The organism is Thermoplasmata archaeon (assembly GCA_038851035.1).
Lineage (GTDB): Archaea > Thermoplasmatota > DTKX01 > VGTL01 > VGTL01 > JAWCLH01.
In genome coordinates, this window is sequence record JAWCLH010000011.1 from 433 (window position 1) to 58,103 (window position 57,671).

Annotated in this window: 43 protein-coding genes and 3 tRNA genes (1 of these 46 running past the window's edge); 22 read left to right on the plus strand and 24 right to left on the minus strand. The window is 59.8% G+C overall.

The window, feature by feature from the left end:
* The 3 genes from QW379_04925 to QW379_04935 form a co-directional block, all read left to right on the plus strand.
* Positions 1-2,868 (plus strand): hypothetical protein (locus QW379_04925; protein MEM2869749.1); only part of this gene is annotated, 2,868 nt, incomplete at its 5' end.
* 231 nt (positions 2,869-3,099) lie between these two features.
* A complete protein-coding gene (locus QW379_04930) occupies positions 3,100-3,471 on the plus strand; it encodes a hypothetical protein (protein ID MEM2869750.1) in 372 nt (123 codons plus the stop codon).
* 6 nt (positions 3,472-3,477) lie between these two features.
* Positions 3,478-4,548 (plus strand): hypothetical protein, encoded by a 1,071-nt coding sequence (locus tag QW379_04935; GenBank protein ID MEM2869751.1) that lies wholly within the window; start codon positions 3,478-3,480, stop codon positions 4,546-4,548.
* A gap of 49 nt (positions 4,549-4,597) precedes the next feature.
* Here QW379_04935 and QW379_04940 read toward each other — a convergent pair whose 3' ends face one another.
* Complete coding sequence (locus QW379_04940) at positions 4,598-6,043, minus strand: lactate racemase domain-containing protein (protein MEM2869752.1); 1,446 nt, start codon at positions 6,041-6,043, stop codon at positions 4,598-4,600.
* Between the two features lie 44 nt (positions 6,044-6,087).
* On the opposite strand from QW379_04940, the gene QW379_04945 reads away from it, so the two are divergent.
* Complete coding sequence (locus QW379_04945; protein ID MEM2869753.1) at positions 6,088-6,732, plus strand: AAA family ATPase; 645 nt, start codon at positions 6,088-6,090, stop codon at positions 6,730-6,732.
* A 39-nt stretch (positions 6,733-6,771) separates the two neighbouring features.
* Here the strand turns inward: QW379_04945 and QW379_04950 are convergent, their stop codons facing one another.
* The 4 genes from QW379_04950 to QW379_04965 all read right to left on the minus strand — a co-directional run bounded on the left by QW379_04950 (position 6,772) and on the right by QW379_04965 (position 20,573).
* On the minus strand, positions 6,772-10,125 hold the full coding sequence (locus tag QW379_04950) for a carboxypeptidase regulatory-like domain-containing protein (protein ID MEM2869754.1): 3,354 nt from the start codon (positions 10,123-10,125) through the stop codon (positions 6,772-6,774).
* 140 nt (positions 10,126-10,265) lie between these two features.
* The gene (locus QW379_04955) at positions 10,266-14,990 is read right to left on the minus strand and encodes a right-handed parallel beta-helix repeat-containing protein (protein ID MEM2869755.1); all 4,725 of its coding nucleotides are present in this window, start codon (positions 14,988-14,990) and stop codon (positions 10,266-10,268) included.
* Positions 14,965-18,327 carry a right-handed parallel beta-helix repeat-containing protein gene (locus QW379_04960; protein ID MEM2869756.1) on the minus strand — a complete coding sequence of 1,121 codons (3,363 nt, stop codon included), beginning with the start codon at positions 18,325-18,327 and terminating at the stop codon, positions 14,965-14,967. Before QW379_04960 ends, QW379_04955 begins: the two co-directional genes overlap by 26 nt.
* 89 nt (positions 18,328-18,416) lie before the next feature.
* On the minus strand, positions 18,417-20,573 hold the full coding sequence (locus QW379_04965; protein MEM2869757.1) for a S8 family serine peptidase: 2,157 nt from the start codon (positions 20,571-20,573) through the stop codon (positions 18,417-18,419).
* A 60-nt stretch (positions 20,574-20,633) separates the two neighbouring features.
* Here QW379_04965 and QW379_04970 point away from each other — a divergent pair, with 60 nt between their 5' ends.
* The gene (locus tag QW379_04970; GenBank protein MEM2869758.1) at positions 20,634-20,972 is read left to right on the plus strand and encodes a cupin domain-containing protein; all 339 of its coding nucleotides are present in this window, start codon (positions 20,634-20,636) and stop codon (positions 20,970-20,972) included.
* A 4-nt stretch (positions 20,973-20,976) separates the two neighbouring features.
* On the opposite strand, the gene QW379_04975 is transcribed toward QW379_04970, so the two are convergent.
* From QW379_04975 to arcC, 4 genes are all read right to left on the minus strand, one after another.
* On the minus strand, positions 20,977-21,540 hold the full coding sequence (locus QW379_04975) for a KH domain-containing protein (GenBank protein MEM2869759.1): 564 nt from the start codon (positions 21,538-21,540) through the stop codon (positions 20,977-20,979).
* 2 nt (positions 21,541-21,542) lie between these two features.
* The gene (locus tag QW379_04980; protein ID MEM2869760.1) at positions 21,543-22,460 is read right to left on the minus strand and encodes a serine protein kinase RIO; all 918 of its coding nucleotides are present in this window, start codon (positions 22,458-22,460) and stop codon (positions 21,543-21,545) included.
* A 27-nt stretch (positions 22,461-22,487) separates the two neighbouring features.
* Positions 22,488-22,838 (minus strand): translation initiation factor eIF-1A, encoded by a 351-nt coding sequence (eif1A, locus tag QW379_04985; GenBank protein ID MEM2869761.1) that lies wholly within the window; start codon positions 22,836-22,838, stop codon positions 22,488-22,490.
* Between the two features lie 163 nt (positions 22,839-23,001).
* A complete protein-coding gene (arcC, locus tag QW379_04990) occupies positions 23,002-24,066 on the minus strand; it encodes a carbamate kinase (GenBank protein MEM2869762.1) in 1,065 nt (354 codons plus the stop codon).
* A gap of 131 nt (positions 24,067-24,197) precedes the next feature.
* Between arcC and QW379_04995 the strand changes: the two genes are divergently transcribed.
* The 5 genes from QW379_04995 to QW379_05015 all read left to right on the plus strand — a co-directional run bounded on the left by QW379_04995 (position 24,198) and on the right by QW379_05015 (position 27,990).
* Positions 24,198-24,270 (plus strand) — tRNA-Cys (locus tag QW379_04995).
* 106 nt (positions 24,271-24,376) lie between these two features.
* Positions 24,377-24,724, plus strand: a complete 348-nt coding sequence (locus QW379_05000; GenBank protein ID MEM2869763.1) for a roadblock/LC7 domain-containing protein — start codon at positions 24,377-24,379, stop codon at positions 24,722-24,724.
* A gap of 14 nt (positions 24,725-24,738) precedes the next feature.
* A complete protein-coding gene (locus QW379_05005; protein MEM2869764.1) occupies positions 24,739-25,419 on the plus strand; it encodes a YfcE family phosphodiesterase in 681 nt (226 codons plus the stop codon).
* Positions 25,420-25,526: 107 nt separating this feature from the next.
* Entirely contained in the window at positions 25,527-25,952 is a 426-nt protein-coding gene (locus QW379_05010; GenBank protein MEM2869765.1) for a DUF6015 family protein, read from the plus strand.
* A 103-nt stretch (positions 25,953-26,055) separates the two neighbouring features.
* The gene (locus tag QW379_05015) at positions 26,056-27,990 is read left to right on the plus strand and encodes an ATP-dependent DNA helicase (protein ID MEM2869766.1); all 1,935 of its coding nucleotides are present in this window, start codon (positions 26,056-26,058) and stop codon (positions 27,988-27,990) included.
* Between the two features lie 57 nt (positions 27,991-28,047).
* On the opposite strand, the gene QW379_05020 is transcribed toward QW379_05015, so the two are convergent.
* Positions 28,048-29,007 carry a hypothetical protein gene (locus QW379_05020; protein MEM2869767.1) on the minus strand — a complete coding sequence of 320 codons (960 nt, stop codon included), beginning with the start codon at positions 29,005-29,007 and terminating at the stop codon, positions 28,048-28,050.
* Between the two features lie 123 nt (positions 29,008-29,130).
* Between QW379_05020 and QW379_05025 the strand changes: the two genes are divergently transcribed.
* From QW379_05025 to QW379_05045, 5 genes are all read left to right on the plus strand, one after another.
* Entirely contained in the window at positions 29,131-29,358 is a 228-nt protein-coding gene (locus tag QW379_05025) for a hypothetical protein (protein MEM2869768.1), read from the plus strand.
* A 68-nt stretch (positions 29,359-29,426) separates the two neighbouring features.
* Positions 29,427-29,498 (plus strand) — tRNA-Gly (locus QW379_05030).
* Complete coding sequence (locus tag QW379_05035; GenBank protein ID MEM2869769.1) at positions 29,498-30,682, plus strand: polyprenyl synthetase family protein; 1,185 nt, start codon at positions 29,498-29,500, stop codon at positions 30,680-30,682. The genes QW379_05030 and QW379_05035 overlap by 1 nt, the downstream gene beginning before the upstream one ends.
* Positions 30,683-31,365: 683 nt before the next feature.
* Positions 31,366-31,440, plus strand: a tRNA-Ile gene (locus QW379_05040).
* Between the two features lie 155 nt (positions 31,441-31,595).
* On the plus strand, positions 31,596-32,546 hold the full coding sequence (locus QW379_05045) for a cation diffusion facilitator family transporter (GenBank protein MEM2869770.1): 951 nt from the start codon (positions 31,596-31,598) through the stop codon (positions 32,544-32,546).
* Here QW379_05045 and QW379_05050 read toward each other — a convergent pair.
* The 3 genes from QW379_05050 to QW379_05060 form a co-directional block, all read right to left on the minus strand.
* A complete protein-coding gene (locus QW379_05050; GenBank protein MEM2869771.1) occupies positions 32,543-34,432 on the minus strand; it encodes a cation:proton antiporter in 1,890 nt (629 codons plus the stop codon). The genes QW379_05045 and QW379_05050 overlap by 4 nt on opposite strands.
* Before the next feature lie 13 nt (positions 34,433-34,445).
* Positions 34,446-34,937 (minus strand): TrkA C-terminal domain-containing protein, encoded by a 492-nt coding sequence (locus tag QW379_05055; protein MEM2869772.1) that lies wholly within the window; start codon positions 34,935-34,937, stop codon positions 34,446-34,448.
* 657 nt (positions 34,938-35,594) lie between these two features.
* Entirely contained in the window at positions 35,595-35,831 is a 237-nt protein-coding gene (locus tag QW379_05060; protein ID MEM2869773.1) for a ribbon-helix-helix domain-containing protein, read from the minus strand.
* Between the two features lie 142 nt (positions 35,832-35,973).
* On the opposite strand from QW379_05060, the gene QW379_05065 reads away from it, so the two are divergent.
* From QW379_05065 to QW379_05075, 3 genes are all read left to right on the plus strand, one after another.
* Positions 35,974-36,855: a geranylgeranylglycerol-phosphate geranylgeranyltransferase gene (locus tag QW379_05065; protein ID MEM2869774.1), complete on the plus strand. Its 882-nt coding sequence runs from the start codon at positions 35,974-35,976 to the stop codon at positions 36,853-36,855.
* Positions 36,852-37,601, plus strand: a complete 750-nt coding sequence (locus QW379_05070; GenBank protein ID MEM2869775.1) for a geranylgeranylglyceryl/heptaprenylglyceryl phosphate synthase — start codon at positions 36,852-36,854, stop codon at positions 37,599-37,601. The genes QW379_05065 and QW379_05070 overlap by 4 nt, the downstream gene beginning before the upstream one ends.
* Positions 37,602-37,668: 67 nt before the next feature.
* Complete coding sequence (locus QW379_05075; GenBank protein MEM2869776.1) at positions 37,669-39,561, plus strand: DUF2070 family protein; 1,893 nt, start codon at positions 37,669-37,671, stop codon at positions 39,559-39,561.
* A 117-nt stretch (positions 39,562-39,678) separates the two neighbouring features.
* Here QW379_05075 and QW379_05080 read toward each other — a convergent pair whose 3' ends face one another.
* From QW379_05080 to QW379_05095, 4 genes are all read right to left on the minus strand, one after another.
* The gene (locus QW379_05080) at positions 39,679-41,523 is read right to left on the minus strand and encodes a threonine--tRNA ligase (GenBank protein MEM2869777.1); all 1,845 of its coding nucleotides are present in this window, start codon (positions 41,521-41,523) and stop codon (positions 39,679-39,681) included.
* Between the two features lie 734 nt (positions 41,524-42,257).
* Positions 42,258-42,401, minus strand: a complete 144-nt coding sequence (locus QW379_05085) for a hypothetical protein (protein MEM2869778.1) — start codon at positions 42,399-42,401, stop codon at positions 42,258-42,260.
* 213 nt (positions 42,402-42,614) lie between these two features.
* The gene (locus QW379_05090) at positions 42,615-42,749 is read right to left on the minus strand and encodes a hypothetical protein (GenBank protein MEM2869779.1); all 135 of its coding nucleotides are present in this window, start codon (positions 42,747-42,749) and stop codon (positions 42,615-42,617) included.
* A gap of 203 nt (positions 42,750-42,952) precedes the next feature.
* Positions 42,953-44,140 (minus strand): acetyl-CoA C-acetyltransferase, encoded by a 1,188-nt coding sequence (locus tag QW379_05095; protein MEM2869780.1) that lies wholly within the window; start codon positions 44,138-44,140, stop codon positions 42,953-42,955.
* 93 nt (positions 44,141-44,233) lie between these two features.
* On the opposite strand from QW379_05095, the gene QW379_05100 reads away from it, so the two are divergent.
* Entirely contained in the window at positions 44,234-45,025 is a 792-nt protein-coding gene (locus QW379_05100; GenBank protein MEM2869781.1) for a peptidylprolyl isomerase, read from the plus strand.
* Between the two features lie 11 nt (positions 45,026-45,036).
* Here the strand turns inward: QW379_05100 and QW379_05105 are convergent, their stop codons facing one another.
* A complete protein-coding gene (locus tag QW379_05105) occupies positions 45,037-45,270 on the minus strand; it encodes a hypothetical protein (GenBank protein ID MEM2869782.1) in 234 nt (77 codons plus the stop codon).
* Between the two features lie 88 nt (positions 45,271-45,358).
* Here QW379_05105 and QW379_05110 point away from each other — a divergent pair, with 88 nt between their 5' ends.
* Positions 45,359-45,541 carry a hypothetical protein gene (locus tag QW379_05110; protein ID MEM2869783.1) on the plus strand — a complete coding sequence of 61 codons (183 nt, stop codon included), beginning with the start codon at positions 45,359-45,361 and terminating at the stop codon, positions 45,539-45,541.
* A gap of 91 nt (positions 45,542-45,632) precedes the next feature.
* Entirely contained in the window at positions 45,633-46,469 is an 837-nt protein-coding gene (locus QW379_05115) for a GNAT family N-acetyltransferase (GenBank protein ID MEM2869784.1), read from the plus strand.
* A gap of 141 nt (positions 46,470-46,610) precedes the next feature.
* Here QW379_05115 and QW379_05120 read toward each other — a convergent pair whose 3' ends face one another.
* The 5 genes from QW379_05120 to QW379_05140 form a co-directional block, all read right to left on the minus strand.
* A complete protein-coding gene (locus QW379_05120; GenBank protein MEM2869785.1) occupies positions 46,611-48,317 on the minus strand; it encodes a tRNA uridine(34) 5-carboxymethylaminomethyl modification radical SAM/GNAT enzyme Elp3 in 1,707 nt (568 codons plus the stop codon).
* Positions 48,318-48,342: 25 nt separating this feature from the next.
* Positions 48,343-51,531, minus strand: a complete 3,189-nt coding sequence (locus tag QW379_05125; GenBank protein ID MEM2869786.1) for a PKD domain-containing protein — start codon at positions 51,529-51,531, stop codon at positions 48,343-48,345.
* Positions 51,532-51,617: 86 nt separating this feature from the next.
* On the minus strand, positions 51,618-52,142 hold the full coding sequence (locus tag QW379_05130; protein MEM2869787.1) for a hypothetical protein: 525 nt from the start codon (positions 52,140-52,142) through the stop codon (positions 51,618-51,620).
* Positions 52,143-52,159: 17 nt separating this feature from the next.
* Positions 52,160-54,127, minus strand: a complete 1,968-nt coding sequence (locus tag QW379_05135) for a tripartite tricarboxylate transporter permease (protein ID MEM2869788.1) — start codon at positions 54,125-54,127, stop codon at positions 52,160-52,162.
* A gap of 53 nt (positions 54,128-54,180) precedes the next feature.
* Positions 54,181-56,964, minus strand: coding sequence for a PKD domain-containing protein (locus QW379_05140; protein ID MEM2869789.1), 2,784 nt, complete (start codon positions 56,962-56,964; stop codon positions 54,181-54,183).
* Positions 56,965-57,058: 94 nt separating this feature from the next.
* Here QW379_05140 and QW379_05145 point away from each other — a divergent pair, with 94 nt between their 5' ends.
* A complete protein-coding gene (locus QW379_05145; protein MEM2869790.1) occupies positions 57,059-57,652 on the plus strand; it encodes a hypothetical protein in 594 nt (197 codons plus the stop codon).
* Between the two features lies 1 nt (position 57,653).
* Here QW379_05145 and QW379_05150 read toward each other — a convergent pair whose 3' ends face one another.
* Positions 57,654-57,671, minus strand: the 3' portion of a protein-coding gene (locus QW379_05150) for a C-GCAxxG-C-C family protein (protein MEM2869791.1). It continues 471 nt past the right edge of the window; 18 of the gene's 489 nt are visible here — the last part of the coding sequence; the start codon falls outside the window, past its right edge; the stop codon is at positions 57,654-57,656.

The window sequence follows — 57,671 nt, forward strand, 5'->3', positions numbered from 1 at the left end:
GCGATCTCTGGCAACGGCGGAGACGCTGGGGACGGAGGCCATGGGGTGTACTACTGTGGCGGTGGTGGGGGCGGTTACGGGGGTGGGGGTGGGTGCGGCCCCGGGAGCGCGGTGAAGGGCGGAAGTGCTGAGGTCTCAGGCTCGGTCGGCGCAGGGGGCGAAATAAACGCCACTTTCATAGGCGAGAGCTTCCTGAATGTCACCAATATCACGGTTTACGCCATCGGAGGAAATGGCGGCCGGGGCGGCAACGGGGGTAATGGCGGCTACTACTACGGCGGCGGTGGGGGCGCGGGGTACGCCGGCGGGGGCGGTGGCGGCTATGGCGGCAACTACGGGGGTGGGGGTGACGGGAAAGTCAGCGGCCGCGTGGGTCAGGGCGGCAACGTGGCGGTGTGCTTCATGGGCGGGCCGATGTATGTCTCCCAGTCAACCCTGGTCCTGTTTGGCGGCTCTGGAGGCAACGGAGGCAACGGCGGCGCGGGTGGTTATTACTACGGCGGCGGCGGCGGAGGTGGCTACGGAGGGGGCGGCGGGTGCTACTACACCTACTCCTCCTACCCGCAGGCTGGCTCCGGCACCGTCGAGGACAGGGTCGGCAAAGGCGGCGACTGCAGCGTGATATTCCAGTCGGACAGCGAGCCTGGAACGATGCGCGCCGCCGGAAACAAATTCTACATCGTCGGCGGAAATGGGGGCAATGGAGGCGCTGGCGGTGCTGGGGGCACCTACTACTGCTGCGGCGGCGGAGGCGGCTACGGCGGCGGCGGAGGGGCCTACTACTACTACAACGGCGGAACCGCAACTGTCGGTCCCCTTGTCGGGAACGGCGGAGACGCTAACTTCCTAGTCTACCATGTGGCACCTTCGATATCCAAACTGAACACTATCAGCCAGCTCGCCGGCAAGAACGGGAACGGAAAGACCCAGCCCGGAAAGGCCTCGGCCTCCTACTCCGGCTCCGGCTACGGTGCCGGGACGGGGAATCAGAAGAGCGCCCCCGGAAACGTGACACAGGTGATTCCAATGGGCGTTCCCCTCCTGGTTGAACCGGAGGACAAAGCAGTCGTCAATGCCATTCCCCCGACCTTTGAGTGGGAGCACATACTCTTCAGCAGCGAGGATGGCGAGGTAATCAGCTACAGCATACAAGTGGATAACAACCCAGACTTTTCATCCCCCGAAATCGAGACGGGATTAGAGCTCGAGACCAGCTTCACGCCAACGATGGAGCTCAACCAGGGCGGGACCTATTACTGGCGCATGATGGCAACCTACATGTCTGGCAACTCCTACGGCTGGGGCCCAACGCGAACATTCCAGTTCAACACAGGACCAGTGCTGAAGAAGAACATCGGCCTCCAGACTTTCAAGGAGGACACTACTGCCTACAGGCTTCTCAACCTGAGCATGTACTTCACAGACGACCTATATCCAGACCAGCTGACCTACTCGATCATAATGGAGACCAATCCGAGCCACATCCTAGGCATCGTGGAGGACAACTTCATCACGTTCACGACCCCCACCCCCGATTGGACAGGCCAGGAGAGGTTTGCGGTCAGGGCCTATGACCCGCTAGGCCTATCCGCAACCTCCAACGCCTTCACAGTCCGCGTCACTCCCGTCAACGACCCGCCGAGAATTCAGGAAATTCCTGACATTAGGGTGACTGAGGGAATGGAGCACTTCCTAGACCTCTCGCCATACATCACGGACGTGGACTCAAAGCTCGAGAGCCTCACCCTCACCACCAACTCATCCTATGCTCGGGTGGAGGGCCTAGGGCTCTACTTGAGCTACCCGGCCGGCGTGGAGGGGGAAGTGGTGGAAATCAATGTGAGTGACGAGCTCGACTATGCCACCGCCTCCTTCCGAGTCTTTGTCGAGGAGTACAACAAGCCGCCTGAGATAACTGTACCCTCCCAACCACCCTGGAATATAATAATGGTCGAAGATTCAGAATACGTAATGTACCTCATCGACAAGGCTGTAGATGAGGAGACCCCCTCGGATAAGATTGTTTGGAACGTAATCGCCGTAAACGCCGGAAACCCACCCATCTTCCGGGCAGAAATTTATGAGCAGAATGTGCTGAAAATCGTCCCAGCCCCCAACGCCTACGGCACAGGGAGCATAGTCCTTGTCGCTGTGGACGAGCAGGGCAAGGAGGACTCGAGGACCGTAGGCGTCCAGATAACCCCCATAAACGACGCCCCAATGATATCTCGAATCCCGGACGTCAAGATGATGGCCGGCACAACGAAGGACATAGACCTCTCCATGTACATCATGGACGTGGACACACCGCTCGAGGAGCTGAGGCTCGCCTCCTCATCCCCACTCGTCTCGGTGGACGGCCTCAGGGTGAGGCTATTCGTCAAAGCTGACACGGTGGAAAGGGAGGACGTGATACCCCTGACAGTATCAGACGGAACAGACACAAGCATGGGGGAGTTCCTGCTGAGAATTCTCTTCCCACCCATGATTCCGCAGGACCTCCCTGACATAAAGGTGATGGAGGACAAAACCTTCGAGCTGGATCTCAAGGAGTACTCGCTTGACAAGGACACGCCCGAAGCGGCGCTCAGGTGGGAGGTCGGCGACGTGAACGACAGATACTTCAGTGCCACAATCGACCCGAACACCCACATACTGAAGATAACTCCAAAAAGGCCTGGCCGCGACGAGATCACCCTGACAGTCTACGACCCGGACGGCGGCTCCCAGACCCAAACAATACTTGTGATAGTCAAGGCGGTCGAGAAGAAGACGGAGTTCTCAACGGGCTTCTATGTCTTCGTGGGCTTTGTGGTCATAGCGTCCGTCATAGGAGTGGTTTTGTTCGCCATGAGGAAGCGGGCATAGGTCCAGGGATTCCGGGAGGCCCCGTTCCGGGGCCTCCATTTATTATTTCCAATCGCTTCTTATCCGTAGGAACAGGCGCGGAGATCAAGGGGAGATGAGAATATGCGCAGGCGTTTGCGAACCGTGTTGGTGAGCGGCCTTTTTTTAGCTCTGCTGATGGGAAGCTTTCTGGGCCCTAGAGCAGCCGCCTCCGGCACCGGATGCTACCCCTCCCCCTCCCGGGGTGACTGGGTGGTCCGGGAGGACACCGAGGTCAGGGGCGAGAGCTTCATCGTCAGTGGCAGCATCATCGTCGAGAGCGGGGTATGCCTGCGCCTGATTGATTCGACAGTCTACATAAACTCAAGCTACCCAGGTCAGTACAGGCTACTCATCAGAGCCGGAGGTTCGCTCGAGGTCTCCGGCGGTTCAATACTACCTCTCGACTCAAGCAATCCCTACACCCTTGTTGTGGAGCACCAGCCACCGGGATGGTTATCGCCTCAGCTACTTCTCCTTCTCGGGCTCATGGTTGGCGTTGGGGTGGGTTTCCCATCCGGTGTAGCTGCCGCGGCCTATGCGTACAAGCGCTTTTTCAGCCGCAATCTCCCCCCACCTGTATGAGGGGGTGTGTATGCGGTCCGAGAGCCACAGGGGGGCCGGGAGAAGATGAGCGACCCCGGGGCCTCGCAAACCGTTTTCGACCAGGCCTCTGGATGGGTAGACCGGATAAACAACGAATATTTCAATTCCTGGGCTTCATTCGAGCTCATACGCGCCCTTTTCGAGGCTGCATCGGTCTCAGGAGAGACCCGGTTCGCCGAGCAGGCGGGGAGGCACCTGAGTAGAATTCGTAACCCATACTTCAGAATTCTGGCCGCGTGCGAGAGTGCCAAGTGCAGTATTGCGTCGGGAAAGAGGAAGGGGCTGAAGGGGCTCGTCTCTTCTCTCGAGAAGGACGCCACGACCCTCGAAAAGGAGCACTCGCGAGCCTCCGCACTCTGCGAGTGCGCCGAGGTCAGGGAGCTGCTCGGCGATTTCTCGGGCTGCGAGAGAAATCTCCAAGAGGCCCGGAGAATCTCCGACGGAATCGACAACCCCTTCTTCCGCTCGTGGGCCTGGAGCGGGCTCGTGCGGTCGGCGGCGAGGAGCGCCCACGCCACAGGACGGCCGAAGTTACTGGAGACCTACCGTCCTCTCCTCTCAAAGCTCGAAGACAAGTACCTCGAGGCATGGACCTATGCGGAGGTTGCCTGTGCCCTCTTCAGGCTCGGAGATGGGAGAGGTGCTCAATCTTGCCTCCAAAGCGCCTGGAGGACAGCGAAGGAGGTGCGGGACCCGATAAACGCTTCTTTTGCGATGGCTGAGACCGCTCAGGCCGCGGTGGTCCTCGGGGAGCGCCCGCTCGCGGAAAAGGCCCTAGCCGAGACTTCAGCTCTAATCGCCCAATGCCGCAGCGACCACCAGAAGTCCCTCGTGCTCAGCTCCTGCGCCCGGATAATGGCCAGCCTTGGCGACGTGGCGGGGGCCAAGCGTCGCATCCAGGACGCAATAGACGCAGCCCAGCTGGTTTCCTACGACTACTTCAAGTCCTGGGCGCTGAGCGGTGTGGTCAGGGCTCTAGCTTTTGTTGGGCTGGTCCAGCTTGGAAAGGGGGTCTCGCCCGCCAATCCGCGCCTTGTTCGAACTGCACAGGGCTGAATCTGGACAGGCGTTCTTCACTCCTCCGGCGTTCAGGGCGCACCCCGGCCTACTTCCAGCCCGCTCTCACAAGTAGGTTCGGGTCGGGAATGACGCAGTAGGTGGGCTTACCCTGGTGCTCCATCTGCTCTATCCAGCGCCTGAGTCTATCTTCTACAGGCTCGGCTTTATTACCTACCTGCACGAGCGGCACAAGCCTTTCCTCATCCGGCTTTAGGCCATCCTGAATAATCCATAGATGCCCGTAGCCAGTGTGCTTAAGGATGTCAAGAAGGTCCACGGGCTTCTGCTTCCCTATTTTGAAGTCCGACATTACCACCCTCTGAGTCTCGCGCATCGCCCTGTCTATGTACTCATTCTTCAGCCTTTCGGCCTCTTCCTCTCCGGTGCTCCCAAGCCGGGCCTCTAGTTCATGGAAAATGGGCGCGGAGACAGCCATCAGCCCCTTGAACTCCTCATTACCGAAACCGTCCCGGCACTCCGAGAGAAGAAGGATGTGGCCGCCCTTCTTGACCGCTTTCTTGGCTGCGTTATACGCCTTTCCCGATTGGTAGAGGTTGATTCCAGTCTGGCGGGCGCTTATGATGACGACGTCTGCCGGCTCCCTGACTCTTGCGATGTACACTTTTCCAAGCGCATCGAAGGCTCTCCTGTGGGTTTCTATCAGGTCACCGCCCTCGAGCCAGACGAGGCGCGCCTCGGGATCCATCACCGCAGTCAGTGCGTATACCCATCTCCCCTTCTTTCTCATCTCGTCGAGGAACATGCCCACGACCTTTTTCTTGTACTCGAACACCGGGTTCCCGTCCGCCGAGCCGCTCTCGACCCCGGGCGCGAAGCCGAGTTCGCCGAACATTTTGAGGTGTTCTATTCGTATTATCTCGGCCCCGCAGACGCCGGGGCATATCTGCTTTGGCCCGCCGGCGATGCCTGCGAAGTAGTGGTACTCGAGGTCATTGAGGGGGATGCAGACCTCCGAGCTGAAAACGGTATTGTTCACCTCGACCACGGACCCGTCGTCGAGGGTACCAACCCTCGCCAGCCCCTTTTTGTCGTTGTGGATTACGACATTGTCCCTGTACTCCGGCCAGGCGGAGCCCAGAATTCCGGGCATTTCTTTTTCCAGGGGGGCCCTGTGAGTTCCAGTGGCTACTACCAGCCTGATGCTCTCCCTCCCCACTCCGTATGAAAGGAGGAAGTTGAGGAGATGGGGCAGGAGGAGACGTGTGTGGTGGTTGGTTCTCGTGTGGTCGTCAACGATGATCGCCACAGCCCCTCCCTTGTAGAACTTTTCCAGAATCTCCTTCAGAGAGGGACATCTGTCCGGCGTAGAGGAGCTCGTTGCCGCCTTTAAAAAGGCTCCAGCCACGTCCTTTATCTCGGGCAAACCGGGGGGAGGTATGAGGGGGATGAGCCTCTCCTCTCTCAGGATGGATTCCGGGAGGTAATCTCTCAGCTCTCTTCCTGCGTACTCAAGCGGAGGAGCTCCATACAATGTAGCACCTTCAGACCCTAGAAAATATATTTAATATATTTTTTTTGGTCCTCAAAAGGTTAAAAAGTTCGGAGAGCATTCCAAACGAACCGAAGCGTGGACCAATGAAGGTGCTGTTGATAGCTGGAATGCCGGGAGCCGGCAAGTCGGAGGCTGTGAAGGTGGCGGAGGAGATGGGAGTCCCGGTAGTGCGGATGGGGGACCTTGTTAGGGAGGAGGTGGCTAGCCGGGGCTTCGACCTCAATAGGACGAATCTGGCCAGTGTGGCCTCAGCCGCGCGTAAGAAGCTCGGGGCGGACATATGGGCCCGGCGTACTCTGCCTAGAATTCCCCGGGCCCCTCTCGTGGTGATAGACGGTTGCAGGAGCCTTGAAGAGGCGAATTTCTTCCGGCGGACCCTCGGCCGCTCCATATTTATCGTGGGAATTCATGCCTCCCCGCGCTCGAGGTGGAAGCGCCTTAGGGAGAGAGCCCGAAGGGACGACCCGAAAACCCCGGAGGAGTTCAGGGAGAGGGATAGGCAGGAGCTGGAGTGGGGCCTAGGAGATGTTATCGCTACCGCCGACGTTATGGTTGTAAACGAGGGCCGAAAGGGCGCCCTCCGGGCCCAGATGCGCGCGCTGCTCTTGGGCCCAATCTCAGCTGACGTGTCGCTCAAGACAGAAACCACCTTTGTAGAAGTAGAATAGGCCGCGAGTTGGTGTCTGGGAAGCAGGCGGGGGCTTTCTTCAGCGCCTAAGATTGGCGCCACAGGAGGGGCACTTTCTGTCCGTGGGCTTGACCTCGGCAAAGCATTTCGGGCACTCCGCCTCTTCTTTCTCATCTTCCTCTAACTCTTCCTCCTCTTCCTCCTCCTCTTCTTCCTCGCGATACTTCGCCTCTTCTCTACGCCGCATATAGAAGTAGCCGCCGACGATTACGACCACAAGGACCACAGCACCCGCCAGCAGATACCAGTTGATCAGGCTCTCCCTGACACTGATTTTTACCCAAGCGGTGTTGTTAGTCTCGTTGAGTTCCGGGATGGCGGAGCCTACGTCGATGAAAACGGTGACGTTGTGGGTGCCCTTCCTAGGCTTCCACTCGACCTCCACCGTCTTCGTCTCACCCACCGATAGAAGTCTCACCTTTTTATCCCCGATTTTCTTTGTTCCAGCCTGGAATCGGACGGTGAAGTTCTCAGCGGCCCTCTCGCCTGTGTTGGTTACCTTCACACTGATTCTGACGGTATCTCCCTCGGCGGGGTTGCTGTTTGAGAACTCTGGCTTCGCCACGGGATGGAGCTCGGCAAAAATGAGGGGCGGGGTAATGGTGATGGTCTGGGTCGTCTCATTCCAGAACTTTCCGTCAGACACGTTCAAGGTCACCGTATATATTCCCTCTTTTTCATAGGTGTGGTTCACCACCATCGCAACGCTCTCGTTTCCCTCGACTTTGGAGCTATTGTCGCCGAAGTCCCATACGTACCAAATAATCGCCACATTGTCGTCTGCCGTCGAGGCGTTGAACTCCACGGGGAGCCTCGCGGGAGAAGTGGTCACATTCATTATGAACCGGGCGGTTGGGGTTGTGTTGTCCAGTACTGTTACCCGCAGAATGGTGACATTGAAGTTGCCCGCCTTGTCGGTAACATTCAGCGTGATATTGTAGGTACCAGGCTGGGTGTAGGTGTGGTTTATGAGCACGCCCTCGCCGCTCCGGTAGTCGCCAAAGTCCCAGTGGTATCTTACGATCTCTACGTTGTCTATGGACGCGGAGGCGTTGAGCTCCAGCGGCTCAGAGTCTTCAACAACAGTGGCGTTCTCAGGGAGGCATTGAATTCTGGCTGTGGGGGCTTCACCGTCTATCGTGACGGTCAGATACGTGGTGTTGGTCAAACCACCTGTGTCGGTTACCGTTAGCGTTACATTATAGATCACGAGCTTTGTGTCGTTTGTTGTGTTATAGGTGTGGTTGACCGAGGCCCCGTAACCCTTCTCCCCATCCCCGAACTCCCACGTGAAGTTCTCGATGCCAAAGTCGTCCGAAGAGGTCGAGGCATCGAAGTAGACGACCGCGCCCGGTCTTACCGTCTTGTTGCCGTCCGTGTCGGCGACCGGGGGTTCGTTCTTGCTTATGTTAAGGGCCACCCATTCATAAGGCAGCGCGGCTCCCGGGAGCTGGGCCATCGGGTCAACGACTACTTCGTAAGTCCCCCTGACTTCCACTGCCGGTCCCGCCTCAATAATTCTTCTCATTTCATACCCTACCGGTAGTTTAATAATGGTTCTGCTGCTCATCGTATCGCTGTCATATGTGGCGTTGATTTTGAGAATACGATGGACCGCCTCGGGAACGGTGGCGTTGGCTGTGAGGTTGTACCTGTGTACTACGGTTATGCGGCTGGTGTTTGTGGCGTTACCGGCAGCGTCGGGCGAGCTGACGGTCAGCGAGCCCTCGACGTAGGTGTACCTCACACCGTCAACGGTCAGATACTCCCTCGTGTCGCGATGGGGCGGACCGCGGGCTCTGAGGGTCTCGAGATAGGCTCCCGCCTCCTCATCGCTGACAGTTCCATCGCCGTCGCCGAAGTTGCGGTCTATGTCCCACCGGGTGGTGCCCTCAGAGGCCGTCATGAGGAGGGAAGCGGTTATGGTCAGATTGCTCCAGTCCCTGAATTCCAGCTCCTCGGTCAGGTCAGGCGGGGAGAGGGCGCTGAGGGTGATGTCGACCCTCTTAGAGCCCGTGACTCTGAGTTCCGAGACGCTCGAGCAGTACCCCGCGGCCTGCCCGATTAGCAGGAAGCTTCCGGGATAGACAGGAATTCTATAGTATCCGCCCACCGGGGTGGTGTCCTCCATGAGGTATCCCGTGTGCTCTGGATCTAGGTCGAAGAGAATCACCCTTGCCGACTGCACCGGAAGGCCCGCTGCGTCCAACACATAGCCCCAAACGGAATATACCCTCTCCGGAATTGGAGAAAGCTCGATTCCCACCGTTACATCAGACTGCCCCACCTCCAGCTTCTGGCGGTATAGGAAATAGTTCAGAGCAGATGCCTCAAGGGTAAAGTTGCCCGGGTAAGTCAGAATGGAGTAGCTCCCGGACGCGTCCGTGGTGACGGAATTGCGCGTACCATCCGCGTCTATAAGTGTGACCTCTGCACCCGCCACAGGAGCGGAGGTCTTTTTGTCCTTTACTGTGCCTCCGACCCTTGTCCCGGCCGCGGGGGCGGCACTGATGGTTACATCCTTTCTCTCCCGCTTGGCCTCAACCACATCCATTGCTCCGGAGAAGCTCAGGAAGCCCACGGCCTCGACCTTTATATCGTAGAATCCGGCGGAGAGCGTAAGTGTGTAGTAGCCCCCCTTTCCTGATACGGTTCCAATCCATTTCCCGGTGCTCCTTTCTGTGAAGGTGACCCTAGCGCCCTCTACCGGCTCCCCCTCCCTGTTTAGTACGTATCCCCACACTACGCTCGTCGCCCCGGGGACTGGGGCCAGCTCCAAATCCATAAGCTTCTCCTCACCCAGTGCAAGTCTGAAGCTCTCCTTGTAGCCGTACATACCGTCGGCCGTCACCCGCAGCGTGAAGGTCCGCCCATAACCTAGCAGGGCGAACTGGAAGTGGCCCGTGGCATTCGTTCTGGTGGAGAGCTGCTCCTCGCTAATAAGCAGAACATCCGCACCTGGAACGGCATCTCCATGCGAGCGGACAACCCCTTTTACATGGGATGTCTCGGGCGTGAGATTGACATCGAGCTGGAATTCCCTTTCAGGTATCAGTGTCACGGTCTCGTCACGGGCCGTGTAGCCCTTTAAAGAGAAGTGGACCGTATATGTGCCATCAGGGTCGGGCACTGTCAACTCGTAGCTTCCGTCAGCGGCCGTGAAGACCGGAGCGGGGCTGTACGAGGCATTGGAAAGAGCAACCTTGACATCCTCTAGGGGAAGGTGGGTGTGCCCATCGCGAACGATTCCATACAGTCTCGCCTCGCCAGTTTGTCTCCCGCCGCGGTGCATCGGTGCCGCCGCAACCGCTGTCAGCACCAGCGCCCCTGCCAGCAGAAGAGTGACCAGTTTGCCGCTGTATTGACTCATCATCTCTCTCACCGTTTGGCGTCGTTCTCCTTCTCGCCTTGACCTGCCCTGAGGCGGGTCAGGGCAAGAATACATTTACCCTTTAAAAAGGTAACTACATAGTATAACTCCCGCTCTTAAATTTGTGTCAGAGGGAATTTATATCAAACTCCTCGGCCCCGTTCAGATGAGGTCGAGCGCTCCTCCTCCCACTCCACAGGCTGAGCTTCGGGCGGAGCCTCTTCCTGATAGTCGACCGGCCCTTTCCACGGCATCGCTTCCGCTGGCTCGCCCCCTCCCATGCGTGTTGTGGCGAGCGGTGGGCTCTCAACGCGCCGCCGTCCGCGACCCCTCCGCCGGAGCACGTAAATTAAGGCGTTCTCGAGCGCGAGGACGAGGGCCACCGTAGCGATGGTCTCGACCCATGGTGACGGGGTTCTTGCCTCTCGCTTAGTCCTCACAATAAACCAGACCAATGTGTTCTCGTTCCCGGCCCTATCCGCCGCCCTCAGGATAATCGTGTTGTTACCGGGTAGTAAGTCTATATTCAGTGCAAATGCGCCGTCCGGGCCCGCAACGGTCATGGCCTCCCCTGTCGAGATCAGGGCGAAGGGCTCAGTTGTGCCGTTGATAGTCACATTTCGCTTCGCCGTCCTGAAACCACAGATGGGCGAGCCGATTAATATATCGGGGGTTTCGGTATCCACATGGAGCTCGAGCACCGTCGAGTTGGTGTTGCCAGCGGAGTCGATTACAGTTATATTTATAAAGTTATCCGGGGCAGGAAGGGGGAGAATCTCTGAAAACACACCGTTGATGCAGAGTACCTCCCTCCCTTCCACGAGCACCCTCGCACCCGGCTCCGTCCTCCCGTAAAGCCGTGCTTCGGAGATGGGGGTGTAACTCCCGTTCAGCGGACTGGCGATGTCGATGAAGGGAGGCACGGTATCGAGAAACACCGTTCGGGTGATGGTGGCCGAGTTGCCCGCCGCGTCCAGAGCGGAGACCAGTATAGTGTTCGCGCCCTCCGAGAGCTCCACCGTGACACAGAATGCGCCATTGTATAGGAGTGCGCGCCTTCCATTGACCAGAATTTTTGCGTCCACCTCCGTGAGCCCCCTGACGGATACTGCCCTCTCACGCGTGACCTCACCCTCTTGGGGTTCGGTGATTTCGAGGAGTGTGATCTGCGTGTCCACGGTCACATTTAAGAGACAAATAGCGCGATTTCCAGCAGCGTCGGTTGCCCTTATATACAGTGTATAGTGGCCGTCCGAAAGCGCAAAGGAAAAGCTCCACTGCTCCAGACCCCTCACCTCAGCCCAGACGCGTCCGTCCTCGCTGGCCTCGACGAGGGCGAGACCCGTCTCGTAGTCCGCCGCGAGCCCCGTTACAAGAACAGGGGTGTAGTTCAGGAGGGCGCCATCCGGGGGGTTCATGAGCTCTATCTGGGGGGGCTGCAAGTCGTTTAGGATGACGTAAATGGTCTCGCTGGCTTCGAAAGTTCTTTCAACCGAAGTAGAGACGTCTGCGAAGCGGACACTCAGTTTATAGGGGTTCTTCTCCCTTCTGTCCTGCGCTGTCTGGACGTACTCGATGACCTGAATTCCGAGCAGCCAGCCCCGCTCGTCGGTGAGGCCGGCGAAGAGCGAACGCCCCTCCGCGTCGATGAGTAGAATCTGGCCCCTCTCAACGGGAACCCTGGTCTGCCAAGCAGCATTCACATTCAGGAGCCAGATAACCTCGAGGTAGGTGCCGGGGCCGGCTAGCCTGACCTTGCTTCTGGTGAATGTCGTGTTGAGCGTCACCAGTCTCGAGCCCTGTTGGAGGTCCAGATCAAGATATCCGGAGAGGTATATCGAGCTGTTCTCGACCCTGAGCGAGGAGGCCACGGCCACAAGAGCAACGCGGCAGTGGGAGAAGCTAAGGCCAGAGAAGCTCGCCCTGATTCCGTTGGCTATCAGGCCGTGGGTGCAGTTTATGAAGGCCACATTACACAGAGTGACGTTGTCGCTCAGGAGGTTCAGGCCTCCGGACTCTCCAGCCGCCCCCCAGTCCTCTCCGCAGTCTTGGAGGACTCCATCCGTGAAGGTCAGGGCCCCTCCACGGAGGATCCTGAAGTGGTACTTGCTTGATGGAGGAATGGCTGCGACCGTGCAGCCGTCGATGAACTCCAAACGGCCTTCGTCCTCGACAAGAATAGCGTACTGTCCGGAATATCGAAGCGCCATAAAGAGCGTCACGTTCGTCAGCCGTAGGAACGCCCCGCTCGAGACCGTCAGGTTTCCTGCAAGCTTCACTCTCTCGGCGGTCAAGGAGGAGCTTGATACGATTCTCCAGTCGCCGACCGTGCCCTCGCCGCAGTGAATAGCGTATCCGAGGTTATCCCTGTACTGTCCGTCGATTACTTGGAGGGTCGAGCCACCAACATCGAGCACGCCGTCCCCATTCCGCTCAAAAAGGCACCTCTCGACCCATGCTCTGGCATTCTCGAGCTGAAGTGCCGAGCCGTTGTTGTCAACGAACTCGCACTCGACCGCTCTCACACTCCCGCCGTCGCCGCAGGCGCCGCCGGCATTATGCTCGAACCTGCATTGTGATAGAACGGCGTCGGAGCTGTAAAGGTAGACCCCGAAGTGGGAGTTACCGCTGAATGTGCAGCCCCTGAGCTCCAGGCTGCTGTTCTCTGCCCTGAGGCCGTCGGTGGCGTTCCTAAGACTGCATAGCGAAATCATGACCCCCCCACCCGAGCAGTCGTCCACCGCTATTCCGTCAAGGCCACCCTCGATGAAGTTCTCGACGAGCACGGGAGAGGAGCCGATGACCGATACCCCGAACCTCGTATTGTTCCACAGCCTATTTTTCCAGACCACGGCGTCGGAGGAGACATGGCACGAGATTCCGCCCTCACACCCGTGGATTTCGTTCTCGTAGACGGAGGGTGCGGAACCGTATAGGCAGGAGATTCCACGCTCGCTGCCAGAGATGTTGTTGTTGTGAATAATTCCCACTGAGGCGCTTATCGAGAACCCCATAACCCTGTTCCCCACAAGAGTGTTGCACCAGTACTCTCCACCTGCACCACCCGAGAGTGCAATCCCGAGCTCGTTGCCGGCGAGCAGGTTGTGGTGGACGCGGGGGCTGCAACGCTTTCCGTAGCAATAGATTGCGCTACCGGAGTTCCCGGTGAAGGTGTTGTTCTCGACTTCGGTTGTGGAATCGACGCAATACAGGCCCGCGCCTCCATTCCCTTTGAAGGTGTTATTTGCAAGCCTGCCTCCGGAGTCCGTAAGGGTCACGCTATCGAATGTGGATGAGGAGAATATGTTGTTCCTTATTTCGGGCGAGGAGCCCATGCCGAGCAGCGAGTGGTTGCTGCAGGAGATAAAGGTGTTAGAAAGAATCTGGGGGCCGCCTCCGTCCAGGACGATACCCGTGGAATCGTTGTCGAAGGTGCACTCCCTCACCACCATTCCCCGGTCGCAGCCGCTCGCGCGCAGGCCCTCCCGGCACCCTGAGAATGTGCAGTTCGAGACCTCCGGGGTCGAGAAGTATTCGGCATAGAGGCCGATTTTCCCCCCGATGAAGCCGCACCTTCTCACGCTCCCGCCGGAGAAATAGTTGATGAAGACCCCCGCCTGCGTGTTGTCCGAGAACACGCACGCGGTCATGTTCACTGTGCTGGTCAAGGAGTTGACGCCGATGGCGTTCTCCCGGGCGGTAACGTTGACAAAGCCCGGCCTCGAGTTGCGGCACTCGACGCCCTGATAGTTCTGCTGGAATATGCAGTCACTGAACTTCATATCCGAGAAGACTGCCAGAGCGCCTGTTCCATAGCACTGTCCATCGACGGAGGAGTAGCCTGTGCGCGTGACTTTGCAGCGGGATATCTCCGGCGCGCCGTAGTAGCCCGCCACACCATACCAGGTACAGCTGTCCATGACGCAGTCCCTTACGGAGGCGCCGCTCTTATAGAGATATATGCCGTAGCGGTCGGCTGTGAAGGTGCAGTTGGATATTGCGGGGCTCCCCTGAGCTACATATACCCCGTACGCCCCCTCTCTCATCGTGCACCCCGAGACGCTGGCTTCGCTCTGCATCAGCACGATGTGGCCCGCGGTGCTGTATGCGAGGTCGCATCCGCTGACCTGGATTGGTGATGCATAGGCCAGGATGCCGAATGCAGATTGGTAGTAGAATGTGCAATTTCTGAAGGCGGCAGGACTGCCTTCTAGATTGGCGCCGTGGGCGTTGGACCTGAATGTGCAATTCTCGAAGGCCGCAGATGAGTTAATGAGACCCGCGCCGTATGTGTTGGACACGAAGCCGCACTCTTTGAACAAAGGCGACGCCCCCCGGACCAAGACCCCGTAGTAGGAGTTTGTAAAGGTGGTCCGAGCGAAGCCGCAGAGCTCGGAGAGCACGTAGAGGCCCGCTTTCTCGCCGCTCTCCCCCCACGTCCAGCCGCAGCCCTTGATGGTGGCGTCGGTGGCGTTCATCGCCCCGCCCTCGCGTACGATGAATCGGTAGCGCTGTTCGCCAACGGGCTCGATGACCGCACCGGCGCGAAGCTTCAGCTCGCCCCCGCTTTTCACTTCTATTCCGAAATCACCATGTGAGGCGCAATCGAGTCTAATCTTGGCCCCATTCAGCTCTAGCTTTCCAGTTGACAAGACCGTCAGATTGCCTCGGAGGGTGATTGTGCACCCGTCGTAGGCCCTCGCGTCCTCGACCGTCCAGTCGCCGCTGACGGTGCCGCCGCCTGGAGGGGGGTCGTTGGACGCGCTGGCAGGGAGGGACAGGACAATGAGAGCGGCCACAATGGGGACGAAAAGTAAAGCCCAAAGCACGCCTCTCGGGAGCCTATCCACCCCTCCCACCCCCTTCATTCTTTGGCCTCCTACTTCTGTATAACACGTATCCTTCGAGCACCATGATGGAAACGGAGGCGAGGATGAAGGTGATGAACGGCCAGTCCGGGACCGGCGCCGTTATCAGCTCCTCTCCGCCGCCTTTCGGCCTCCTCTCCACAATAATTGAAATCTCATTAACGTTCCCCGCGGGGTCCACCGCTCTGACCGTTATTTTATTTATGCCGGTACCCAGCGTAACCTCCTGCGTGAACGAGCCGCTTGCTCCCACGGGCGTCTCCTGCCCGGACACAAGCAGCCGGACCCTGGGCTCAGTCCTTCCCATCACATAGATGGAGGCTCTGGTGGTGCAGGAGCGGTCCGCCGGGGAGTCGATGCTTATTCCGGGAGGTATCGTGTCGAGCACAACGCGCCTTACGGTGGTGTTGGAGTTGCCCGCGGCGTCCACGGTCCGAATCACCAGCGTGTTCTCGCCCTCGGCGAGTGTCAAGGGAATTGAGAAATCCATCCTCTGGTCCTCGCGACCGGGGACGAAGGTCTCCTTTGCACCAAGCAGAAGTCTAGCGCCGCCCTCGCTAAATCCCGTGACAGTCAGAATGGGCTGGTTCGTCAGGAATCCGTCCGGAGGGTGCCTCACCTCTACATAGGGGGGCTGGGCATCTAGCCTGACTTTTCTAGTGACGGTCCTGTGATTGCCGGCGGGGTCAACTGCATCGATGGTTATAATATTCTCACCGTCCACAAGGGCTATGCTTGTGGAGAATGTTCCGGGCTCTCCGACCAGCGCCACCCTCCTCCCATTGATGAGAACCTCCGCGTCCTCCTCCATCCGACCCGAGACCCGAGCAACCGGCACATTTGTGACGAGACCTTCCTCGGGGCTCTGGAGCTCTAGCAGTGGTGGGCTGGTGTCGAGGACAACGGTCACGGAGCTTGAGTTGCTGTTCCCCGAACCGTCCATGGCGACCGCCGTGACGAGGTTTTCTCCTTCAGAGAGGAGGACGCTAACGCTGAAAATATTCCTGTCCACTTGCGCTTCCTTCCCATCCACGAAGACCCTGGAGCCCGGCTCGCAGAAGCCCCACACCGAGAGGAGAGACTGGTTGGTGAGGTGGCCACTCTGGGGGCTGGCGATTTTCACCATCGGCGGCGTTGTATCAACTAGAAAATTCACTACGGCGGAGGCGCTGTTCCCCGAAGCGTCACACGCGAGGGCCTGAATAGTGTGCACTCCCTCGGCTAGTTCCAGGGTCAGGCCCCAGTCCATCGAAGGGGGTCCCTCCCCCACGGCCTCAAAGACGACGTATCTCCTGTACCCGTCAACGTTCAGCTCCACCCTTCTGACCCCGATGTTGTCGCCCGCTGTGCCGTTGACAGGCACTTCAGCCATGCTGAGGGAAGCGGCAGGTGGAGGGCTAATTATCCTCACTGTGGGCGGCACTCTATCGGTGAGGACGAGCTGGACAGAAAGGCTACGGTTCACGGTCAGCTCCGTCTCATTGCTCACCGGCCCATGGCTAAAGCTGACGCTGTGGGGCGTGAAGATTCGGGTTGTGCTCCTGTTGACCAAAGCTTCCCTCAGGACCCCTCCCCAGACCCACCCGTCTTCCGCCGAGGTTCCCCGGAGAGCCTCCACTCCCTCATTATCTTTAACCAGCAGTTCCGCTCCTGGGACTGGGCTCCCGTCCTGCCAGATCGCACGCGCATTAAGATACCAGCTGACGCTCAGCGCGCTGCTACCGTCGGAGAATAAGAAGCGGTCCCTGTCTAGTGTGGTGTTTAGTGCGTCGAGGAGCGAGGCGCCGTCGAGCACACTGACCACCTGTCCCGCGCTCCTGAGGGAGGAGTTGAGAATTCGCACGCTCGAGGAGCTCAGGGAGAGGTCGTGCTCTAGGCCCCTGATTGAGCTGCTCTCAATAATAGCATCTTGCACCTCCTTAAAAACGAGGCCGACGGGGTTGTAATCTATCGTAGAGCCTATGATATATACATTCGGGCTCTCCAGAAAGGGACCGGAAGTCTGCGGAGAGGCCGTGCTCCAGCCGCAGTCGCGCAGGAGCGACGAGGTCATGGAGAGGGCCGAACCGGGCTCGCATCTGAGGGCGTAGGCATGGGAGGCGTTGTGTGCCCTGAGCTCGGAGCTCCTGAGCTCGAGAGAGCCCCCCCTACTCACCATTATCCAACACTCGCCATCATAACCCCCGTTAACCCTGAATATGGAGCGGTTGATGAGGAGGGAGCCCCCGTGCTCCACGCTGACGCTGCCGTTGAAATTGAAGGAAGGCTCGTCTTGAATAAGGGCGGTTCCGGTCACCCTCCAGCTCGAGAGGCGCGTCGGAGGGGGTCTGAGGCAGCGCTCGGACCAGTTGAGCCCTCCTTTTCTGTTTGCGATGAACTCGCAGTTCTCGACCGAGAGGCTGTGATGGGGTATATCTGAATCGTCCTCCTCGACGCTCGTTATACCATACAGATTCCTCACGAAACGGCAGTTTGCCACATCCGGGTTGGATTCTCCCAGCGTCCAGGCGATGCCCATCCAGAACGAGCATAGAATTCCGTTCCCGCTCTGGTTCTCGAAGACGCACTCCCGGACCACCGGGTCAGAGCCATCGAGCATCATCCCTTGCCCATTGCCCGTGAAGCTGCAGCGGCGGATGACGGGGGACGCGCCGTGAAGGAGCGCTCCGTAGAAGTTTCTGTGGAACACGCAATCACTTATTTCGGGATGGGCCCTATTGAGAACCAGTCCCGCGCTGTTACCAGTGAAAGTGCATCCCCTGACCTCCGGACTGGCTCTGAGAAGAACCAGGCCGTAGTCCGCGCCGCTGAAGGTGCAGTTATGCACCGCTGCGTAGTCCGTCTTTATGCACACGCCCCCGTTCCCTGTATTGATGGGGTCGAGTTCGTAGGTGGGCTCCCCTGGCGGAGCCCAGAGCTCGCCTATTCCGTTGAATGTCGAGTTCTCGAAGAGGGCTGTGGCGTTTGGCTCGACGAAGAACCAGGGGTTGTTTATGGTGTCGAAAGAGGCGACGGTGGAGTTGATAATGTTCAGTGTCCCTCCCTCTTTCACCCGAACCTGTCTCTCCGCCGGCTCTCGGCAGAGGATGAGGAGGGTGGAGTTCACGAGCGTCAGCGAGCCCCCTGCCTCCACGGTCAGGTCCCCAGAGAGTATCAGGCTTTGGTTCTCCAGCATTTCCTCGTCCACCACCACCCAGTCCCCAAGCCCGAATGGCGGCGGCTCGGCCGAGGGCTCAGGATGGAGAGGGGCGAGGAACTCTCCGATCGATAATAGCGCCACGAGCACGGCTCTTGGAGCTGCGGTGATTAAAGCTCTCCCGGAGAGGTAGCCGCACACCTTATCTTCAACGGGAATGGTGGGATAAAAGAATATTGGAGCGGGCTTCTAATCGATGAGGGCGATGGGAGGCAGAGCCAGAGGCTCTATCAGCCCCGTCGCCTAGCAGCTCTCCACAATACCGCCGCAGTCGCCGTAATAGCCAGGAGAGCTCCATCGGGTCCCGGCAGGGTCCCTTTGGAGAGCGCCGGAGGCGGGCGCTTCGGATTGTCGACGATGAACTCAATAGAGGCCAGCTCCGAGTAGTCCGAGCCGTCGGAGGCCCGGGCCTGGAGCGTGTGCCTACCGTTTTCGAGCCTGGTTGTGTTAACAGTGTACCTCCATCTCCTGAATGTCTGGCTGGCATTGGTGGACAGGTCCTCCACCGGTTCCCATGGCCTCTCGTCCACCCGCGCTTCGACCGACCTAACGCCGGTACCGTCAGCGGTGCCGGTGAATGTGAACTCGCCAGAGATGACCACCTGCGCACCCACGGGCGATATCGAGACCAGCAGGTTGTCTACATTCACAACAATCCTGTATTCATAGGAGTAGAGCGTGCCATCGAAGGCTCGGGCAGCGACGAGATGGGGACCGTTTGTGTAGCGCGATGTGTTCCACTCGTAGCTCCAGAGGGTCGTGCCGACGGCCATCTCGTAGGCCCCTCCATCTATCCGCACCTCCACCGACAGGACCGTGCTTCGGGCAGAGGAAGCGGTTCCGGTGATGAGCACGGTGCCCCTAGCGGTATTGACGGGATTGATATAGACCACGGGAGGGAGGGTCCCGCTTGTACAGTTCTCAACCGCCCTCACGGCGTCCACGACGCCCCAGCCGTAGTCGTTGTTGGGCGAGGACTGCCAGGGCAGGACCGAGCGGGGTTCGGCAGTGCTATGGAGGATGCTCATTATATCCGAAGGCCTCAGGTCAGGGAGGGCCTGGATCATGAGTGCTGCGAGGCCGGATACATGCGGGCAGGAGTCGCTGGTTCCCGTGGCGGGTGTGAAGCGGTCGCCCGAGTTGGCCTCGGCCGAGTAGATGTCGGTTCCAGGGGCGCAGACGTCAGGTTTGATGTAGCTGCTGGTCAGCCTCCCTACGGGGCCTCTCGAGGAAGTTGGGTTGAGGGTGTGGTCATCCCTCACGTTACCGACAGTGATGACGTCCCGTGCGTCCCCGGGAGGGGTTATGGACCTCGGAAAGGGACCCCCATTCCCGGCGGATGCGACGCAGACCAGTCCCTCCGCAACCGCCTGGTTGCAGAGCTGGCTGAGCGCGCTGGTGCCGTCGTTGCTGAGGAAGGGTGCGGTGAATCTAGACCCGAAGGACATGCTTAAGACCCTGATGCCGAACCTTTCCTTGTTTTCCATTGCCCACTCTATGCCCCTGAGGGCGTCGCTCGTGACCATGTCCGTGCTCCCGTTAGCAAGTATCTTGACCCCGACTAGCTTCGCTCCAGGGGCCACGCCGATGAACTTTCCCGCCGGTGACCCCATCCCGGTTCCCGCCGCAACCGCGGCCACATGGGTTCCGTGGCCGTCCAAATCGAAGGGTTTCGTGCTCCCATCGGTCACATCGGGGGAGCTTGCTGCATCGTAGAAAGCCACAACCTTTGGGTCGTCCGTTGAGTTGAGGTCGTCTAAGTCATCGAGGGAGGAGTGATTTGCGTCTATGCCTGTGTCAATGATGCATATCGTCACACCATCTCCCCTGAGTCCGAAGTCCCTCCACACTCTATCCACGCCAATTGAGGGGACTGAGGTGTCGAGGGAGGGCTCAAGAGGAACATCGGCTTCGAGTCTCGCGACGCCTGGCAGAGAGAGTACTGAAGTCAGCGCTTCTCTGGGAAGGGTTGCCGAGATGACCGGGATGTGTCTGGATATAAATTTCACCTTCCCTCCGAGCATTTCTAAAGCTGACGCATCCTCTCTACACGGTCTCCGGCAATAGCAGATGATGACAGGAATCAGCTCTCCGCTGCTGGTCACCAGCCAATGTTCCAGTTCATCATCCAGGCCGTCGTGGTCCGAGTCCCGGGACCATCCAGACCAGTCGATGCCAGTCCCTAATGCTGCTGCAGAGTCCTGTCTCGGCCTGTCACCACCTGCGGACAAGCCCGGGAGGAGCGTTGAGGAGACAAGGGCACCTACGAGCAGCGCGATCGGCAGGGACCTCACGAGCTTTCCTCCAGAAGCTAATAAAGTGGGGATTGGATAATATAATTTTTGGTCCGGGGGAATTCTCGCCTCCGCCCCTTCGCCACTCTCCACCTATCTGTCGGAGAATATTTATTGTTTGCAGATGATACTCCTGAAGGGGAGAGACACAACATGAAGGTAGCTATCAGGAAGGCCCGAAGAGGGGGTCGTAGTATCAGACCGGACCAGGAGAGAAAACACGTCGAGCCGCTTATCCGCACTACAAAAATGGAGGGCCTAATCGTCACCCTTTGGCCTAACACCGACTTTGGAAGGGTCTACTCCCACGAGGGCGAGGAGATACGGATGGTGCTTGAGGGCGAGTTGGAGATAGACGTCGATGGCAAACGCTACCGCCTTAAAAAGGGCGAAGTCCTCTGGCACAGCTCCGAGCTCCCCCACGCTCTCCGGAACCCTGGAAAAAAGAGAGTCAGATACCTCGTGGTGGCGGTTCCCCCGAGCCGGATGTAATCCCTTACTCTTCCTCCCTTGGTTCCGGTGGGCTGAGTTCGGAGAGCTTTCTCTCACGCCTTGTATGCTCCAAATAGGCGTAGACGGCGGAATGCTCGGAGCCGCAGAGCAGCATGTCGAGTGCGGTTCTCGCGTACTCCAGCGAGCGAGCATCCCCGATTACGGACACAGTGTCGCCGTAAATGCTGAGCTCTGTCTCGCTAAGCTCCTCAATGATGCGCCTCGTTTTCCCTCCTGTACCTATCACCCTAGCCCGCATCCTGCGCAAGTGGCTGGGGCTCTTGCCAATGTAGTCCTGAATGTTGATAACCATGAGGAAGCAGTCATCCCTGAGGAGCCTGAAGGCGCGCTGGGGTGAGAAGCCCCTCCCGATCGCCCTGACTAGATCGTTCACCTTCAGCACCAGTGCCGGGTCCTTTGCGCGGCTGTAGTCAATGGTGACCTCACCGGTTTCGGAATCGATCTCCAGCTTGACGCCCGTGCGCCTCTCAACCTCTCTCTTCACCCTCCCTCCGGGACCTATCATTGCCCCGATTCTCTCCTTTGGAATTCTGAGAAAATGCCTCATATTTACTCCTCCTCCCCTCCAGCAACCCCAGTAGCCCCGTCGTGCTCTGGAGCAGCGCTCGGCGCTAGTTCAGCGCGGGTGGGGGTGGGGGCTTTGGGGGGCATATGTCTCACATTTCCGCTCCTCCCACTTCCTCCCTCTCGCTCCCACGGGCCTTCGGTGAGCTCAGACCGCAGAGCTTTCCAGTCCAGTGGCAGGCCACGCCTGGTGAAGTAGAGAGCTATGTTCTTCAAGTCTCGCGTCAGGAGTTCTTGGGCCATGGGGTGCTCCAGAACCACCGCCTGGCCCAGGTCTATGACTACTGTCTCGCCGTTGTGAATAAGTATATTGTACTCACTCAGGTCCCCATGGACGAGGCGCGCACGAGTGTAGGCGAGCCTGAGAAAATCAACAACGTCGTCCCTAATCTTCTTCAGCTCCTCGGGCTCGGGCTCGAGCTCCCTGAGCATCGGCGCGGCGCGCTCTTCGCTGCCTATATACTCCATAACGAGCACATTGTCTTTGCATCCAAGTGGCTCGGGCACTCTGACACCCGCTTTCCTCATCCTCTCGAGGTTCTTGAACTCCTTCCTAGCCCATGTGGAGATGAGCGCCCGGCGATCTCTCGCTATTCCCTTGAACCGAGGGTCTCCCACAATGTACTTCGAGAGGCTGTGGAAGGTCGCGGTAGCCACCCTGAATATCTTGACGGCCACAAAGCCCTCGCCCTTCGTACCCCTGAAGACGTTCGCCTCCTTGCCCGTGGATATCGGGAACTCTAGGGTGTCGAACACGCCGCCACTGAGCATCCTGTACAGGGTATTCAGGGTGCTCTCGTTGAATATCTCCGACGCGGTCTTCCGCATCTCGTCCTTATCCTTGTCCTTGTGCTTGAGCGCGTCGATTCGGCTCTCGAGAAAATCGAGGATTTTTTGCCTCATATCCCTAGCTCCGTTCCCCGTCCAGTCTCAAAATATGTCGATCTCTTTGGGGAGCATCTTGCGACGACTCAGATAGCCGGCCTGCGTCTTGGTGTAGCGCCAGACGACATCCGACTTCTCGTCTTGGAATTTCCAGGGCCTGATGATGACGAGGTCCCCCTCCCTTATCCACATCCTCTTCTTCATTTTTCCTGGAATTCGGGCCATCCTCGTCTTACCATCGGCGCACATAACGCGAATTCTGGAGGCCCCCAGAAGCTGGTCGGCGATGCCAAATATCTCGCCTTCGCTCTTCCGTGGCATCCTGACCCTGAACTCCTCACCCTCCGCGGGCTCGGCGAGCGACTCGAACTCCTCCTCGTCTTCCTCTCTGGGCATAAGCCTCCATTCGGGTATAGATGGAAGGACGTAGATAATTGTTGCTATCGGTGGAGCGGGTTGAGCAGGTGGTCCTTTCGAACTACGCCGGAACACCCATGGGTCTGCGCCAGGACCGGGGTAGGGAGCGAAACTGCTGGCCGAGAACCCTACGAGTTGCCTCTTAGTCTGGAACTATAAGGGTGCCGGAATCCCCCTGGGCCGCCTCTGATGCGTTGCGCAACGAGGCCACCACAACTCTGAGCTGGGGCTTAGGGGGCTCAGCCCCGGAGGGCAAGAAAGAATCTAGGGAGGTCTCCCTCCGGGGCGAGAGGAAGAGCAGCGCGGCCTCCATCTTCGGCCCCATACTCCCGGGGGGGAATTGACCCGCATGGAGGTGCCTCCGGACATCCGACGCCGTCATCCTCTTAACGAACCGCTGCCCCGGCCTGCCGAAGTCGAGCGCGACCCCTTCTACGTCGGTGAGAATCAGGAGCGTGTCGGAGCCTATGTCCCGGGCGAGAACGGCCGATGCCAGATCCTTATCGACCACCGCCTCCACACCCGCCAAACTACCGCCACGTCTGACCACTGGTATCCCGCCTCCACCAGCGGCGACCACAATTGTACCCTGTTTCACAAGCCTCCGAATCGTTTCTCTCTCTACGACCTCCAGAGGCCGGGGGGAGGGAACCACCCGCCTCCACCGGTGCCTCCCCACTTCCATCATCCTCCAGCCTTTCTCCTCAGCTAGCCGCCTGGCCTGCGCTTCCGTGTAGAAGGGGCCAATGGGTTTGCTAGGCGCTCTGAAAGCCGGATCGTCGGGGGATACCACGACTTGAGTCACAATTGACACGACTTCCCTTGAAAGTCCTCTCCTCTCCAGAGCTTTCCTCAAGCTCTGCTGGATGATGTATCCTAAGAACCCCTGCGATTGGGCCACACAGGCGTCAAGTGGCTGGGGCGGCACTTCATCCTTCGCGAGCTCATTCTGAATTAGGATGCTGCCGACCTGAGGCCCGTTGCCATGGGTGAGAACAAGCCCCGCGCCGGGTCTGACCAGTGAGGCTATCGAATCGCACGCCTCGCTCAGGTTGGCGAGCTGCTCTTCTACGGTCCCCCTCTGCCCATCGCGTAGGATTGCGTTCCCGCCGATTGCGACCACTACCCTGCGGCCCAGCTGCATTTCGATCACAACCCGTCTCTTGGGCTCTCCTTCCCAGCCCTCGTTTTCCGTAATTAAGACCAAACTCTTATGTTCCTTACATAAATATTATATATATAAATCTAAACAATCATCTTCCAGCACCTCCAGAAAGGTCGGGCGCAGGGCTAAAACACCAAAACTTATATGTTTGGGCCTGGTTTAGGTGGGGTGGCGCCGAGGTGACAGAGCGGCTAATGTGACGGACTGCAGATCCGTTTTCTGGGGGTTCGACTCCCTCCCTCGGCAATCCATTACCCACTCCAACAGAAAATAATAAGGTTCAAAAGAAAACCAATAAGGATATAAAGCACAAAACATCTAATGGAAACCAATGGTATCCAAGGCCGCGCAATTGGAGCGGATTGTCAGGGAGCTCCACCAGCTGCCCCAGGTCATAGGCGCCGTGCTGGTTTCCCGTGGGGGTATAATTATTGCTTCGAGTACTTCAGAGGAGGCCCATGCCGAGACCTTCGCAGCGATGGGGGCGACGATGAGCGGCGCGGCCTCAGCGGCCCTCTCCGAGTTCAACAAGGTAGGTCCAGAGAAGATATTCGTGGAGGGGAGGGATTGTATCATGCTTGCAATGGACGCGGGCCCCAAAGCGATTCTGGTGATTTTAAAAGAGGGCAAGGACGGCGCCCAAGAGCTGCTGGCGAGCGTCGAGGTGGCCTCCCGGCTAATTAAAGAGACGCTGAGCTGAGCTGGAGAGCGGCGATGGCCCTCGTCGGGATTCTATCAGACATTCACTCCAACCTTCCAGCCCTGAAGGCAGTTCTAGAGGAGCTCGAGCGTCTCGGGCCGGACCTCATTATCAGCGCTGGTGACCTTGTGGGTTATTACACATTCCCCAACGAAGTTATTAAAATGGTCCGCATGAAGGGCATATATTCCATCAAAGGCAACCACGACCGCGCGGTGCTCAGCGGAGACGTTTCCTGGTTCAATGAGGACGCGGCAGAAGCCGCTCTCTGGAATCGAGCTAGGCTCTCCCCCGCCTCAATGGAGTTTCTAGCGCAGCTCCCCGACCGTTGGATGCTGGAGGTCGGGGGGAAGAATGTGCTCATCGTCCATGGGAGCCCCCGGGACCCAGACGAGTACGTCCTACCACTCCCGCCCGGACGGTGGCCCTTCGGCACTAACGATGCAGATCTCATTGTCATGGGCCATACCCACATCGCCTGGACGGAGAGGTACGGCGAGCTGACCGTACTCAACCCGGGAGGCGTGGGCCAGCCTAGGGATGGAGACCCACGGCCTGCCTTCGCGCTGGTGGATACGAGGAGCATGGTCGTCAGGTTGCTCAGGGCCTCCTACGACCCTGCGGAGACGGCCCGGTCGGTGCTCGAGCACGGCCTTCCGCCATCCTTGGCAGTCAGGCTCTATCATGGTCTCTGAACGTGAAGAGAAAGAAAAATTTATATCCTGCCATTATCCATATATTTCTTTACATCAAAGTGGGGAGGCTGAAACCCATGAATGACCCCGACAATGGAGGACGGGGTTTGTTCCATACGCTTACGGTCGAGGGCCTGACCAAAGCGATCAAGAACAGTATAGACAGGAAGGGCATGGAAGAGGCCGCGGCCAGGGACATGGCGAAGCACATTATGAACTTCTTCGGCTATAACGACAGAATTATAGACAACGTTCTCGAGCCTGAGGACAGGGACGCCTTCTATATGCTGGAGGACGCCGGACTCCTCACCACCGAGCGCGAGGAGACGACGCTCTACGACGGGCGGGAGTGGAGAATTCACTATTGGCTCTTCAGGATGGACCGCATAGCCCGATTGGTGGAGTGCGACAAGGAGAAGGAGGAGAGCACTGCCCCCGAGGAGGTTTCCTGCTATCAGGGCATTCCGGACGAGATATGGAGCCGTGGTAACGGCGGCGCCCCCGAGGAGGAGACCTCCGAGAAGGAGGAATAGCCCGCTCCCTCTCCAACCCTGTTTTTTCGTCGTTACTTAGCCGTTCGATTTTCGCCCTCCCCCCCCCGAAAGGATTTACTACTCCCCGCGGTTACGAGATTTGATGAGCGCTCCCGGCGGCCTCTTCCCATACAAGCCAAGACCGATGCAGGAGGAGATGGTGGCGCTTATAAGTAGGGGCGTTTCGGAGAGAGGGTGCGTGGTGGTGGAGGCGGGATCCGGTGCGGGGAAGACCGTCTGCGCCCTCGCCGCCTGCCTTCAAAGCATTCTCTCAAGCGGGGGACGGTGCCTCTACCTGACCAGAACGAACTCCCAGCAGGTGCAGGTCTTCAGGGAACTCCGGGTAATATCCAAGAAGCAGAAGGTGCTCGGGCTCGGCATTCAGGGCCGCCACAGCACTTGCCTACTTATTGAAACGGAGAGGGAGTGGCGCAAAGCCCTGCCTGAGGAGCTCTCTCTTCTATGCAACGACCGGAAGGAGGCCGTGCGGAGCAAGCAGGGGCTGGGGTGTCCTTTTTATGAGAATCTCCTGGCCGAGGGCGTGGAGGGGCTTCTCTCCTGGGTCTCTAGCGCGCTGCCAACCGCGGAGGAGATGACCCGTCGTTGCAGGCAACTGGGCATCTGCCCTTACGAAGCCTCCAAACTACTCGCTAGAGTGGCGACCGTTGTGGTCGCGCCCTATGTCTATTTCCTGAGCCCATTCATTCGGGCCAGGCTGCTTGACTGGATGAACTGCCCGGTGGAGGAGCTCATCGTGGTCGTGGACGAGGCCCACAACCTGCCCGAGTTCGCGCGCCAGCTCCGTTCCACCACCCTGAGCCTGCAGACCCTGAAGAGAGCGGTGGAGGAGGCGGAGGCCCTCGGGGGGCTGCAGGTGCTCGATGATGTCCGAGTTCCCGAATTCTGCGCGAAGATAGAGGCGGTGATTCTCCAGCTCAGGGAGGAGTATCTTATTGACGAGGACGGCCTTGTGCCCCCAGGGGCGGTGGAGGAAGAGCTGATGCACCATTTCAAATGGACTTCGAACAGACTCGAGGCTGCGATCGCCAGCATCGTTGCGCACGGAGAGGTCGTAAGGGAGAAGAGGAGGAAGGAAGGGCGGCTCCCCCGGTCGCATCTCCACTCGCTCGGTCATTTCCTTGCGATGTGGACGAGCGCAGAGAGCGACGTGTATGTCAAGCTGATCAGGGATGGGGAGGCCCCTCGCCTCGAAGCCTACTGCATGGACCCCTCGCTCGCCGCCGAGCCCCTTTCTAAATGCCGCGCGAGCATTCACATGTCGGGAACCCTCTCACCCCTCGAAGAGTACAGGGACTCTCTCGGCCTCGCACGGACCGCCTTAATGAGGAGCTTCGACACCGGCTTCCCACCGGAGCACAGACTTCTGGTCTGCGACCCGTCCGTGACGATGAAGTATGAGGAGAGGGTGATGGACGAGGGGATGTTCTCAACAATCCTCTCCAAGGTGGCTGAAATATGCAGAGCGACCCAACGAAACACGGCGGTTTTCTTCCCGTCCCACGACCTTCTCGAGAAGGCAATGGCCCTCGGGCTGGGGGACCAGATCGATAGGAAGCTCTTTGTGGAGGAGCGGGGTCTGGAGCAGCAGGAGCTCCTCGAGACCATCGACAGCTTCAAGAGAGAGGGCAGGAGGGGCGGTGAAGGAGGGGTACTGATGTCGGTAGTCGGCGGGAGGGTGAGCGAGGGAATCGATTTCCCGGATAGGGAGCTGGAGGTTGCCATCATCGTCGGAATACCCTATCCAAAGCCCACCGCCCGTCAGAGGGCCCTTCAGTACTTCTACGACCTCAGGTTTGGGAGGGGCTGGGATTACACAGTGCGGGCACCGACGGCCCGTAGGATGCTCCAGGCCATTGGCCGGCTGATAAGGAGCGAGAGGGACAGGGGCGTGGCGGTCATACTTGATAGGAGGGCTCTCCAGTTCGCCGAGTTCCTTCCGGGGCTCGTCACATCCGAGAACCCCGTTGAGGAAGTGATTCGGTTTTGGGGACAGAATTCGCCCATTTCTAGAGATTGATTATACTCCCCTTAAGCCCAGTCATCCTGGCACGAGGCGCGGGGATGGCCAATAAAGTCATCTCCACCTCGGGTCCTCCGCCCTGTACCTAGTGGAGAGCTGCTTCCGGGCGAGCCTCCACTCGCTGTCCCTCTCACGCGCTTCCTGACTGGATTTTTCGATCATCTCGATGAGCTCTCTCGCCTTTCCGGCGTACTTGGAGCTCGGGTCAAGCGCCAGGGCATTCTTCGCATAGTAGAGAGCGTAGGAGTAGTTGCCGCTCCCGTAGCAGATCGATGCCTTGCCGAGCATTCTTTGAATGCTGTAGGCCTTTTCATAACAGTTGATGCAGAGCGGGAAATCGAATTTGTAGTCGTAAAACACGTCGGATTTCATGTGCCCGAGTTCGTACTTTCCACAGATGGTGCAGTTCATCTTTCCGCAACCTGTGCATATCAAAAGGTGGTTTCTCTCTGAAAGAGGTGCGCCGCAGGAAGGACATACGGTGCCACCTGCACTCTTCCCTCCTGCATCCCTCGCCGGGATAGGGGTTCGCCCGGGCTTCTGGGGAACCGCCTCTGGAGCGGTAGCGGTCTCAGCCCCTTCCTTGTTCTCCACCGCCAGCGCGCTCTCCTCCCTCGAAGGAGCGGTCTCCGTCTCAACGCCTTTCGCGGCCTCCCCGGAAACGACCTGCGGCCCCCTCTCGACCCCTTCTCTTATCACGCGGAGCTTCGCAATGAGGTCCTTTGCAGACACGCGTCTTGGAAGGGGTGGGAGGGCAGCTCTGGCCTCCGGGGTTTCGGGCTTCACGAAGGACCGCCGGGTCTGGAGCTGCTGGGGAATCTCCCTCTGGACGGTTCCATAGGACTCGACCGGTGCGTAATAGACGGTCTTGGTTCCCTCTACTCTCCTCTCCACGAACGGCGGTGTTCGGAACGCCGGGCCCTCACGGAGCGCGTTTCTCTCATAAAGGTAGTCGGCGATCAGAGATTCAGCACGGCTCTTTCTTTCATTTTCCGGGCTTTTCTGACCTTCCACCAGCGCACCCCTCGCTCAGCCCTCCGTTGAATGCACATGAATGGTAATAATCCTGTCGCTGGCTCCCGACCTCTTCCCACCCACCAAATCCTTTAAAAGGTGGGACCCTACTTAAGGTCTGGGATGGGTATGAAGACATACCTGACGGTAACCTTCAACAGCGAGGGGGCGAAGCCATCCGAGATTGTTGACCGACTGTGCTCGATCGGTTTTCGGCCGACGCAAGGGACGTACGACTTCATTTACGAGTGGGACAAGAAGGCGACAGTGAAGGACGCAATCTGGTTCGGGGATAAAATCCACTCTGCTCTCAAGGGCTACAATGTGATGTTCAAGCTGGAGACCATCTGAGAGAATGGTATGCGCTACCGGCGCCCGGAAACTGATGAGGGGGGCCGGGGCGCTCATCTCCGGAGGGCGCGGTTGTAGTCTAGTGGTTAGGACTGGAGCTTCCCAAGCTTCAAACCGGGGTTCGAATCCCCGCAACCGCATGGGACCAGGTCAGCAGATGGAGCTGGACGAAGATTTCGTGACTCGCTTCACGGCGGAGAAGTGGCCGCTCGTCCGAAGGGAAATAGAGCGCGTGCTGCCGCGCACCGGGCCATTCTCGCGGTGGCTGAATGAGCCCGCTTGGTACCACATCGGAGACGACTGCATAGACCCTGTGACGAAAAGAGGCCCCAAGCGCTCCCGGCCTATGCTCTGCCTTATGGCCGCGGAGTGTCTCGGAGTCCCGCTGAGAGACGCGCTCCCATTCGCCGCTGCTACAGAAATCACCCACAGCTATCTGATATGCCACGACGACCTGATGGACGGGGATACCTCGCGCCGGGACAGGCCAGCGGTATGGGTGAGGTACGGAGAGGCAGGTGAGAAAAGGAGGGGTGAGTACCTCCGCAGGGTCATGCGCGGTCTACGACCCGGGGACCGGGGCATCGCCAACGGAATCAACCTCGGCGACTACATGATGGCTAAGGCCTACGAGGTCATCACCACATCGCACCTTCCGGTCGAGAAGAAGCTTGCCCTCTGCGAAGTCCTCACCCTAACGCTCGTAAAGACGGGCGAGGGGCAGGCGCTGGACATCAACCTGAGGGCGGACGCGGGTTTCACCGTGGAGAAGTACCGGGAGCTTGCCACCCTGAAGACCGGGTACTACCTAATATTTGGCGTGGTCGGGGCAGCTATACTAGCGGGGCTGGGGGAGCGAGCGGTTTCCGACCTCTGGAGGCTCGGGGGTAATGTGGGCGTGGCATTCCAGATTCTGGACGACGTCATAGACCTGACCACCGGCAAGGGCCGGATGGGCCGGGACGGAAAACCGGAGATCGGTAATGACATCAGGGAGGGCAAGCCGAGCGCCCTCTTTGCCCGCGCCCTCGAGGTCTGCGGGCCTAGGGAGAGGGAGGAGCTCCTGGCGATTTTTAAAAAGCCACGCGAACGCACAACGAAGAGGGACATAGAGAGGGTCATCAGTATCTACAGGAAGAACGGCGTGGTGGACTGGGAGCCTGGCGGCAGAACTCGAAGGGTCAGGGGCTGGGCCGTGGACGAGGCGGAGAGGCTCCTGAGGGAGGCGCTAGCAATCGTGGACGGAATGGAAGGCCTCGGGAACTCCGAGCAGGCAGAGCGCTTCAGGGCGCTGATGAGGTTCATGGCGAGGAGGGAGAGCTAGCCGTCGCCGGATTATTGGTTCCGTTATTGCCTATTTCCTGATTATTCTAACACGGCTTTTAGTAGCAAATGTTGCCACGGACTCTACTGGTTATGCCTAACCCGCCAAGAGGAAACAGCGAGGCTCTCAACGCGGCTGCCCGCTAGCGCCTCAGCGCCGTGCTTGTCAACGAAAACCCGAGGCCGTCCATGGGGAAGCGGGGGCCCTGCTACCCACACCTGCACTGGAGGTAAATCGGTAGCTCGGCTTTCTCCCCGCCGGTCTGTTTCGCCCATTGGAGGTGATAGTCCATTGTATCCCGACCGCAAACCGGGCGGAAGGGGCACTACCCTATTTCATTATGTTTTTTCGGTTGGGCAAAAATCAGGAAGCCAACCACTCCTCCGACCTCTGAGGAGAGGTAGAATGGAGGGGTGCCTTCCATCCCTCCTAAATACAATGGGATAAACAGTGATGCGAAAAAAAATCGCTCCGGCCCCCGCGCCGACCTTCAAGGCCAGGCCTTTTCCATCGACGTATTTTTTTCTTGCATTCGGGGCAGAGCGGGGTCTGAGCAGAGACCTTTGTGGATTCGGTGTAGGTGAATAGAATCAACGGCACGACCCCGCTATGCTCATCTTGGATGGTTATGGATTGGGAACCACATATTAAAATACCCCATTATCATTTTACCGTCAATCCGCGGGCCCATAGCTTAGACTGGCTGGAGCGCCCGGCTGATAACCGGGCGGTCGAGAGTTCAAATCTCTCTGGGCCCATATGCCTCCGGAGAGGGCATGCGGCCGGAGGCCGCTCTTATTCGCCGGGCCTCCGGAAAAAAGGCCGGCCCAAATCCCGCGAACACAGCACTTGGCGCTAGCACCATAATTTCATAATAGGAGACCCTAATTATCCCCGGGAGCGGCGGTGGGGGATGGAACCCACGCAGTCAGGCACAAGACCCGTCAGGGTGGCGCTGGCGGCGAACCTCGGGATATTCGTGGTGAAGGCGGTATCGGCCTGGCTAACAGGGAGCGCAGTGCTCTTCTCCGAGACCCTGCACAGCCTTGCCGACTCGACGAATAGCATCTTCCTGATGACCGGTCTCTACCTAGCTAGCCGCCCGCCGGACCGCGAACACCCCTTCGGCTACGGGAAAGAGGTGTTCTTTTGGTCCTTCGTGGCGGCGATGTTCATGCTCGGCGTCATATCCGTGAGCTCGATATACAGAGGCTACGAGCAGATAGCCAATACACAAGATATTAAGCACATCGAATTCGCTATTGCGAGTCTTGTCGCGGCGGCCGCGCTCGAGTGCGTGGCGGTGGCCTATGCCGTCCAGGGCCTGACGAAGTGCGCCAGCGAGACCACGGGGATACGCATGAGAAACCCATTCAAGGCTTTTTTCAACGTCCACGAACCAACGCTCAAGCTGATATTCGTTGAGGATTTCACCGCCTTGCTCGGCGTCTGCATAGCGCTCGGTGCGATTGCCACAGTTCATGGGTCCGGCCTCAACTATATTGATGGCTACGCCGCAGTGGTGATTGGTGTCACGCTCGGCGTGTTTGCGATTTTTCTCGCGCGCGAGAATAGGGAGAAGCTCATCGGGAGCGCCGCGGACGAGGGGACTGAGAAGAGAATCGCCGCGCTGGCGAAGATGGAGCAGGGGATACGGGATGTCCTGAGCGTTAAGACGATGTTCATGGGCGCCAACCGCATCATCGTTCATCTATGGGTGGAGCTGGACCCCGACATTCCCCTCGAACGGCTCGACGACCTGATGATGAGGGTGGAGACGAGAATTAAAAGGAACATTCCGGGGGTTATTGACTGCTTCATAGAGCCCGTCGCGGACATGGACGAGCTGAGGGATGAGGTCTAGACCCCTCGACCCCCCCTCCCTTCCGGGTTCCTCGGGCTCAAGGAGCCCCCGTGGGCCTCTCTTGAGAAGGCTCTGCGCTTTTTCAAATGCCCGGGCGACCTCATCGGCGGAGTGGCCCTGATGCGTACCTTTTTCGGAGAGAATGGCGACGCCCCCCTGATGGGCTCGGGAATTCCGTGCCGTAGGATGTGCTCTTTATCGAGGGGGGGCCTGATCGGGAGGGACCGGTGAATTCTAACCATTTCCGTGAAAATTGCGAGAAGAATTCCCAGGTCAACCAGCAGAACTACCATCCAGCTAACTCCCCACAGGGCCGCGGGAGGGAGAACGAGTGAGAGGAGTAGCGCTATTGTACTTGTGACAAACCGATGAATTCTTTCGCGATTCGGGGGGAGGATTATGACCTCTGGAAGCTCGATGGACTTGGTGTAGGGGCGGAGGACACCGGAGAGACTCGTCCCAACGATGAGCAGGAGCGCGAGTGCCGAGAGCGACGATATCCAGTGTTGCCATCCGGTGGTGACGAGGGCTGCGCATACGGAGGCACCATACCCCCCAATCAGGGCAATGCACCTCTTCTCTTCGAAGTTCGGTGAGAAACCGGGGGCCAGAACGATTCCTCTCAGCACGCGTGAAATCAGGTCACCGCCGGTCCGAAGGGAGGAAGGGACCGCGCGCGCGAGATCATCCGAGAGCCTTGTCGACATCCTCATCATCGCGGGGGTTAGGGCGCTCATGACGAAGCAGAAGCCGCCCGTGAACGGGCTAATCTCCCTCGCCTTGCTCAACACCGGTTGACCCGTCTGGGGGTTCTGGAGCCCGCTCCCCACAGATGCGAAGAGCACGGCGTCCTCGCCCCTACCGAGGAAGCCGGAGCCGATCGAGACCGCCGCACGTCTCGTGAATCCCAAGAGATAGGCGAGCGCACCCAGCACGATGACCTCGTTGACGACCACAACCGGGACGACCAGCGCCACCATCGGCGCCACCCTGATGAACACACCCGGCTCGACAAGCATTCCGAAACTCACGAAGAATATCGCAACGAAGGCATCCTTCATCGAGAGCATCTGCGTGGCGAGCTTGTCCCTGAGGCTTGTCTCCGCAAACGCCATCCCCACGAGAAAGGCCCCAATCGCGGGAGGTATCCCCAGATAGTCTGCGAAGGCGGACGAGAGGAAAACCACGCTCAGGGAGAAGAGTATGAAAAGCTCGTTGCTCTGTATCTTCTCGAAGTAGTGGAAGACTCCGGGGGCGATGAAGAGGGCGAGGATGAAGAAGAATGAGTAGATTATCACAACTCCAGCCCCCATCGCCGCGATCTGGTTTGGAGAGAGAACGTCCCCGAGCACGAAGGCCGAAGCGAAAGTCAAGAGCAGGATAGAGATGAAGTCCTCCACTATCATCGTGCCGAAGAGGTAGTTGTACTCCTTCTTGTAGAGCCTCTTTTCCTCGTCAGCTGACTTGGCCGCCACCGCCACGCTGCTCATGGCGACGATCGCCGCTAGGAAGAGCGTGTCGTGAAGTGGCCAGCCAAACAGGGCTCCGATAATAAATCCCGTGAATATATTCATCAGGACGTCCGAGACCGATAGAACCAACGCGGGTTTCCAGGTGTTCTTCAGATTGCTGGGCGAGAAGCCAAGACCAGTGAAAAAAAGGAGGAACATGAGGCCAAGGCCTGAAATCTGTCTAATGAAATCTTGGTTGGCGATCAGGCCGTGATAGTCCAGTCCCGCTATGCTGATATGAATTCTCGGCCCGATCAGGACCCCCACGATGATGTATCCGATTATCGCCGACTGGCGAAAGCGCCCTGCTATGTAAGCGCCCACGAAGGCGAGAAGGATTATTATGCCAATCTCAAAAAAAAAGCTCGCGGCCAAGTTCCACCGCCCCTCAACCCCTCCCGAGCAGGGTCTCGACCTTCTTCAGCTCTTCCGCGGTCCCCATGACAATCAGCACATCCCCGCCATCCACTCGGGTGCCGGCGGAGGGGTTGGGGACTATCCGGTCGCCCCTCTGCACCGCCAGGACGGAGGCTCCAGTCTGCCTGCGGAGGTCCAGCTCGCCGAGAGTTTTCCCCACAGCGGGGCCACTTGATGGCACCCTGACGAGCTCAATCTGTGTCGTGGGGGCGAGAGCCGAACGAAGCAGGTCAATTGGAGCCGGCTTGAAGAAGGTGTCCCCAAGGATCGCGCTCAGCCGACGTGACTCCTCGTCCGTCAGGCTGAAGACGTGAGCCGAATCCTCATCCTCCGAGTCTTTAAAGTAGTAGATATCCCTCCGACCGTCGAGATGAGCAATCACAGTTATTGTGTAGCCGGCGACCGTGGTCAGAGTGAACTTCTTTCCGATGCCAGGGAGGTCGATTTCTATTATTTCGGCCACACTCCCCACCCTCTACACCGGAGGACTATATAGTGCAAGTGAGAGATAGAATTTTTCTATGGGGTAAAGGCTCGGGCTCTCTGGAGCTTTCGATTAGAAATAGGGCCGACCGAGGCGGCCGACACAGCGGCAGCTCCGGTTTGAACATAAATATGGCCCCCCTCTCATCCCTACTGAGAAGGATTTGTATAGATGCAAGAGTGGTGTTGGAGGACGGGTCGCCAGCCTTTGCGCGCGCTGGTTTTTTTTCTCACGCACTAGGTGATGGAGGAATTCAGGAATTCTCCACACCCTTTTGCAGATGCTCAAAAAACACCATCCAGGCCTACCTCCCTTTCAACCGCTTCACTTCGATCAAAATCTGCTACGGTTACAGTCAATTAAGAATTGAATAGCACAGCCCCATTACAGGACCAAAACACCACAATATCGGGATGAACCACATCGATTGAATCCAGAACAGAGAGCAACCCCATGTTTCACAGGCGCCAACAGCGATGTCATAGGAACGAATTAAAAAAATATTAATCCATTCTCCATAGCGATTAAAATACCATTAACACCACAAACCAAATCTTTTAGAAGCTAGATGTAAAGAGAGAGCCTAAACTGGCCAGAAAATAAAAAAAAGGGGGAAAAGGGCAATCCTGAAAAAGGTCATCTCTTGAGAAGCTGGCTCTCCAGCTCACGGAGTCGGGAGACATTTAAGTGAAGCTCCCGGAGTCTCTTGGTCTTCTTGGTCACGAGACTCACACGAGAGTAGACAAGATCCCTCACTGCAGTACGAATAGCTTCTGAACGCGAAGGGAAATCATCCAGACCGACAAGAAGATCAATCGCCTCAAGAAATCTTAAAGGAAGCCGAATCGTAACCCGCTCTGACCTCGCCACCATTCATCCGACCCCTTGCAAATGCTCGTCTGACATTTGACATCCTTTGTACATCTATTGTCTGACATATACATTATCAAGTATTTAATTCATTCGCTTCTTTTTTTCCTCCTAAATTTTAAAAGCCCTATTCCAATGCCCTTTCGTGGACTCGCGTCTTGAAATAATTCGCCCACTCAACGCTGCCATGTCGGCATTCGCTGTTCTTGCCGGGGGGATAGTTGCGGCTGGAACTGATGTCCTGTCCTCCCCCCCAACCTTCAGCCTTTTTGTCGCTATGCTGGTTGCGTTTCTCTATACCGGCGGGGGCAATACTCTAAACGATTACTACGATAGGCTAATAGATCGGGTTAATCATCCCGACCGGCCACTACCCATGAAAAGAATTCGTCCCGCCTCAGCATGGAGGCTCTCCATATTCCTATTTGCCTCTGGTCTGATCTCATCGTTTTTCATAGGCTGGCCGGGGATAAACCACCTGTGCCTGCTTATAGCGCTCCTTAACATGTTCCTTCTCTGGGTTTATGAATTCTCTTTAAAGCGGAGTGGTCTGCCGGGTAATCTGACCATCAGTTGGCTGACTGCCTCCCTCTTTCTCTTCGGAGGGGCGGCTGTGATTCCACCGGGAACCTCCTATGAGGTCCCTGTTCAGGTTCTCGTGCTCTCCCTCCTCGCCTTTCTCGCCAGCATGGGTCGCGAGCTCATCAAGGGCATCGAGGATATTGAGGGCGATACAGACCGTCGCACCGTTCCCCGGCTCATCGGTCCCAAGAGAGCCGGAGCCGTCGCGTCCGCGTGGATACTTCTAGCAGTTCTTCTCTCCCCCTCGCCAGTATTCCCCATGGCGCTTTTCCAGCCCCTATACTACATTCCGCTCATGGTCGGGGCTGATGCAATATTTATATATTCTCTGCTTGTTCTGATGCGCAACCCGGGACTATCGTCCCGGCTCACAAAGGTGGCGATGCTGCTGGCGCTTCTCGCTTTTCTCGCGGGGGGACTAGCTAAGGTGAAGGTCGGCGAATGAAGAGAAAGGCGGTCTGGAGGGGACTCCTGCGGAAGCTCGAGCGGCGAGCTGCCCACTTGGGCCTTATCGACCCTGATAGGCAGAGCCCGGAGGCCGCCGGGGAACTCGCCCTCACTTTTGAAAGGGCCGGGAGCGACGGCATCATGGTGGGAGGCTCCACGGGGGTTGATCCGCGTATCACCGACGAGACCGTCCTGGCGGTGAAAAAGCGTTGCCGCCTCCCCACCATTCTTTTCCCCGCCGGCGCCGCCTGCCTCTCCCCCCACGCCGACGCGATATTTTTTATGAGCCTCCTCAACTCGAGGGACAGGCGCTTCCTCATTGGAGAACAGAGTCGCGCGGCCCCCTTGGTCAGGAGGTATGGTCTCGAGCCGATACCGATGGGCTACATTATCTTTGAGCCCGGGATGAGGGCCGGGGAGGTGGGCCGCGCCGAACTCGTGCCAAGAGACGATACCTCTCAGGCCGTGGAGTACGCCCTCGCGGCCGAGCTTTTCGGAATGGCCTGCGTGTATCTCGAGTCAGGCTCCGGAGCGCCCGAACCCCTACCTGCCAGAACAGTGAGGGCGGTGGCTCGAAGTCTCACGGTACCGGTTATTGTCGGCGGTGGCATCACCCGCCCCGAGCAGGCGCGCGAGCTCGTCCGCGCTGGAGCGGATATAGTCGTCACAGGCACGGTCATTGAGTACAGCCGGGGCGACATCGCCCACCTCTCAAAAATAATCGCCGCGGTCAAAAAGGGGTGAGCGGCCCTTGCCCGAGGCTCCGGAATCTGGGGGTGGTGTGAGCGGCAGGAGCCCGCGGCGACCCACAATGACGGCAGAGCAGGGCGTTGTCCAGGCGACTGGGGTAGCCAACTACGTATTCACCTCACCCGCGCCCTGGAAGACCCTTCCGCTGGCCCTCGCGAGCTCCTTTCTCCTCGGCGTCCTAGTCCTACCCGCTAATGAGCCCGCCTCGTGGGCGGTCGCGTCGCTCGGTCTCTTTTTCCTGCCCGCCCTTCTCGGAGCTGCCCTGGCCTTGCCTCTGACAAGGATGCTCGGTGGGAAAATATACCTGCGCAGGAGCGCACTTTTGGCACTCCTCTCCCTCATAATTCTCCTTCCGGTCCTTGCACTCTGGCGCTGGGTAATGGAGCCCAGGTTTGGGACTCGCCTCTCCGACATTCTGATTTTTTCGTGGGGTCTCGTACTCTGGCTCTGGCATTTGGTCCTCCTCACGACCGCTGTCACCCATCATGGAAGGGCGCTGGCGACCGCGGTCGTCATGCCGCTGTGTGGGGTCATAGCGGTTGCGATTCTCCTCCCGCCCTTCGGGACCCGCGAGCTATTCCTCGCACTCGGCTTCTCCTCCGTTTTCCTCCTCTCCGCCGCGGGTTTCAAGCGAATCGCGGAGTCCCCCCTCAGGCGCAGCTTCGGCGCGAGCGGTATGGAGCTGGTCCGCAACATGCTCGCGCACTGGACCGAAGGCGGGTCGGCTGGGAAGGAAGAGATGGAGCGCTTCTTCTCCACATTCTCCGTGCCCTTCAGGGCCGAGGTCGATGCTGTAGCATTCAGGGCGAGGGGACGGCTGAGGGCCCTATGGCTCGTTCCTTCAGTCCACCCGGGCCCCTTCGGTCGACTGGGCGGCAGCGACCTTCCCTCGAGGTTGAGGAAGAAGCTCGAGGCGGGGGTGGCCGGCGTGGAGCCCGATACCACGGTGATGGTTTTCCACGGTCCAGCAACCCACGACCAGAACCCGGCGAGCGAGGAGGACGTTTCGGAGCTTGCGCGCGCGGCCTCGAGGGCTCTCGAAAGCCTTGAGTTCCAAAGGGGGGCCGGAGCGTTCAAGAGGCTCCGGGGCGAGCGGGTCTCGGTGTGCACGCAGCTGCTGGGCGGCGCGCTGGTGGTGATCCACACTTCTGCCCCCGACCCCACTGACGACGTCGACCACGCGGTGGGTGTGATGGTAAAAAAGGAGCTTGCGGCGAAGGGCTGGCCCCGCGCGATTTTCATAGACGCCCACAACTGCCTCGAGAGGGGGAGCGGGGCGGTCCACTCCGGAACTCGCGAGGCCGAGGAGCTGATGAAACTGGTGGGGGAGGCTATTACATCGCTCCAGGAGCCAACGAGGCTAGAGCGGGAAGTCGCCCCGGCCCCATCTCCATCAACAACCGGGGGCGGCGCTCCGGAAAAACTGGCCTCCCCCGCAGGCCTACGCGCTGGGTTCGCCTCCTCGGTGGGCTTCGTGCCGGAGAGGGACGGTATCGGCTCCCAGGGTATTCAGGTTGCGGTACTGGAGTCCGCGGGGAGGAAAAGCGCCTACGTCCTTTTCGATGGGAACAACATGGTCAGGGGCCTCAGGGAAAAGCTCCTCGAAGGTGTCCGGGGGATGGTGGACGAGGCGGAGGTCTTCACAACCGACAACCACGCGGTCCACGCCACGATGGGCGGCTATAACCCGGTGGGAGCGAGGTTCCACCACGATAGACTGATTGAGATTGCGAGAGGCACTTTGGAGAGGGCTCTTGCGACCATGGAAGAGGTAGAGGTCGGCGCCGGGAGCGCGGAGGCAGAGATTCGGGTTTTCGGCCCCGGCAACACGGCTCGCCTCACGACAGCCATAAACTCGACTGTGGCGATTTTGAGGGTCTCGGTGGCGCTCTGCCTTATCGGGGCCTTCCTGGGGTGCTTCGCGTGGCACTGGCTTGTGGAGTTTCTTCTCTAGTTCGCTAGCTGGCTCGAGCGCCCGGAGGCCTGCACCTCAGCCCTCTGGCCCCAGCGCGGCCGCGCCGTGAGATGACGCAGCCCCGTCACCGGTACTGTGGTCCTCCTGATTCTTCCCTCATCCCCTGAAGGTTAGCCTCTTGCTCATGTGGAGCGGTAGCGGAAGGCCATCGTAAGGATAGTCCGCCTGAAGCCGCGCTATCTCCGCTGTCAGCTCATCGAAGCTAAGCTCTCTGACTTCTCCGCTGCGCATGCGTACGGGATACATCCCAGAGGCCCGCTCCTTCTCACCCACGACGATTATCATGTTCACCCACTCCCTCTCCGCATCCCGGATTTTCCGTCCCACCTTCTCCTCCCTGTCGTCAATATCCACGCGGGCCCTGAGCCGAGACGCGAGGGCCTCGCAGTCCGCGATGAACTCCGGTCCCACAGGGATAAGGCGGACCTGTGTGGGTGCGAGCCAGAAGGGGAGCGCGGGCTTCTCCATTTTGAGGGCGTTCTCGAGCATTATGTATATCCATCTCTCAATCGAGCCGACCGAGCAATGGCCGATTATGCAGGGCTTTTTTGAGCCATCGGCGTCGGTGTAGAAAATTCCGTACCTCTCCCCGTCTTCGACGTCGAGCTGGACTGTGTTGAGCTGGACCGCGCCACCTTGCGCGTCTATGCCCTGTGACTCATATTTCACGACCCAGTAGTGCTTGCGCTGCGAGAGGAGCTCGATGAGCGCCGGCATTCCAGCGTACCTGAGGAGGCCGACGAGCCGGTCCCTGTATCTATCGTAGAACTCCCTCACGATGCGGAAGGCAATGGCGTATTCCGCCCCAATCGCCCTGTGGTAGTCTGTGTAGGCTGAGAAGAGCTCGAAGAATACATCCCAGCCCTGGTCTAGGTCCTTCGTGAAGAAGTGGATGTCCGGCATGTGAAATGCCCTGAGCCTCTTCAGGCCCGTCAGCTCGCCGCGCTGCTCGAGCCTGAAGCTCTTCGAGAACTCGTAAACCTTGACAGGGAGATGCCGGTGGCTCAGTGTGGCGCGGGCCATCATTCTGAAGAGGCCGAAATCGCCCGCGAAGCGGAGCACGAACTGCCTCTTCTCGTCGGTTTTTATCACATAGTGCCTCTCGTGGAACGATTTTGCCTGAGCCTGTATATCGGGGAGGGTCCAGTCGTACATAATGGGGGTGTCTATCTGCATCGCGCCAAGTCGCTCGAGAGCAAGCCTCCTCGCCCACTCCTCTAGTAGGTGAAAAATTAGGTGGCCTTTCGGATAGAGCTTGAAGTGGCCGCTGTCGCTCGCATCTTCATAGTCGACGAGCTCCAGCCTCTGCATCGCCTTGACCGAGGGGGGCTCCTCGAGCTTCCTCGCCTTCGCCTCCTCCGTTAGAATGAAGCTGCGGAGCGACGGGTGCTTTGCCAGCTCCGGGTCTCGATCTGCATTTTCCATATCCAGCCTGTGCTCCGCACCGTCCGGTGTGAGGATGAGGAACTCGCTTTTTATCCCCTTCACGACCTCCTCTCTAGTGAGCTTCTGCTCCTCCGCCTCTATTTCCTTAGACAGCTCGGAGAGCGGGTGGCCCTTGCAGGAGAGCTGGAAGGCCTTGTACCAGCCGAAGGGGGAGCGGTGGACCTCCACTCCCCTCTCCCGGAGAGCGGCCTCGATTCCGGCGAGCACCGATTTTGCCGTCTCCGGTTCTGCGAGCGAGGACGAAAGGTGGGCATAAGGATATAGTAGCACTCTATCCGCGCCGACCTGAGCAAGCACCTCTATAATGCCAGATGCAGCCGCGCGGGCGGTCCCCTCGGGATTCACCCCGTCCCTTTCCTCAACGGTTGCAAAGACCACGAGGGCCTCCTCCATCCCCCCGCTCCGCTTACCGTCCGGGAGCTCCTCGGCAGCTTTTGTCGCTCTCTCTCTGGTCTCATAACGCATGTAGTCCGCGTGGATGAAGAGCAGCCTCATTGCTATCGAACCCTAACATGAAGGGGTGAAAATAAAGGTTTGGAAGGGCTCGTTCAAAAATGTTATTATATTCTTGGCGCATATTTTTATCGGGTGGTTTCTTTTCAGAGGCGGCCATGGCTTTTGTTATCGTCTGCCCCCTCATCCTCACGTGTTAAGCCGGTATGGTCTGCGCACTAGTCCTGGGGGATGAGGGGGAGGATGAAGCCCGGGCTACGCCTCTTTTCTCACCGGATGAATGATTCCTCCCGACTTCGCGCTCGGGCTGGGAGGGAAGCAGGGCGGTCTAAGAGATCACGAGCTACTATGAGTTCGAGGGCACCTCCCTCGACCGAATTGGAGCTATTTCAATCCCCCTTCCTCCTACGTCGTGGCCAACACGACCCCGTGCCACCTCCACATCATCTCTAACCGGAAAACCAACTTGTAGGGTTCGAACACCGAGAGCCTAGTTCGCCCGCTCGCCTCTGGAAATTTCTCGATTCACGCCATTATTCACTCCAGGCCCCAGCGCACATTCGAGAAGGCAGGGTTATGGGCAGGCAGGAAAATAACAACTGGATGGGGCTGAATTAGTAGCAGGAGAGTTACAAGATCCCCTGGAGCTCTCCAATTACCATGAGGTCACTTGTGTCGGGGAGCCTTCTGATCGCCGACAGGAACGCCAACACGAACTCCCCCGCTGACTTCGATTTATTCCGCTCCGGCCTGCTGAACCATCGCCCTGCCATAGTCTAGGACTTCTCTCCCATAGAGCTCATTGAGGGCAAGCTCGCGGTGACGAAAGTGCTCGAGAACTTCTGAGACCCTGACGGCGGCGCCCTGACCTTCCAGTCGATGTGGTCCATGACCCTACTCGGCCCCGGCCCGAACCCCACCGCCCACGGTCTCTCAGCGGGCAGTCACAGGATATTCCTTCAGGCCTTGGATGGTGTAATGGTCGTGAAGTCGGAATCGATTTTGATAACAATCAAGCCCAATACCATACCCCCCATCGTCTCCTTTGCCCCGCTCAACGGCCAGCCCTTTTAGGTGGCCAGGAGGATGGAGTTCAGTGTGGAGGCAGCGGACGACGACGTCCACCCCCTGAGCTACGCCCGATAGACCGGCCCCCTTCTCCCCTCGAATGCCAACCGCTTCATCATGGACAATCTCACAAAGGGAATTCGCACCATCCGTCTTGTGGTCGCGGATTGGAGGACCTCTGCGGAGATGACCCTAGCCATCGATACAGTCCCGCGGGGTCCGGAGAAATCTAGCTTCCTGGTTTTTTGCCAGGGGGGCTGTGGCTGCGATGGCGGCAGCCGGGGTCGAATTCTAGCTCTACAGCCTGAGGGAAATTCGGGAGGAGGAGTAGTTAAGGGAAAGCCACTACCCCGCGCCCACTTTCGCGACCTGCGCTACCATCCCCGGTTCCAGGGCACCCACCTTATTTCTCCAGCTCCACCGCCATCGCCACCCCGTTTCCCCCGCCAAGGCAGACCGCGGCCAGCCCCCTCTTTCCGCCGGTTCTCTTTAGTGCGTGAATCAATGTGACCATCACGCGCGTCCCCGAGCATCCTATTGGATGGCCCAGCGCCACAGCGCCGCCGTGGATGTTGAATTTTTCAGGAGGTATGCTGAACTCCTTCGCGATGGCCACCGAGGCGGAGGCAAAGGCCTCGTTGTGCTCGATGAGGTCGAAGTCGCCTATCTTCATGCCGCTCTGTTTGAGGAGTTTATTGATAGTGGGTACTGGAGCGTACATTACCAGCTCTGGCTTCGTTCCGGCGAAGCAGTAGTACCTCACCCTCGCGAGAATCGGTGCCCCCAGCTCCTTCGCCCTGTCCTCCGACATCATGACCGTGGCCGCGGCGCCGTCGGATATCTGCGAGGCGTTACCGGCCGTCACCACGCCGCCCTTCTTGAAAACCGGGGGCAGTTTAGCAAGCTTCTCAAGGGAGGTGTCGGGGCGGACGCCCTCGTCGGTGTCGAACTTCACGGTCTGGCCCTTCCCTACCTGCACCTCGACTGGAACTATCTCCTCCCTGAACCACCCGTTCTTTATCGCCTCCGAGGCCCTTTGGTGGCTTCTCAGGGCAAAGGCGTCGATCTCCTCCCTCGTCAGGCCGTACTTCTCCGCAATTATCTCTCCCGTCATGCCCATGTGAAAGTTGTTGTAGACGTCCCACAGGCCGTCGTTGACCATCAGGTCTATGATGGTCTGGTTGTTCATCCTGTAGCCGTAGCGCGCTTTGTCGAGGGCGAAGGGCGCCATGTCCATGTTCTCCATGCCCCCCGCCACGACTATTCCCGCGTCGCCGGCCTTTATCTCCGAGGCCGCGATCATCATCGCTTTCAGCCCCGAGCCGCAGACCTTGTTGACTGTCATCGCTCCCGCCTCGACCGGAACACCCGCGTATATCGCGGCCTGCCTTGCGGGGTTCTGGCCCAGCCCTCCCGAAAGCACATTGCCCATGATGACCTCGTCAACTAGTCCCGGCTCGATTCTGGCCCTTGCAATGGCCTCCTTTATGACAATGGCTCCCAGCCTGACTGCAGGGGTCTCCTTGAGCGTTCCGCCGAACTTGCCTATTGCCGTCCTGACAGCCGAACAGATGACCACATCACCAGACATTTCTTCCCCCGGAGCCGTGCGAATGCGGTTTTTCTAATTAAATCTATCCCGCCGGCTCCAAACTTTAATATCCCGAGGCCGAATTCAATCCGCGTGGCCAGAAATAGAGGGGTCGTCCGGTGCCCGGTGTGCAGGGCGAGGGTCGGGAGGGACCGGCTGGAGCAACACATCGACAAGGTCCACTCCGGAGGTGCCACCGGAGGGAAGAGCCCAAAGAGAAGTGCAGGAACCCGCCGCCTCCGGAAAGAGCACCTCGTTCTTCTGGCAGCAGTGGCGGTTGTGGTAGGCGCGCTGGCCGTCTATGCCTACACAAACCCCCCCTCTTCCCCAGAGGAGCCTTCGCCCGAGACCGCGCCCCCAGCCGGCGAGATCTACCCGACGGGCTACGCCAGACTCGAGACCTCGAAGGGCCCGATAGTCATAGCCCTGTACGGCAACGAGACCCCCAACACCGTGCGCAACTTCATAGACTATGTAGGCAGCGGCTACTACTCGGGAACGATATTCCATAGAGTCGTTGCGGGCTTCGTGATTCAGGGCGGTGGCCTGAATCCGGACCTGACGCCCAAGGAGCCTACTCGCCCACCGATAAAGCTCGAAATAAACCCCAAATTAAAGAACGAGCGCGGGACGGTGGCGATGGCTAGGACCTCCGACCCAGACAGCGCCACCTCCCAGTTCTTCATCAATCTGGCCAACAATACCCATCTCGACCCCTCACCCTCGAACCCTGGCTACGCAGTGTTTGGAAGGGTCGTGCGGGGCATGGAGATCGTAGAGGTTATAGCACACACGCCCGTAACCAACAGGAACGGCTACGAGAATGTGCCAGAAGAGACAATTATGATACTGAGCGCCATGCTCATCAGCACCCCGGACGGTTGAGACCGGTGTGGCTATCTCCCCCACGCAAGGGAGTTTACGATTCTTTCTTCCCGGGTTCTCCGCTTGTACTCCTTGTAGTGCATTTTACATAGATGGACCCTGCGGGCCTCGGTCTTTAGACCCGCGGAGATATTGCCTTGAACCTTTTTCAGCGGAATGGACCTGACGGCGGGGCTGGTGCACCCCGCCACCATGCAAATAGGGGCATCGCGAGCCTGCCCGCGGTGGAATTCTGTCACGACCATACAATCCCTCCGGGCGATATTTATTTTTCGGCATCCAACAAACTTAATATTTCCCTCCGCGTTTGGCCAACAAAGGAAGCTGTGTGGCATGGCCCTGAGAGTGTATGACAAGCGCTGCATGGACTGCGAGTGCTGGTATGGCAACGAGGACGACGAGTACGGTCCCTGCACGATGAAGCACAGGCGGGGTGACAAGAGGTACATCACCCACGGCGGCCATCGATGCGACGAGGTGGTGGAGGACGGAAACAGGGCCCCTTGCAGGGGGTGATGGAGGGCCAGGTCTGGCCGTCCATCATAAGGATGGAGCCACACCGCGTCCCGGGCGCCGAGCACATCACATTTATTTCTCGGTCCGGAGGATGCGGCCCTCCGACATCGCTTTCGCAATGAAAGTGACGGAAGAGGAGGGCTGGGGTTTTCTCAGAAGCGACATCCAGAGGCTGCTCCGCCTCTCATCAGGAGGGGTTCTGATTGCGATTGCGGCCGGGAGGCCGGTGGGGCTGGTGAGCGTGATTCGGCATGGAGAGATTTTTTGGATAGGCAATCTTGTCGTTTCTCGCCGCTGGAGGGGTTGCGGGGTCGGTCGCGTCCTAATGGAAGCCGCCATGAGCTTCGTTAAGCGACGTGGAGGAAGCCGGGTGGGCCTTTTCTCCTACCCTGAGACCGTGGGCTTCTACACTGCCTTCGGCTTCAAAGCCGTCGGGCGCTTCTTCCGCTTCTGTGGCCGGCCACGCGTGCGCCCGATTCCTCTGCGGTCCGGGAGAATTGTACCCCTCTGCCCCAATCACTTTCCAGAGGTCATCGCCCTTGACCGGAGGGCATGGGGGGAGGGGAGGGGGAGAATGATTAGAGCACTCGTGCGGGACTTTAAGCGCCACTCCTTCGTCTGGATGGAGAGGGGAAAGGTGAAGGGCTTTATCATTGGAAAGCCTGGGCGGGACTATGTCGAGGCCGGGCCGTGGGTCTGCGCTGGGAGCGCTCGAGACGCCGCCCGGTCTCTATTCCTCGCACTCTGCACACGCGCCAGCAAAGGTGTCGAGGTCTATGTCCCTGCGAATTCCGCCTGGGTTGTGCGCTTCCTCCGCAGCCTCGGCCTGCGCAGGCAGGGGGCATATATAGAAATGGCAAAGGGAAGGGCGAGGGAGACCGGGAAGTGTCTCGAGCTCATCTCCCCCGCAGGCGTCGAGAAGGGCTAAAGAGGGGCTGAAAAGGAGAAGTGCGTCCGGGGGCATACCGGTATATATAAAATGGTTGGGAGAACCCGCGCTGACCTTGGGTTGCACCTGGGTCAGCATCGAAGCGGGCCAACGACCACGTGAACTGGCGTTGGCGTTGCGTCATCGGGAGCGCAGCTTTTTTCCCATGTAAGGCCCGACTAGTTCATAGCCCATTTTCCGGTAGTAGCCGCGCGCGCCCGCGCCACTATTCACCAAAAGAACCTCTGCCCCCCAGTCCTCTCGAGCGATTCTCTCCGCCTCTTCCATAAGTCTCACGCCAAGTCCCCTGTGCTGCCATCTATCCCCAGGAGCTTCGTTGAAGGGCACCGGCTCGCCGAGCACCCTCAGCTCCCGGACGATGGCGCTCACACCCCCACGCATCTCGGGTCTGTGCGCGGCGGGTGAGGGCCTCCTGAGCCGGAGGTATCCGGCGAGGGCCCCGGCATCCGCTTCGAAGGAAATGAAGGCCTCGAGCCCGCCGGATGCTTCGTAGAGCGTGGTTCTGAGCGAGAGGCCGGCGGCGGTCCCAGACCCCATGCCTAGGTGACCGACCTCATGGCACCTGATGCACCCGCACCTCAGCCCCATCTCCTCCATTCTCCTTCGGACGAGCTGGCGAAGGTTGCTCTTCTTCACACCGGCGGCGATGAGCTGTACCGGGATGTCCCTCTGGACTCTCTGGACCCTAACCCACGGCGGGAACCGGCTCTTGATCTCCGCAAGGAACTCCACAGCCTCCTCCGTTGTCAGGGGGTCATATTCCCCCCTCTTCCACATCTCGTAGAGCCCGGTTCCCTCGAGAACAAGGGTCGGGTAGAGCTTGAGCATGTCCGGTCTGAAGGAGGGGTCCTCGAAGAGGCGGCGGTAGTGCTCCCTCTCCTCCTCCCTCGCGACGAAGGGGAAGCCGGGCATCATGTGGTAGCCCACCTTCAGTCCCGCGTCGCGGGCGAGCTGTGTGGCCCTTATCGTTTCAGCGACGCCGTGCCCCCTCTTCATTTTATCCAGCGCCACGTCCGAGAGGCTCTGTACCCCAAGCTCGACCCTTGTGGCTCCAAAGGAGAGCATGGCGTCGATGTGCGGCTCAAAGCACCAGTCGGGTCTGGTCTCGACCGTGAGGCCGATGCATCTCGAGGGCGCCAGCTCGTTGGCGGCAATCGCCTCCTCCAGCGATGCGGCGCCCCCTCCTCCCTCGCCCCGAGCCCCACCCTGCGCCAAGCGCATTGACCCGGGGCTAAAAGTGGCAGGGCCTCCGACGGCCTCGTTCATGGCGTCGTAGCAGCCCTTGATAAAGGCTCTCTGGTAGAAGGTGGGTCTCGCGAGGAAAGTCCCGCCCATTATAATTAGGTCAACCTTGTCAGTGGGGTGACCGCATATTCTGAGCTGCTCCAGCCTCCCTCTAACCTCTCTGTAAGAATCGTATTCGTAATAGGCCCCGCGCAGCGCAGCCGGCTCTCTGCCCGTGTAGCTCTGGGGAGAGCCCCTCTCAACCCCTCCGGGGCAGTAGAGGCAGCGGCCGTGGGGGCACTGCGCGGGCGAGGTCATCGCAGCCACCGTCACGACGCCCGAGGCCTCCCTGACAGCTTTCGTCCTCAGTAGGGGGAGCAGTGTCTTTCTCATGTCATCTGGAACCCGGCGGAGAATCTCGGCGTCGGACGGAACACGGTCCAGCCCGTGCTTCCGGGCCAGCCTCACCTTGAGGCTGTGGAGGGCCTCCTTGTCCCCCGGACCCCCTTTTTGAAGGGTCGAGATAATCTCCTCCATGAAGGCCTCGAGGCCCAGCTCCGGCCCTCCGGAGCCTTTTCCCCCGAGCTCCCCGCGGCGCTCCATCGGCCGATGAAACTACTCTGCGGATTTATGGCTTTCTGAAGAACTCTCGCTCCAGCCTCTTTTTCTTTCTATGCTGGATGGTTCCAATGATGGACGCGAGCGCAGCCGCCAAGATCGCGCCGACGCCCGCGGCTAGGGGGAGTGGGTCGGGCCCGGCGGTCGCCTCGCCACGAGCCACCTCAACCCAGTCTGAGAAATTCCCCTGCGCGCCGAAGTCGTCTTCGGCCTCGAGCGTGACCAGATACCGGCCTGGCCTCGGATAGATGTGCTCGACCAGCTCACCCCGCGCGCTCTGGCCGTCGCCGAAATTCCACGAGAGCGATACAACTATACCGTCCGGGTCCCGCGCGATGGCTCTCAATGCAATCTTCTCGCCGGCCCTCGCTTTCGCTCTCTCACCCGCAACCTCCCACCTCACCTCTGGGAGGCGGTTCCGCACTGTCAGCCTTTGGACCACGCTCGTGTTGTCGCCGTGGTCGTCGGTGGCGGTGCAGCTGATTTCATAGCTGCCCGGCCGGGAGTAGCTGTGCACCACCCTCTCCCCCCTCGCCGTGGAGCCGTCGCCGAGCCTCCAGAAGACCCCCCTCACCTCCCCGTCTGGGTCAAGTGCCCTGGCGGTCATTGTGACGTTCGTCAGGCTCAGGGGCGCGGTATCGTTGAAGAATAGGCTGAGTTCTGGCGGCCTGTTTGACACCCTCAGGAACCCCCTAGCGCTCTCCTCGAGATAACCGCCCACCCTCCCCCTGACGACTATTTCATAGACCGCGGCTTTTGTGTAGGTATGAGTTGCGCGCGTTTCGCAACGCCAACCAGTCGAGATTCCATCGCCGAAGTCGAAGAGATAGTCCTGGGCCGAGCCGTTGACATAGAAGGTCACAGGCTCCAGCGTCAGGGGGTCCTCGGGAGAGAAGGAGAGGGAGATGTTCAGGGGCCATCTAACGAAGAGCTCCACTCCAGCTCGATTATTGCCCTCGTCGAGCTCATCAATGGCGCGATCGGGGTCGGCCAGAATCATGATGGTGTGCCAGCCACGCGGGAGGGAGAGGGTGGTCCGGAGCTCCATGCCATACCCCACCGGCAGTCTCAGCCCCTCCCAGCGCCTCAACACTTCACCGTCCAGCTCGAGCGCCGCGGAGGCATTAGGTAGCTCGGCCTCGCCCGCGTTTCTGATAATCGCCCTGACGCTTACGACCTCTCCCTCGACCGGTGAGGGCGGCTGGACGATGAGCTCTCCTGCCTGGAGGTCCAGCCGGGGTGGAGGTGGTCCAACACTGACCCAGAGATAAAGGGCATTGTTCCCCTCGTTCCATTCCTTGATATCGTCTCCGGCGTCGACCACGAACCCGAGCTCGTGCCTGCCATCGAGCGCGACCCAGGCGGTCTTCACAACGTGCATTTCTCCTCTGCTGATATTGATGAATTCACTCGAGAGCGGTGTCCGGTCCACAAAAAAGTCAACCCTGACTCCTTTCACATCGTAGGAGCAGTTGTTAAGGACCCCGGCCTCGATATGAAGAACCTCGCCCTCGGCGGGGCTCGCATTGAAGCTGAGCGAGAGTGCCTCGAGCTCATATATCCTTCCGGCCGGGAGGGGTGTCGCCTCCTGATTGGAGAGGTTGACGTCCAGCAGCCAGCCCTCCGGATCCAGGACCACTCTCGGGACCCTTTGGCCGGCGGAGAGCGAGACCCTCGAGGCTACGCCGTCCCAGCCGGCTCTTATTGTCTCTCGAGACCCATCCTCATACTCCAGACCGATATCCACCCGGGCGCGGGCCGAGAGGAGGTTGACGGGCTCAAGCTCGAGATACACCCCGGTCCCGTTCTCGTACTCCCTCGCCGCGGGCAGCGCGATGTCGAGGTCCTTCGTGGTGTTCAGCCACTGGTCAAAGAATGCGTTCAGCGGTAGGGGGCAGCGATGCTTTGCCTTCGATATGAACCGGTCCGCGCTCGCCCAGCCGTACTCGTTCTCCTCCACGAACTCGCGGAGGGTTGCGTTGAAGGACGCGTCCCCCATCAAGCCTCTGAGCATGTGAAGTATGTATGCGCCCTTCGCATAAAGAACGGGGAAAGTCAGGGCGTCGCCCCAGGTGGTCGAGCGCACGGGCTTCTCTTCCGGCGAGTCGTGGACGGCGGCGAAGGAATCCCTGTCGCTCTCGAGCCTTGTCTTTGTTCCATACCGGCTCATCTCGTACATGCACAGCAGGTACTCAGCGAAGCCCTCCCATATCCACTGGTAGCCCCAGCCGGTGTAGCCGGTTTTGTAGGGGAACCACATGTGGCCGAGCTCGTGGCCTAGGAGCTTAAAGTCGCAGCCCGTCCCGGAGAAGGCTAGGGGCTTGAGCATCACCATCCCCGAACAGGCGTAGCCGTCGTAGGTCTGGTGGTCCGTCTCCACGATTTTCAGGCTCTTCCTGTCGTAGGAGCCGAGGAGGGCCGAGTGGTGGGAGAGTATCGCCGCCGCCTCCTGCAGGTGGGCCGGGGCCGAGGCACTGTGGTGGGGGTATGTGTAGACCGTGATGTTGACCCCGTTCCACTGGAGGGAGGTTGCAGTGTAGTTCGCGGCCGCGAACGCTGGCCTTATGCAGGGCCTGTCCGTGACCCATGTGTAGTTCGCCCAAAGAGACCCCCTCTCAACTTCCGTGAGCTCCCCGTCCGCCACCGCGGTCCACTCCGCGGGGCAGCATATTTTCAGTCTGTAGTCGGCCCAGTCGGAGGTGTGGTGGTAAAGGTACCAGGCGGTCGAGCCCTTGACATACGCTCCCTCAGGACCGACATAGTCGTCCCTGAGCCCGCCCTCATAGACCCGGAGCTCGCCCCTGTAGGAAATATTCAAGGCGACCGTGCCGTTCGGCGGAATTCTCCCCGGGAGCCTGACTGTCAGTCGGCTCCCCTCTCTGGAGAAGTCCAGCGCCTCGCCGCCGGCCTCTAGGAGGGTCACCTCAAGTGTATCAAGGAGCTGAAAAACTAGCTCACTAATGTAGATGTTCGCCCTGATGATAACCTGCGCGTCGGCGGATATCCCGTGCGTATCGGGATGCAGAAAGATGGTGATATTCTGCGAGAGTACCTCGGCGCTGGACTGTGTGTCGAGGGCCCGAGGGCCCCTCTCGTCTGCGAGAGCGGCCCCAGCCCGGCTTTCCGTGGCCACCGGCGGGGCCGGAAGGAGCAGTGAGGAGAGTATCGCGAGAGCAAGAAGGCTCCGTCTGATGCGCATGGCTGATTTATCATTGACGGAGTAATATAAAAAATCAGCGGTACGCATAGGGTAAGCGCGAGCGCTATCAAATCGGTGGTAGGGCCTCATGAGAACGCCATCGCGATAGCCGTCGCAGCGAGGCCCGACGCGGAGAGGGCGGCGTTCAATGCCGGGCTCCGGTCGCCCAAACGCGAGAGCGAGAGCGCCCGCCAGCCGCACCACGGCGTCGGGAGTGCCCCCGCGGCAGTGGGCATCAGAAACCTCCTTCCTCCGTGCTCCAGCACACTCTCGGGCGGATAGGGAGCGAGCCAGCTCTCCGGCGAGAGCGCCCGGGGCCACAGGAATATACCCTCGGCAGTGAAAGCATCGGCGGCGAGGTGCGACGAGAATGCTGAGAGGGAGGCGATGGCGGCCTCCCGGATTGAGCCGGGAGAGATGGCCGACGCGACGGTGCAGATGACGAGGCTCCAGGTTGCGGCCGCCGGAATCGAGTGGCCGAGGGGGGTCCTGGTCGGCGGAAGGGGCGTCCTGTCGAGCTCGATGAGCACGGAAACTATGCCCGAGAAAAAGACGGTGCCGGAGACCGGGGGGAGGCCCCATAGGGCGCGGATTCCGGCGGAGAACGCCACCGCCGCGAGGGCGTGGGCTACAGCCCCAGGAATGACATCACCCCCGCGTCGGCGCCGAGGAAGAAGAGAATCACCGGCAGGAGAATCGCGCCCATCAGATGGACCCTCCTGACGCCCGCGAGGGGCGGAATCAGGCCTAGACAGAGCGCAACCGCGGCAACTGCGAGACCGGCCACCCCCGAGAACACGAGCATGAGCGACACGAGCAGGGCCGCCACGCAGAGCTGGAGCTTCCTATACGGGACCCTCTCGTATACGCGCGCAAGCGCTCTTCCAACAATCAGCGTCAGAGGGAGCGCAAGCGCTGCCCCGACGGCGGCGGAGAATATAAGGAGCGCGAAGGCGCGGGGCATCGAGGCTGCGGGCCACCAGGGCTCCAGAGAACCCTCGAGAACCATCCGCGTCAGATGAAGTGCTCCGCTGCGCGCCCTCAGAATCACGAAAAGCGCGACGATATTGAAAAACGCGTTCGCCACGCTCACCGCGGACAGTGATATCAGGAACTCCCTCGCGTCATCGCCTCTGTGGAGAGAGCCCTCTCGCGACCGACCCCTCCCGGCCTCCTTTCCCTTTCTGGCACCCCCTTCCCCGACACCTACAAACCCATACCCCTTTCCACCATTGTTCGAGCCGTTGTTCTCATTACCTGCATGTCTTCCGTCAATGCTCGGGCCGCTGCCGTCGCCCATTTCTCCCCTCTCACATCCCTCACCGCCTGTCATTAGCCTCGCTATCACCGAGCCGTGGGCCGAGGTCATGCCGGGATACCAGCCGATGAGTCCCCCCGCGAGTGTGCCGGTGAGAATCGCCAGAAGCCTTCTCCGGAGGGGAAGAGGCGTCTCCAGCGTTCTCTGTGGCGGTGTGGCGGGAGCGTCCAGGGCACCTAGGAGGAGGGCGGGCATGCCGAAGAGACCGCAGAGGAGCGGGAAGAGCATGACGCCCTCAGGAATCGGGGGAGCGCCGAGCAGGTACCAGTTGCGCGAGCCCACCCTCCCTCCGCCAAGCACGACAAGCCCGAGAAATCCGGAGGCGAGAAAGAACGCGGCCGCAAGCAGCCTCCGGCCGATTCCCCAGCCGCCTTCAAGCGCCCGCGCCACCCTGCCCTCGACGATAACGATCTCCCCGACCCGGAGCCCATCAGCTAACGACTCCCTGCCCTCCGGAACGAGCACCTCGACTGCTCCCCCTTCCTCGACGACGAAAGAGACCCCTCCATTAATACGCTTCACCTCCGACACAACCCCGGCGAGCCTGACCATTCCGCCGATGTGCGCGGGGACAGCCCAAGGCCTCACATCAACTACGCCCACCTTCTCGAGCCATTCCCCGCCTCCCGAGAGAGCAAGGGAGGCGCTGGCCACACGCTCGAGAACCAGCGCGCACCGGTGCGCCGGTTCCGCCGGGCCGTAGCGACTCGAGGAGGCGTTTTTGAGCGCCAGTTCCCTGGCCTGACGAGCCGCGGGGGACGGAGGCTCGCTGACGATAAGAACGACCGCTATTAGAATCAAAATGAGGGCCAGGCAGGGCCTGAGCCTCTCATAGGCCTCCACTGGGTCCCCCATGAGAAGCCTGAAGATGGGGAGGGCTAAGAGGCTCGCCGCAAGACCTCCGGCGCAGCCCGTGAGCGAGCACCTGACGGCCTCGAGCCCCCTGCCCTCGAGCAGCATCCTGTGGGCCGGGAGGACCGAGAGGGTCCTTGCAGGGTCCGGCGCACCGAGGAAAACCGAGGGCAGGAGGCTGGTGAATGTGTGGGCGATGACGGCGGAGACCATGACCGATGCCACGAGCAGGGGCCCCTCTGGACCGGCGGCGCCGAGCCACGCCACGAGCGCTACCAGTGCCCCACTCAAAGCAGCCGAGGACCCTGCGATCAAATAGGCGAGGTTGTTGATATGGAGCCCCGGGACAAGGCCGGCGGCGGCCCCCGCAAGAGCTCCTATAACCGAGGCGAGCAGGACAGAAACCAGGAGGGCAACGGGCTCCACAAGGCTCCCGAAGCGGGCCGGGGGTATTTCAAAGCCCCGTGGTAGGTACCAGCTCACATTTCATAGAGCCGGACGTATGCCGCCGCCTCCGTTTCCAGCCACTCCGCCAGCAAAATCTCCAGGGGTGCGTCACCGTCGCAATCAACGAGAAGAAATCCGGCGGTGATTTCGTGGAGTCCGGTGGCATTGGCGATTTCTTTCTTCCCCACTCCCGAGAAAACCCTGAGCGTTGTGTTGGCGCCACCGCTCTCGCTCCAGCTCCCCACGCAGGCCGCCACCAGCTCCGCCACCCCGTCTCCGTTCACGTCGCCCGCGGCGAGCCAAGAGACCTGGCCGACGTCGCCGGTCCTCCAGAGCTCTATCCAGTCGCTCCCGAAAACGACGACCCTGCCCCTGAAATCACCCTCGTCGTTCTCGCTCTCGACCACGCCCGCGCAGAGCTCGGGCCCGGCCCGGCCGTCAATGTCCGCGGCAAGAAGGGCTGTCACGCCGCCGATGTTGGCGGACCTCCAATTGACCGTCATCCCTGGGTCTAGGGCGTAGACGCAGCCCCTGTAGGAACCCGTGGTGTCGTCGCGCTCCGATTCACCCACCAGCACCTCCATCACACCGTCGCCGTTGAGGTCGGCCAGTGCAAATGCGCTGGGCAGGACCCCCCTCAGCTCGCCCTTGATCACCGGCTCGCCAGTCACCCATTCGAAGCCGGAGACGTTGCACACAACGCCCGCAATAGTGAAGCCGCTCACCGTGGCGAGGGCGATTTCAACGGCGGCGTCCCCGTCAATATTCTCCGCGGCGGCCAGGAGCGTCAGGCCCCAGCCGGTACTATTCCATATCTGATTGAGACTCCGGTCGTAGGCCGCCAGCCCTCCCCTGAGTCTCATCCCCCCACCCGCGAGGTCAATGGATGTGGTTTGAATGTATCCGGCCAGAATCTCCTTCCGGAGGTCTAGGTCCAGGTCGGCGACCAGGACGCTCGTTACGGCCCCCGGCATCGCCGCCTGTTGCTCCAAGGAGTGGGTTGCGCCGTCGAAAATTTGGATCGCGCCCTCCTCGACCATCCCATACGGGTCAGCAGTGACGCGGAGTTCCAGTCCGACAATGAGTTCCAAGGCTGGGTCGTCGTCAAGGCTTACCGCCATTAGCGCCGAAGGCTCCCCGATGTCCTCGCTCCTCCACTCCTCCTGACGGGTCGCGAGGTCGTAGATGACCACGCGGCCGTGGGCGACGCCGCTCTCGTCCACGCCGGCCCCGAGCGCAACCACGAGTTCCCTGTGGCCGTCAGCGTCCAAGTCCTCTATGAGCATGTGGACAATGTGCTCCGTGAAGGCCCCCAGCGCCCAGACCCGGGAGAGCCCCGGGAGCACGGTCACATTCACGGATGCGGTGGAACAGGCGCCCCAGGGGTCCCGGACGGTGACACTGACCCTGAACCTCCCAGGCTCGATGTAAGAGTGGCTCACCCTCGCCCCTTCCGCCCCGCTGCCGTCGCCCAGGTCCCACTCGAACCTCAGCTCCTCCCCGTCCGGGTCGCTGGAGGCGCTGGCGTCGAAGAGGAACGGGGCGCCCGAGGGGCCCTCATCCGGGCTCGCCGAGACCCGCGCCGTCGGAGGCCGGTTCACGTTCGTCACGGTGATGTTCCAGGCAGTGGAGGCGTTGAGTCTCCCGTCGGAGACCACGACCTTCAGAGAGTATCTCCCGCTCGAGGTGTAGTTGGTTATGAAAGTGTAGTGGCTCTCCTGAGGGGAGCCCACGGGGGCGCCGTTGAGGCTCCAGCTGTAACTCAATGGGTCGCCGTCAGGGTCGAGGGCGGTGACGGTGAAGAGCTGTGCGGAGTTCTCGGGGAGGCTGAAGTCCCTCTCCGGGTTGTAGCTCACTATCTCCGGGGGCAGGTTCGTGTTCCTGACGGTGATGTTCCACGAGTGGGAGGCGCTCTCGCTCCCGTCCGAGAAGGTCACGCGGGCCCTGTGGACGCCGCTGGAGCGGTAGTCGGGCCGGTAGATGAGCTCCGCCTGAGGCCCCGTGCCGTTGCTCCTAACGCCCTCGTCCACCACCCAGACCCAGCTCAGGATGTCGCCATCCGCGTCGGAGGCCGAGGCCCTCAGCGCCACCGTCTCTCCCTCGGCCATCGTGACGTCCATGAGGGGGTCCACCGTCTCTATCTTCGGCGGGCGGTTCACGTTCCTGACCGTCAGCCTCCATGAGGCGGAGGCCGAGGCCTTTCCGTCGCTGACGGAGGCCCGGATTTCGTAGACACCCTGGCTCTTATAATCGGAGACGAAGGTGTACCTACTCCCGTTCCCGACCGGTTTCGAGCCGACAAACCATGAATAGGCGAGCTCGTCGAGGTTCGGGTCGGAGGCGTTGACGCCGAAGGTCAGGTTACGGCCCTCGTCAATCGCCACGAGCTCGCTCGCGGGAAAGAAGGACTCGATTACGGGCGGTCCGTTGTAGACGGTGATGGTCAGGGTGTCGGTGTCGCTCAGCTTCCCGTCGGACACCGTCAGCACCACCTGGAAGGAGCCGTCCTCGAAGTAGTTGTGGACGACCGACGGGGCTTCGACGGGCGGCGTCCCGTCCCCGAAATCCCAGACGAAGCCCAGCGGGTCTCCGTCCGGGTCCGTGGACCCGGTGCCGTCCAGGGAGACGTCGAAGTTGTGGAGAATTCTCGTGGCGCTCGCGCTGATGCGGGCGATGGGCGGGTTGTTGGTCGGGATGGTTCCGTGGGGCGTGGGGGCGGGGCCCTCCCCCCTCCTCAGAAGCAGGTAGGCCGCCGGGACGGCAACCGCCGCGACGACGAGGACAGCGAGTAGCGTCGCGAGAGCCTTTCTCTTCATCAAACCGCACCCGGATTCCCATCCGGCTACGGTTTTATTAACCTTTTGGCCGAAACAGATTTCATCACCCACTCGCATTCGGCTGGCGAGTACAATGGCGATAAGGGACGGCATCGCGCTGGATATTGACACGACCCGCGCGGCGGAGCCGACCGGCAGGGGGCGCGGGGCGATGGCAGGCGGCGGGGCCGGAGTCCCGAGGCCAGCGAGGGCCTCGCGAGTTGCGGGAGCGGTAGTCGCGGTCGTAGCTCTGGTTTTGGCCTCCGTGCTGGCCTACTACAGCCTCAGGAAGCCGCCGGAGGAGGAGCCGCGGCTCGAGCTCAAGCTCCAGAAGGAGAGCTTCTCGGCCGGCGATGTCGTCTCTGTGGAGGTCTGGCTGGACAACACCCGGGGTGGGGCCTGGAGGCACGTTCTGCCCTCTCCACAGCCATTCAGACTTGAGGTCCACAACTGGAGCGGCGGTGTGGTGGTGAACCACGATACGGGCGCGGAGCCGTCGGAGACGGAGCTGAGGGTGCTGGCCGGGGAGAGAAAGCTGCTCGGCACCTTCCTGTGGAACCAGAGCGTCCGGGTGGTGACCGACGGGAACGAGACCTGGGAGAGGGTGCCAGTGGGCGAGTACAGCGTGCTCGCTTGGCTGAATGGGAGGTTCGACATCCGGGCGGAGAAGAGGATCACGCTCGTCTAACTCATTTCAAGTCATATCT

Coding starts and splice junctions, on each gene's coding strand:
- eif1A (MEM2869761.1), bottom strand. CDS start 22,838: ATGCCCAGAGAGGAAGACGAGGAGGAGTTCGAGTCGCTCGCCGAGCCC.
- QW379_04980 (MEM2869760.1), bottom strand. CDS start 22,460: ATGAGGCAAAAAATCCTCGATTTTCTCGAGAGCCGAATCGACGCGCTC.
- QW379_05070 (MEM2869775.1), top strand. CDS start 36,852: ATGAAGAGAAAGGCGGTCTGGAGGGGACTCCTGCGGAAGCTCGAGCGG.
- QW379_04970 (MEM2869758.1), top strand. CDS start 20,634: ATGAAGGTAGCTATCAGGAAGGCCCGAAGAGGGGGTCGTAGTATCAGA.
- QW379_05120 (MEM2869785.1), bottom strand. CDS start 48,317: ATGGAGCGCCGCGGGGAGCTCGGGGGAAAAGGCTCCGGAGGGCCGGAG.
- QW379_05115 (MEM2869784.1), top strand. CDS start 45,633: ATGCGGCCCTCCGACATCGCTTTCGCAATGAAAGTGACGGAAGAGGAG.
- QW379_05095 (MEM2869780.1), bottom strand. CDS start 44,140: ATGTCTGGTGATGTGGTCATCTGTTCGGCTGTCAGGACGGCAATAGGC.
- QW379_05075 (MEM2869776.1), top strand. CDS start 37,669: ATGACGGCAGAGCAGGGCGTTGTCCAGGCGACTGGGGTAGCCAACTAC.
- QW379_04955 (MEM2869755.1), bottom strand. CDS start 14,990: ATGAAGGGGGTGGGAGGGGTGGATAGGCTCCCGAGAGGCGTGCTTTGG.
- QW379_05110 (MEM2869783.1), top strand. CDS start 45,359: ATGGCCCTGAGAGTGTATGACAAGCGCTGCATGGACTGCGAGTGCTGG.
- QW379_04950 (MEM2869754.1), bottom strand. CDS start 10,125: ATGATGAGTCAATACAGCGGCAAACTGGTCACTCTTCTGCTGGCAGGG.
- QW379_05060 (MEM2869773.1), bottom strand. CDS start 35,831: ATGGTGGCGAGGTCAGAGCGGGTTACGATTCGGCTTCCTTTAAGATTT.
- QW379_05045 (MEM2869770.1), top strand. CDS start 31,596: ATGGAACCCACGCAGTCAGGCACAAGACCCGTCAGGGTGGCGCTGGCG.
- QW379_05025 (MEM2869768.1), top strand. CDS start 29,131: ATGGGTATGAAGACATACCTGACGGTAACCTTCAACAGCGAGGGGGCG.
- QW379_04975 (MEM2869759.1), bottom strand. CDS start 21,540: ATGAGGCATTTTCTCAGAATTCCAAAGGAGAGAATCGGGGCAATGATA.
- QW379_05005 (MEM2869764.1), top strand. CDS start 24,739: ATGGCCCTCGTCGGGATTCTATCAGACATTCACTCCAACCTTCCAGCC.
- QW379_05015 (MEM2869766.1), top strand. CDS start 26,056: ATGAGCGCTCCCGGCGGCCTCTTCCCATACAAGCCAAGACCGATGCAG.
- QW379_05145 (MEM2869790.1), top strand. CDS start 57,059: ATGGCGATAAGGGACGGCATCGCGCTGGATATTGACACGACCCGCGCG.
- QW379_05090 (MEM2869779.1), bottom strand. CDS start 42,749: ATGGCTAGGGTCATCTCCGCAGAGGTCCTCCAATCCGCGACCACAAGA.
- QW379_05140 (MEM2869789.1), bottom strand. CDS start 56,964: ATGAAGAGAAAGGCTCTCGCGACGCTACTCGCTGTCCTCGTCGTCGCG.
- QW379_05125 (MEM2869786.1), bottom strand. CDS start 51,531: ATGCGCATCAGACGGAGCCTTCTTGCTCTCGCGATACTCTCCTCACTG.
- QW379_05035 (MEM2869769.1), top strand. CDS start 29,498: ATGGGACCAGGTCAGCAGATGGAGCTGGACGAAGATTTCGTGACTCGC.
- QW379_05080 (MEM2869777.1), bottom strand. CDS start 41,523: ATGAGGCTGCTCTTCATCCACGCGGACTACATGCGTTATGAGACCAGA.
- QW379_05105 (MEM2869782.1), bottom strand. CDS start 45,270: ATGGTCGTGACAGAATTCCACCGCGGGCAGGCTCGCGATGCCCCTATT.